This is a genomic window from Campylobacter sp. IFREMER_LSEM_CL2194, assembly GCF_025771685.1.
Taxonomy (GTDB): domain Bacteria; phylum Campylobacterota; class Campylobacteria; order Campylobacterales; family Campylobacteraceae; genus Campylobacter_D.
This window is the reverse complement of record NZ_JAKMQS010000004.1, coordinates 1-57,671: the sequence shown is the minus strand read 5'-3', so window position 1 is coordinate 57,671 and position 57,671 is coordinate 1. Positions and strand designations below refer to the sequence as shown.

The window sequence follows — 57,671 nt, the reverse complement described above, 5'->3', positions numbered from 1 at the left end:
CTAATCCAAACTTTCCAGTGCGCGTGCTAGAAGTGGTGATGATGGGAAGGGTGGATAAAAAATTCTTTGGTTTTTATACCAAAAAAGATCAAGAGCAAGCCTTGCTAGCCTTAGAAAAAGTAGGTATGAGAAATTTTTGGGATAAAAAAATCAACGAATTAAGCGGAGGCCAAAGACAAAGAGTTTACATCGCAAGAGCTCTAGCAAGCGAATGTAAGCTTTTGATCCTTGATGAGCCTACTGCAAGTATAGATACTAAAGGCTCGGTGCAGATTTTTGAGCTTTTGAAAAAATTACACGAAAGTGGGGTTGGCGTGATAGTAATATGCCATGATTTAAATGTAAGCTTAGCTTATGCAAATAAAATAGCGTATTTAAACAAAGAATTATTCTTACATGAAAACACTCCTGAAAAAAAGGCGCATTTACTGGCGCATTTAAGTCAAAATCACACGCATTTTTGTGATGTGGAGCTTAGCTTGGAGCAGTGTTGCTGTGAAGGAAAAAACCATGCTTGAACTTTTATCTAGCTCTTTTATACAAAATGCTTTTTTGGCTGCATTTTTAACTAGCATTGCTTGTGGGATTATGGGGACTTTGATCATGATCAACCGCTTAAGTTCTATGGCAGGAGGCATTACGCATGGGGCTTTTGGGGGTATAGGTATAGCATTTTATTTTGGTTTGCCAGTACTTGTTAGTACGAGTTTATTTACTCTTTTTTTAGCCTTGCTTGTAGCGTTTTTAGTCCAAAAATATCCTTTTAGAAGTGACAATATAGTCGGTGTTATATGGGCTTTTGGAATGGCTGTTGGTATCATACTCATAGACTTAACCCCTGGTTATAATGGAGATTTAATGGGGTATTTGTTTGGTAGTATTTTGTCTGTACCTACGCAAGATATAGTTTTATTCGCAGTGATTGATGTGATTTTTATCATTTTAGTATTGCTTTTTTATCGTCAATTTGAAATTCTAAGCTTTGATAAAGAATTTGCAAGCTTAAGAGGGATTAAAACCAATCTTTTTCACTATCTTTTAATCGCAATGATGGCTTTTTGTATCGTTATAAGTATCAAAGTAGTAGGATTAGTATTAGTGATAGCTTTACTTAGCATACCTGCATTTATCGCTGAGAGTTTTTCTAAAAAGCTTGGTCAAATGATGATCATCTCTACTCTTTTGAGTATAAGTTTTTGCGTGATAGGGCTTTTTGTGAGTTTTTATTATAATCTTGCAAGTGGAGCATGCATTATAGCAAGTGCTTGTATAGCTTTTGTGCTTTATCTTTGTTTTAGAGTTTTTGCAAAGAAAAGTTGAAATTTACTTTTACTTTAAAACGCTATTTTCATGCACTCTTAAAAAACTAGCAAATTTTGGCTTGCCATTTTTGGTTAAGCCATTGTATTTAAAAGTGATGATAGCGCCAACTGGCGGAGGATTTAAGCGATCGCTTTCTTTAAAGCCCGAGCCTATCTTAAAACTTACTTTTTTACCCTCAATCACTGCTTCACAAAGCAAAGATCCCATTTTGCCTTCAAATTTTCCTTTACCTTCAAAATGCTTTTTTACAACACATTCTGTATCATCAAAAGGTTTTAGCTTAAAAGCATTGTTTGATCTTTTCTTTTCATAAGGTGTGTTGTTTAATCTTATGATCACGCCCTCGCCTTTATGCGAAATGATATCTTGGTAAAACTGCTTTAAATGATTTTTATCTTTAATGCGAATTTGTGGGATGATTTTTATAAAATCATTTGGATTTTTAACCAAATACTTTTTTAAAACTTCTAATCTTGCTTCTAAAGTACAAGGATCAAGCTTAAATTCCTCGCAAGCATTTGGCACATCAAAGACATTATAACTTACTTTTTGCCAAAGTTTTTCATCAGGATTTTCTTGGCGTATTAAAGATGAAATTTCTTCAAAAGAAGCTCTTTTTATCCAAAGTTCTCCATCTAACTCAAATTTAGGAAAGTTTTTTGTGAAAAATAAAGGAAGTTTTATAGCATTTCCTGCTCTTGTTTGCATAGACTTACCACTCCAAAGCCCTCTTACGCCATCGAGTTTTTCGCTCATGAGATAATGGCTTAAATTTATATCTTTAAATGCTTTTTCATCATAAACTTTAAAAAGTAAAATATCTTTTGCAAAAAGAGGATTTAAAAAGAGAGTAAAGAGAAAAACAAGGCTTATAAAAAGCCTTGCAGTAAGATTAAAGTGCTTTTTTAGCAGCATCTGCTATTTTAGCAAAAGCAGCTACGTCATTCATAGCTAAATCAGCTAAGATTTTTCTATCAAGCTCAATGCCTGCTTTTTTAAGACCATTTATAAATCTTGAATAACTAATATCATTCAGTCTGCAAGCTGCATTGATACGTACTATCCAAAGACGACGGAAATCGCGTTTTTTGCGGCGTCTATCACGATACGCATAAACCAAACTTCTTTCTAATTGTTCTTTAGCTTTTCTAAAGTGTTTGCGGCGACCACTATAAAAACCACGCGCAAGTTTTAAAACTTTTTTATGTCTGCGGCGTCTTACAACACCTGTTTTTACTCTTGCCATATTTATCCTTTCACAAATTGGCGTTCGTTAAACGAATCTTGCCCTTTAAAAATAAGGGGAGTTTGAATGACTTTCGTCAAAAACTAAATTTAAGCGAACTTAAATTCCTAACATTTTTTCAACCGCTTTAACATTGGTTGAGTGAACATACTTAGAAGTGCGAAGATCACGCATTCTTTTAGCAGGTTTTTTAGTCAAAATGTGGCTTCTATAAGCAGCACCTCTTTTGATTTTATTTTTACCTACTTTGAAGCGTTTAACAGCACTTTTAACGCTTTTCATTTTTGGCATGTGTATCCTTTGGATCAATTTTTTCATAAAAGAAAGCTATCATTTTACTACAACTATGCTTTAGAAAAATTAAATTCTAATTCTTCTTTTTTAACACATAAAGTTGTTCTTGTATATGCATAGAGCGTTTAGAAAGGTTTCTACTAGCTCTAAAGGCATTATACTTTTGCTCAAGCACAAAGCATTCTCCAAGACTTTGAAGTCTTTTTGTGAAATTTTCTTTTTTTACAAAACCCTCACAATTATAAGAAAGTAATACAATCTTAGCTTTTAAATCATCTATCAAATCAAACAAAGCATCTTCGGCTTTTTTTTCTTTGTTAAAAGCACTGCGGTTCCAGTCTTTTGGTATGCCAGAAACCTTTGAAATTTCCTTTGGCTTTTTATAATTAGCGATTAAATTTAACATAAAATAATTTGACCCATAAGGGTGTTGATTATAAGGTGGGTCTAAATACGCCACATCAAAGCTATCAAGCTCTTTAGCTAAAATATTTGCGTCTTTTTGAAAAACCTCATACTCACAAGTAAAATTTGAAAAAATAGGCATTTTTAAAGCTATATCGCCTTTTATACGACTAAGCGCATTTGCTCCATTTCCTCCAAATTTACCAATGCCATTTTTATCTTTATAAAAGCCCTTAAAAACCCCACTTGTATTCGCATGCACACTTGCTTCATAGATAAGCGGTGCGATGAAGTATTTTTGTATATTACTTGGCAGGTTTGAAATTTTTTCTCGCATAGAGTCTAAATACATCGCATTTTTAAGCGTGTAAAAAACTCTTTCATCTTTTTGGATATGTTCATCATCATTTGGCGCATAAAGCTTGCTTATAAAGCCTTTTTTGAGTTTTAAATCAGAAATTAAAAAATCATAATATTTTTGTAATTCTTGTAAAAATTGTGCATTTTGATTGCTTAAATAACATTCATTGATGATTTTAGAATAATCTTCCAAATCATTTGCCATAATAAAACTTGCATAAGGCCTCACAAAACGCGAAACTACACCTGAACCGCTAAATACATCACAAAAACTAAATTTGTCTTTTTTAAGCTCATCTTGTGCGAATTTAAAGCCTTGATTTAAAAACTCAAGCAAGGATCTTTTATTACCAAGATAGGTTATGATTTGTTCTTTTAAAAAACGTGAGTTTTCTTTTTTATTATTCATTAAAAAATATAATACCTTAAAGATGTCTCAGCTATTTCTTTCATAATTTCAAACATTTCACCAATCTCCCATTTTTCTTCTCTAAAATACATACTAACAGGAGAAAAATAATTATGATCACTATTCCCATCGGCTTTAAAAATATAAGTTTTATTCAAATAATAAAATTCATTTAATACATTTAATTTTGCTAATACACTTTTTTGATCTGAAGCAAAATCACAACCCCATCCAAAACATACAAAAGGAGTTATTTTTTCATGATTTAACATGGCTTTGATACCTGTTAAATTTTTTCCCAATCTCTCTATTGCATTTCCTGTGGCTTGTCTATTTTTTCCTTCTTGTAACCTAATATCATTTGTCCCTTGTCGTTTTGCTTCAGCGATCAACAATACTTTTTTATATCCTGAAGGATTATTTAAAAACAAAACTCCTCCATCAGGTTTTATAAAATTATTTTCATATTCCATATCAAACTGAGCACGGATATTTGTTTCCTTTATACTATTAATCATAAAAGAAATATCGAGTTTGTTTTCTATAGTAAGATAATATTGCTCTTTAGAAAAATTATCAATACCTCCAAATCTATTTTCTAAGTATAATTTAGTTTGTCTCATAGCCTCATCTATATTCAAATCATCATTTTTTGAATAAGTATTTTTTGGCATATGCTGACTTATGCTACTCCTTAAAGCTTCTCTTGGCATTTTATTTTTTCTTTTTAGGAGTTACTAGCATATTTACATAGCGTCCTTCGAGTAAAGGCTCTTTGTCTCTATCTGCTATATCTTCAACCATTTGCCAAATTTTTTCAAGCAAAGCTACCCCTGCTTCAGGAGAGCCCATCTCACGACCTTTTAAAAACACTCTAAATTTCACATGCTTGCCTTGCTCTAAAAACTCACTTGCATGTTTGACCTTATAATTAATGTCATTTTGAGCGATTTTCACAGAAAGTTTGATTTCTTTTATATCAATAACTTTTTGTTTTTTCTTTGCTTCTTTTTGTTTCTTTTCTTGTTGATAACGGAATTTTCCATAATCCATTATCTTACATACAGGTGGTTTGGCTTCAGGGGCTATCATCACCAAATCAAGCCCTAGTCTATTTGCTATATCTAGTGCTTCATCACTACTAATAATGCCATAAACCTTGCCATCATCACCTATACATCTGATCTCATCTGCCTGAATTTCTTCATTTAGCAATACTTCTTTTTCTTTACTCAAAAGCGTACCTCACTTAATTTCTCCTTTGTTAGGGTTATAAATTCATCTAAAGTCATTGTTTTTTGTTCTTTTGCTCTTCTATCTCTTAAAGCCACACTTTTATTTGCTACTTCTTCATCACCTAAAACAAGTATCATAGGTACATGTGCTTTTTCAGCGGTACGGATTTTTTTATTTAAGCTTTCATTTTTATTATACACTTCACTATCAATGCCAAGTTCTAAAAGTTTTCTTGCTATTTCTTTTGCATAATCATGGTGATTTTGCGAAATAGGTACTATAGCTACTTGAGTTGGTGCTATGAAAAATGGCAACTCACCCGCACAATGCTCTACTAAAATTCCTATAAATCTCTCAAAAGAACCTAAAATAGCACGGTGAAGCATTACAGGTTGTTTTTTCTCATTATCTGCGTCTGTGTATTCGAGTTTAAAACGGCTTGGTAAGTTAAAATCTACTTGTATAGTTCCACACTGCCATTTTCTTTTTAGCGCATCAGTAATTTTAATATCGATTTTTGGACCATAGAAAGCTCCACCACCCTCATCAATACCATATTTTAAACCTTGCTCATCTAAAGCTTGCTTTAAAGCGTTTGTGGCTATATCCCAAATTTCATCATCGCCTATTGCTTTTGCTGGGCGTGTTGAAATTTCCATTTCATAATCAAACCCAAAAGCTTTCATTAAAGTATCAACAAAGCTTAAAATTTCTAAAACTTGCTCTTTTATTTGACTTGGCATACAAAAAATATGTGCATCATCTTGAGTAAATTCTCTAACTCTAAAAAGTCCGTGTAAAACACCACTTTTTTCATGGCGGTGCACCACGCCATATTCAAAAAATTTCAAAGGTAAATCGCGATAGCTTCTAACATCGCTTTGATAAATTTTAATATGCCCTACACAATTCATCGGCTTTATGCCATATTCTTGCTCATCAATTTGCGTAAAATACATATTTTCTTTATAGTTTGCATAATGCCCGCTAATCTTCCATGCATCAGCTTTTAAAAGCTCAGGCCCACGCACAGGCTCATAGCCTCTTAATCTATGAGCTTTATATAATAAATGCTCTAATTTACTTCTTAATTTTGCCCCATTGCTAAGCCATATAGGAAGCCCGCCACCTATCTCATCATCAAAAGCAAAAAGTTTCATTTCATTGCCAAGTTTTCTATGATCTCTTTTTTTGGCCTCTTCTATGATTTTTAAGTATTCATTTAAACTTTCTTTATCCGCAAAGGCAGTACCATAAATTCTTGTGAGCATTTCTCTTTTTTCATCACCACCCAAATACGCTCCAGCTACACGGGTAAGCTTGAAAAATCTTAAATATTTAGTATTTGGCACATGGGGTCCACGGCATAAATCTTCAAATTCGCCTTGCTTATAAATACTTACTTTACCATCAGGAATTCTTAATAAAACTTCTTGTTTTAAATCATCATTAGCAAATTTTTCTTTAACCTCGGCCTTTGAGAGTTCATATTTTGTGATATCTAGCTTTGCCTCTGCTAGTTCTTTCATTTTCTTTTCGATTTTACTTAAGTCTTCTTCTGAAATTTTACTATCAACCCTAAAATCATAATAAAACCCATCTTCTATCACAGGTCCTACGAAGAATTTAGCCTCTGGATATAAACTTTTAATCGCTTGAGCCATTAAATGCGCACAAGAGTGGCGGATAACTTCTAAACTTTCTTTAGAATTATCAAAATAAATCGGAGTTAAATTTGTATCATTGTTAAAACTTTGAGTATCCACTAAAGTTTCATTATTTGCATATGCAATTATATCTTTTGTCATTTCTACCCTTAACACTCACTAACCTTGTGAGCTTAAATTAAAATATAAGACTAATTTTAGCTATGAAAAACTTAAACTTTTTTTAAATAAAGGATATTTTTATATTTCAAACACCCGTTCTTGATATATCTAAAGCACCACTCATAAAAAGGTATAAAAATACAAAACCTAAAATTATCCTATAAATTCCAAAAGGTATGAAATTTATCTTGCTGATTAATTTTAAAAATATTTTAATTACCACAAAAGCCACTATAAATGCTGTTATAAAACCTATGGCTAAAGGAATGAAATTATTCATATTACTTAAAACCTGTGGTTCTTTATAAATGCTATAAGCTGTTGCTACTATCATAGTAGGAATTGCGAGTAAAAATGAAAATTCAGAAGCCACTTTGCGATCAAGCCCAAGCAATAAGCCACCTATGATACTTGCTCCACTTCTTGAAGTACCTGGTATGATAGCAAGAGCTTGGGTTAAACCTATCAAAAAAGCTTGCTTATAACTTACCTCATCTAAAGAGTGGATTGTGTAATCTTTTTTTCTATGTTTAAGTTCTATAATGATAAAAATAATCCCACCAATGATTAACATAGTAGCCACGGTATAGCCATTAAATATCTCTTTTAAAAACTTATATGCTATAAAACCAACCCCACCTGCAGGCAAAAAGCCCACAGCAAGTTTTAACCAAATATCAAGTTTTTGAGTTAGTTTTTCTTTGAAAATAAAAATCACCGCTAGTATAGAACCAAGCTGAATGATGATGAAAAAACTTCTCCAAAAATCATCTATATTTAAACCCAAAATTTCAGCACCTAAAATCATATGTCCTGTAGATGAAACAGGCAAAAATTCTGTTAAACCCTCGATAATTCCTAAAATCAAAGCATAATAATAATCTAAATTCATTTTTTAAGTACTCTTCTTGCAAAAATTAGCATGATCGCTACAAACACTACAAAACCTATAATCCCATCGTCTTTAAATGAAGTTGCAATAGCAAGTGGATCTTCAGCCCCACCTCTACTAATAGAAAGCACAGTTAAACCAGCTATTAATACTCCAAATAAACTCTCACCCACTATCAAACCAGAGGCAAATAAGGTTCCTTTTTGCTCATGCTCTTGAATAAGTTCTTTTTTATGAGCATTTTTCGCATATCTTTGCTCCAAACGCTTTTTAACTAAATATGCTAATAATCCGCCTACAAATAAAGGCATATTAACAGCAGGTGGTAAATATATACCTATACCCACAGCTAAAGGCGGTAAAGACATATTTTTCTTTCTTAATAAACGATCGACGATGATTATACCAACGCCCACAAAAGCTCCCGCTATAATATAACTCCAATCGATATTAGCATTAAAAATGCCTTGTGCTATAGTACTCATCAAATTTGCTTGTGGTGCAGCAAGCGCATTTGCCTCATCCATTCCTTCTCTTGGCATTGCACCCACAAAACCATAAGCTTGGTATAATAAATTTAAAACAGGAGCAATAGCTAAAGCTCCAAATACACAACCTATAATCAAAGAAATTTGTTGTTTCCAAGGAGTTGCACCCACTAAATAGCCAGTTTTTAAATCTTGTAAATTATCATTAGAAATAGCAGCAGTTGCCAAAATAACACTAGTAGTAAATATAGCAAAAGCAATAGCAAATTTAGACATTAAAGGATCGCTAAATAAATCTACTTGATAACCCAAAAGTAAAATAATCAAAGAAGAAATCATAATCCCAATAAGTCCTATACCAGAAATAGGAGAAGATGATGAACCCACCAAACCTGCCATATATCCACAAGCAGAAGCTACAAAAAAGCCTATAAAAATAGCTACTAAAGTTCCCACTAAAGCAAAAAGAATTTGATAACCACTTGCTAAATTTGAATCAGCCACAAAAGCATAAAATGAAATAAACAAACCTATACACATAAGTACAAATAAACCTAGCATAGCTTTTAAAGATAAATCCATATCTTTAGGATCTTGTGAGAGGTTTAATGAGGTTTTTTTAAGCATATTTTTCATGCCATCATATACAGGCTTTGCAAGCTCTATTAAAGTCCATAATGCTGCTATAGCAATAGCTCCTGTACCTATTAAGCGTACTTTTTGAGCCCAAATTTGATTAGCTATATCAAGCGCACTTAAACTCACATCAAAACTTTCTTTAGCAGAAAAATATGGCACAAAAACCATCCAAGCAAGCACCATACCCGCAAGCAATGCAACACCTCCAGCTATACCTACTAAGTATCCAGCACCCAAAAGTGCCACTGAATAACCCATAGAAAAGCCAAAAGTCATTTTTTGCCAAATGAATGCAAAACTGCTTCCACTTGAAAGTAGTTTAAAACCGCTTGAAAAAAGACTTATCACAGAAGCAAAAGCCACGCCAAGTGTGATTTCTTTTAAGCCTACTTTTCCTTTTTTATCAGCTTGATCTTTATTAGCTACTTTTAAAATTTCAGCAGCAGCTCTTCCTTCAGGATAAGCTAATTTACTCTCTACTACCATAGCTCTACGCAAAGGTATAGTAAAAAGCACGCCTAATCCACCTCCACAAAGACAGAGCATAAAAGTAAGCCAAAGTGGAAATTCAAACCAATATCCACACATAAAAAGACCTGGTATAACAAAAATCACAGCTGAAAGCGTACCTGCAGCTGAAACTTGAGTTTGAACCATATTATTTTCTAAAATATTAGAGTCTTTAAAGATTTTTAAAACAGCCATTGCGATCACAACAGCAGGAATAGAAGTAGAAAAAGTAAGACCAACTTTGAGCCCCAAATATACATTTGAGGCGGTAAAAATAATCGTTAAAATACTTCCTAGTATTATACCCCTAAGCGTAAGCTCCGGTAGTGAGTTTTTTGTATGCATTTTGCTTCTCCATTTTTATTGACAACCTTCACATTCTATAGTTCTATCAACCACATCATCATTTACTTTTTGACTATCAGGACTTTCGCTTCTTAGATAATAAGTTGATTTAACACCTAATTCCCAAGCAAGTTGATAAATTTCATTTAAATATCCACCGCTTGCTTTATCTAAAGAAACAAAGATATTTAATGATTGACCTTGATCAATCCATTTACCACGAATCGCTGCTGCTTTTACTAAGATTTTTTGATCAAGCTCATAAGCAGGAGTGTAATACTGCCAAGTATTAGCACTTAGATTTGGCACCACAGTTGGTATCATACCGCTTAAGTTTTGCTCAAACCATTTTCTTTTATATACAGGCTCAATCGTTTGAGTAGTACCCACTAAAATAGAGATAGAAGAAGTTGGTGCTATAGCCATTAAATAGCCATTTCTTATACCATCTCTTTTTAGTTTTTCTCTTAATTTTTCCCAATCACACTCGCTTTGATCAAACAAACCTTCACTTGCGGTAAGTTTTTTAGCATTTTCGTTTGCTACATCAATTGGCACTATACCTTTACTCCAGTTTGATCCTTCAAAGTCAGGATAACTTCCTTTTTCTAAGGCTAAATTTGAGCTCGCTAAAATAGCCTCATAACTAATCATTTCCATAATATGGTCAATTTTTTCAAAATGCTCATTAGAACCCCAATAAATTTGAGCTTCAGCCACCATTTGCGCTTCACCCATTACACCAAGCCCTATAGCGCGTGATTTTAAATTGGTATTTTTAACCTTTACATGAGGATAAAAATTTAAATCAATCACATTATCAAGCATTCTTATAGCTGTTGGCACTACTCTTTGAATATCTTCTTTGGTATTGATTTTACTTAAATTTATACTTGCAAGATTACAAACTGCGGTTTTTCCTTCGTTTTTGTATTTTTCTACTATATAGACTTTTTTACCATTGATACTATCTAAAGTAGAAACTTTCTTAGCAAGCTTTTTATATCCTCCGTCTATTGTAAGCTCTTCATCCTCATCTAAATGAAGCTCTGTTTTATCATCAAATACGATTTTGATTTGATAATAATTTGGATCTGTATTTTGAAAAATTTCTGTACATAAATTTGAACTTCTTATAATCCCTGCGTGAGAATTTGGATTTGTTTTGTTTGCACTATCTTTAAAACATAAAAATGGCATACCTGTTTCAAAATAAGATAAAAGTATTTTTTTCCAAAGCTCTTTTGCATCTATAATTTCTTTAGCTATGCTTTCATCTTTTTCAAATCCTTCGTATTTTTTCTCAAATTCTTCACCGTATAAATCGCATAAACTTGCCGTATCAGCAGGATCAAAAAGCGTCCATTTATCATTTGCTCTTACTCTTTTCATGAACAAATCATTAATCCACAAAGCAGGGAAAAGTTCATGCGCTCTTCTTCTTTCTTCGCCAGAATTTTTACGCAAATCTAAAAAGTCATTAATATCCATATGCCAAGGTTCGATATATACAGCAATCGCCCCTTTTCTAGTACCAAGTTGATCAACAGCAACGGCTATGTCATTAGTGATTTTTAAAAATGGTATGATCCCACCTGCTGCATTTTTATGCCCATCTATGCTTCCACCCATAGCGCGCACCTTAGACCAATCCCAGCCTATACCACCGCCAAATTTAGATAAAAGCGCCATTTCTTGATAAGAATCAAAAATTCCTTCTATATTATCAGGCGTGCTTCCTATATAACATGAGCTTAATTGGTGTCTTGTAGTTCTTGCATTTGAAAGGGTTGGAGTTGCAAGCATTACTTCAAAAGTTGAGATCAAATCATAAAATTTCTTAGCCCAAGTTTGAGAATCTAGCTCATTTTGTGCTAAAAACATCGCAATAGCCATAAACATTTGTTGTGGTAATTCTATAGGCATACCCTTAGAATCTTTAATCAAATATCTATCATATAAAGTTTTTATACCAAGATAAGTAAATTGCAAATCACGTTCTGGCTTTATATAAGCATTAAGATCATCTAAGTCATATTTTTCTTTTAAGCCAATTAAAATCCTACCTTCTTTTTCACCTTTTTCAAGATATTCTCTTAAATGTTTATATCCATTATAACCACTTACTTTTTTATATAAATCATATAAAAACAATCTTGCAGCAACAAAGGTCCAATTAGGTCTATCAATATCTATTTTATCTACTGCTGTTTTTATAAGAGTTTGTTGGATTTCTTCTGTTGTTATGCCATCACGAAATTGAATTTTTGCATCTACTTCAAGCTCACTTTGGCTAACATTTTCTAAATTTGCCACTGCATCGGTGGTATATTTTTTAATCTTAGAAACATCTAACTCTTCAGTTCTTCCATTTCTTTTTAATACTTTCACTCACAACCCCTAGTTTATTATTTAAAAGTTCTTTCAAAAATTTTATCTACATTTTTAGTATAGTAGTTATAATCAAAGCAATTTCTAATATCTGCTTCACTTAAAGAATTTTTCAAATCCTCATCAGCTAATAAAGCTAATAAAAACAAACTCTCACCTTTTTCATTTAAAGCAGGCTTACCATTTTGTAAATCGGCCCAAACTTTCATAGCATTTCTTTGAACGATTTTATAAGCTTCTTCTCTGCTTATACCTTTAAATGGAAGTTCAAGCAATACTCTTTGAGAAAATACAAGCCCTCCAGTTAAATTTAAATTTTTCATCATATTTTCTGGATATACCAAAAGCTTTTCTACCACACCACATAATCTTGAAAGCATAAAATCAGTCGTGATAAAAGCATCAGGTAATATAAATCTTTCTACACTAGAATGTGATATATCTCTTTCATGCCACAATGCTACATTTTCTAAAGCAGGTGTTACATAAGCTCTTATCATCCTGCAAAGACCGGTAATATTTTCACTCAAAACAGGATTTCTTTTATGAGGCATAGCCGAGCTTCCTTTTTGTCCTTGAGAAAAATATTCTTCAGCTTCATATACTTCTGTTCTTTGAAAATGGCGGATAGCAACAGCAATTTGCTCACAACTTGAAGCTAAAATAGCTAAAGCTGAGATAACTTGTGCATAACGATCTCTTTGTATAACTTGGTTTGAAACTGGTGCTGGTTTAAGATCTAAATTTTTACAAACTTCTTCTTCAAATTCAAGTGGAGCATGAGCAAAATTTCCCATAGCACCACTAATTTTCCCATAACTAATCACTTCTTTTGCATGAATAATTAAATCTTTTGCATGAACTAGCGAATCATACCAAATAGCCAAAACTAAACCAAAAGTTATAGGCTCTCCATGAATTCCATGACTTCTTCCCACCATTAAGGTATTTTTATGCTCATATGCTCTTGTTTTAATCGCTGCTAAAACTTGATCTAAATCTTGCAAGATTAGTTCCAAACTATCTTTAATCTGCAAAGCAACTGCAGTATCAATACAATCTGAACTTGTCATTGCATAATGTACAAAACGACTTTCCTCACCTAAGCTTTCACTTACACTAGTTAAAAAAGCGATAACATCATGTTTGGTAGTTTTTTCTATTTCATCTATTCTTGCTATATCAAATTTTGCATTTTTTATAATTTTTTCACAATCATCGTCTTTAATAAGACCAAGTTTATTCCATGCTTTCACAGCAGCTAATTCTACTTTTAGCCATGCATCATATTTTGCTTGCATGTCCCATTTTTTAGCCATGATTTCTCTACTATATCTTTCAACCATTTTCAAGACCTTTTTTTATATAATTTTTTATGAAAAAATAGCTTGAATTTTATTATAAATTACCTAAGAAAGTTATTAAATGGCATATATAAAAAAGAAACTAGCAAATAATGGAAAAAAGGCATTTAGACTACTTATGGATGAGTTGAAAATTTCTATGCGTGAAGCACAAAAACTCATTGATAAAAAAAGATTATTTTGTGATGGAAATTTGGTAGAAGAAAAAAATAAATTTTTAAATGGTTTAGTAGAATTAATCATATATGAAAACAACCCCAAAGGATTAGAAATAGTTTTTGAAAATGAAGATTTTGCCATCGTAGAAAAACCAAGTGGAGTGCTAACTCATCCTAATGGGCGCAATTGTGCTTATAGTCTTTGTGATGAAATTTGGCATTTATGGGGTGAAAAAGCTTGCGTGGCTCATAGACTAGATAAAGAAACAAGCGGACTTTTACTCATAGCAAAGCATAAAAATGCACAAATTGAGTTAAAAACTATGTTTGAAAAAAGATTAGTGCAAAAAAGCTATCTTGCTCTAGTAAAAGGAAAAACTGAAAAAGAATTTATAGTAGATAAAAGCATGGATTTAACTAAAGACTATGATACAGTAAAAGCTAGGATGCATATTTGTGAAAATGGCAAAGAAGCTTTAACACAATTTTATACTTTAGAATATTTTGAAAATTTAGATGCTAGTTTAGTTTTAGCTAAACCTCTAACAGGCAGACAACACCAAATAAGACTACATTTGTTTCATGTGAAACATAAAATTTTAGGTGAACCTTTATATGGTTTAGAAAAAACACAAATAGAGCAAATATTAGATGGAAAAATGAGTGGTATAAAAAGAGCTCAAATCACAGGTGCTAAAAGACTGCTTTTACACTCTTTTAGCTTAGAATTTACATATAAAAATCAAAAATTTTTGATACAATCTCAAAAAGATATAAAAGACGAGTTTTTAAAGGAAATAATACAATGAAAGAAAATATTCCCATTGGATACTTTTGTCCTCATAATATCGGAGATATGGTTGCTAGTTTAGATATGCTATATGCAATTAAATATATTTACCAAGCAAATATAACAGTTTTTTGCAGAAAAAACACTGAGTCCATTTTAAAAAATTTTAATTTTATTGATCATATAGAACTAATTGAAAAAATTGATGAAAATATTATCGATCAAATCAATAAATATTCACTAGATTATTTAATATCATTTCATGCAAAATCTTTTTTAATTAAACTTCTTATAAAAACAAACACAAAAAATATTATTGTAAAAGCAAAATTTGTTAGTGTATTTTCTTTTAAATGTAAAACTATCTTTACAAGTATAACAAAAAGATTTTTTAAAAATAGAAGTGATAGAGATAGAATGTTATATTATGCTAGAAAAATAGATCCTAAAAAATTTGATAAATGTATAAAAAGAATCAATTTTGATACCACTATAAAAACATTAGATGAAAACAAAGATATTGTTAAAAATTATCTTCAAAAAAATAATATTAAAAATTTTATTATTATAAACCCTTTTAGCATTACAGTAGATTTTACACTAAACCTAGTTTCATTTTTTGATCTCATAGCAAAAATTCGATTTTCATATCCAAATATAAATATTATTATTCCAACTTATAATGATATTCATGACACTTTTATAAGAAGTGTTAAACAACATAATATAAATCTTTTATCAGAAATTTATATTTTTAAAAACAATGATGATATTTTAAATTTAGTAGAACTTATATCTCAATCAAAATGTATTATTAGTCCTAGTACAGGCCCAATTCATATTGCAAGCAATATAAAAATCCCTAGTATTGGATTATATCCTAAAAAGGATAGTATATTTTGGCCAACATACAACAAAGACTATGTTTTTATCGATAAAAAATGCAATGAATTATTATGTCATGAAATAGATAAAATTATAACAGATGTCATTGATAGATTAAAAAAATATATCAATTAATCTTCAACCTGATCTTCATTTTTTAATACATAAATAATTCCACCAAGTCCTATGATTACCACTATGCTTATAAAAATAAGTTGGACTATATCTAAAAAAGTCATTGTTTACTCTGCCTTTCTTTAAGCTGTCCGCATGCAGCTGAAATATCAAGTCCCTTGCTTTCTCTTATCGTACAAGTAACACCTTTTGCACTTAAATAATCTTGAAATTTAACCGCATTTTCAACACTTGGTCTTTTATATAAACTTCCTTCGTGTGGATTAAAAAGTATTAAATTTACTTTAGCTTTTATACCATTTAAAAGTTTGACTAATTCTTTTGCATGTTCTATTTTATCATTTATACCATCGATTAAAAGATATTCAAACATCACTCTTTTACGCTGATCTATAGGAAAATTTCTCACCGCTTCCATAATGCTTGCAATATTATAAGCTTTATTAATAGGCATTAATTCACTTCTAAGCTCATCATTTACAGCATGGAGCGAAATAGCCAAAAGCACACCTAAATTCATTTCTCCAAGCTCTTTAATTTGCTTTGCTAAACCACTTGTACTTATAGTTTGTCTTCTAGGGCTTATCGCTAAAGCATCATTATCAGCTAAAATTTTAACTGCCTTAGAAACATTTTTAAGATTATCCAAAGGCTCTCCCATACCCATATAGACTATATTAACCCTTCTTTCATAAGGTATGTTGTTATGTTTTTTAATCCATAAAATTTGTCCTACTATTTCTCCTGCAGTCAAATTTCTTTTCAAACCGCCTTTAGCAGTCAGACAAAAACTGCACCCACTTTTACACCCCACTTGAGAGGAAACACAAATAGTATATCTTGCATGTTTGATGATTTTTCCATTTTCATCTACAAGCTCTTCTTTCATAGGTAGCAAAACAGCTTCTATTTTTTTACCATCTAAAAGCTCAAAAAGATATTTAATACTCCCATCTTTGCTTTTTTCATCTTTCACACATTTTAAAGGTGAAAAATGAAAATTTTCTTGTAAATACACTCTAAAGTCTTTTGGTAAAGATGACATTTGTAAAAAATCATCTGCATATTTTTTATATACCCATTCAAAAATTTGCTTTGCTCTAAATTTTGGCTGGACTAAATTTTCTAATTCTTCTTTAGTAAAATCTAATATATTTTTTAATTCACTCAATTTTTTTCCTATATAAGTTTTTTATCTAACAAAAAATCTTTTAATAATTCTTTTGCTTCTTGATGATTTTTTAAAAAATCTTCATGTGCAAATTCATTACAAAAATTTGTAGCACATAAATAACAAATTCCTTCTATTCCTTGCATTTTTACACAAGAAAGAACAGCGTATGCTTCCATATTTTCTATATGTACGCCTTTTTTAAAAAATTCTTGAGCAATATTTTCATCTTTGCAAATATAATTTGAAGAATTAATCATAGTTTCATGTGAAACATTTAATCTAATCTCATTTGCTATAGGTGTATAAAAACTATCAAATAAATCTGCGTATTCTAAATTTGTAGCATTAGAACTTTCATAAATGTCTAAAATTTTTCCTTCTTGGTAAATTCCACATGTACCTATAAAAATCACTCTATCTGTTTTTACTTGACTTAAAATTTTACCTAGAGAAAAAGCAGAATTAACTAAGCCTACACCTATACTTTGTGCAAATTTAAAATCCTCATTTCCTCCTGCACACACTATAAGATTTTTCAAAAATTAACCTTTATAAAAAATAATTCAAATTTTATCTAATTAGCGCTTAAAATAATGCTATAATTAATATTTTTTAGATAAAATAAATTTATGATAAAAGCAAAAAAACATTTTGGGCAAAATTTTTTATGTGATAAAAGCGTGGTAGATAAAATCATCCAAGCCATACCCAAAGATACTAAAAATATAGTTGAGATTGGGCCTGGCTTAGGTGATTTAACGCAAGAACTTTTGAAAATTCCACAAGCTCATATTAGAGCTTATGAGATTGATAAAGATTTGATTCCTATTTTAAATAAAAAATTTCAAAATGAGATTGAAGGTGGAAATTTTGAGCTTATTCATCAAAATGCAAGTGATGCTTTTGATCAAGGAAGTTTAAGCGATAAAGAGTACTTTTTAGTAGCAAATTTACCATATTATATTGCTACAAATTTGATTTTAAAAGCCCTAGAAGATCAAAATTGCCTTGGGCTTATAGTAATGGTGCAAAAAGAAGTGGCACAGAAATTTTGTGCGAATGAAAAAGAAAGTAATTTTTCGGCCTTAGGGGTGCTTTGTGCATTAATATGCCAAAGACAAATGCTTTTTGATATACAACCACAAAGCTTTAATCCTCCACCAAAAGTTACTTCAGCTGTAATGAAGTTAATAAAAACTACTCATTATCAGCAAAAATGTGAAAATATAGAAGCTTTTAAAGAATTTCTTAGAGCTTGTTTTCAAAATCCTAGAAAACAACTCTTATCTAATTTTAAAAATAAAAAAGAAAAAATTCTAAAAGCATTTGAAGCACTAGACATCTCTTCTACCTCAAGAGCTCATGAAATTAGCGTTGATTCATACCTTAAAATTTATGACCATTTAAAGGATGACTATGAGCGAAGAAAACAAAACTCAAGAACAAAATAAAACTAAAAGATTTAATAAATTTAGAAACAAAAGAAAAAAAGATTCACAAAATCAAGAGCAAAATAGCGAAATTAAAAATGAAACAAAAGTAGAAAATGCTCAAACTGAAGCTAGCGAAGAAAAAAAGAAAAAGAAAAAAAATAGAAATTTACCATCTAAATTAAGTGGTAATGAAGAATGGCAAATAGAACTTGCCAAAAGTATAGAAGCTAATAAAATCATGCACGAGCTAAGACTTCACCCTTTAAAACACAACAACTCAAGCGAACATAAAATTCGTATTACACCTTTGGGCGGGCTTGGGGAAATCGGTGGAAATATCACTGTTTTTGAAACTAATAATGATGCGATTATCATTGATATAGGTATGAGTTTTCCAGATGGAACTATGCATGGAGTAGATATTATCATACCTGATTTTGACTATGTAAGAAAGATTAAAAACAAAATTCGTGCTATCATCATCACTCATGCTCATGAAGATCACATCGGTGCTGTGCCATATTTTTTCAAAGAATTTCAATTTCCTATCTACGCAACACCTTTAGCACTAGGTATGATTTCAAATAAATTTGAAGAGCATGGTTTAAAGGCTGAGCGTAAATGGTTTAGACCTATAACAAAAAGACAAATTTATGAAATAGGTGAATTTAATTTAGAATGGATTCACATAACCCACTCTATCATCGATGCTTGTGCTTTGGCTATTAAAACTAAAGCAGGAACCATCATACACACTGGCGATTTTAAAATAGATCAAACACCAATTGATGGCTATCCAACGGATTTAAGTCGTTTAGCTCAATATGGCGAAGAAGGCGTGCTTTGTCTTTTAAGTGATAGCACAAACTCATATAAAGAAGGTTATACAAAAAGTGAAAGCTCCGTAGGTCCTACTTTTGATCAAATTTTTGCTAAAACTAAAGGCAGGGTGATCATGAGCACCTTTAGTTCTAATATCCACCGTGTATATCAAGCTATTAGCTATGGTTTAAAATACGGCAGAAAAGTGTGTGTTATAGGGCGTTCTATGGAAAGAAATCTCTATACCACTATGGAACTTGGCTATATCAAACTTGATAGAAAAATTTTCATTGACGCTGATGAAGTAAGCAAATACAAAGACAATGAAGTGCTAATTGTCACCACAGGAAGTCAAGGTGAGACTATGAGTGCTTTATATAGAATGGCAACTGATGAGCATAAATTTATCAAAATCAAACCTAGCGATCAAGTTATCATTTCAGCTAAAGCAATACCAGGTAATGAAGCAAATGTTTCTGCTGTGCTTGATTTTCTTTTAAAAGCAGGGGCCAAAGTAGCCTATCAAGAATTTAGCGAAATCCATGTAAGCGGACATGCTAGTATAGAAGAACAAAAACTCATGCTAACTTTGGTAAAACCTAAATTTTTCTTACCAGTGCATGGAGAATATAATCATATCAATAAACACAAAGAAACCGCTCTAAAATGTGGTATACCTGAAAGAAATATCTACTTAATGAGTGATGGGGATCAAGTAGAGCTTTGTCAAAAATACATCAAACGCGTTAAAACAGTTAAAACAGGAAAAGTCTTTGTAGATAATCAAATCAACAAACAAATCGCAGATGATGTGGTAATTGATAGACAAAAACTAGCAGATAGTGGCATAGTTGTCATCATCGCCCAGCTTGATAAAGCAAGTAAAACACTAATTAATAAACCAAGAGTATTTAGTTATGGCTTGGTAGCTGATAAACAAGACGGAGCATTCTCAAAAGAAATGAGTGATGTTTTAAGTCAATTTTTCCCAAATGTAAAAGATGAAATTTTAGATAATCCAAAAGTTTTAGAAGCTCAAATTAGACAAGTACTAAGAAAGCATATTTTTAGAAAAATCAAGAAATATCCAACCATAGTACCAACTATTTTTGTGATGTAAAGAAAAATTATGAGAATTAATAAATTCATCTCACACAATAGCAAATATTCTCGCCGTGAGGCTGATGAGCTAATCAAGCAAGGCTTAGTAAAAATCAATAAAAAAACGGCCTTGCTAAGTGATAGCGTAAATACTGAAGATAAAGTTTTTATCAATGGTAAAAAACTCCATAAAAAAACACAATTTTCAGTCATCATTTATCATAAACAAAAAGGTGAAATAGTTAGTAAAAAAGATGATAGAGGTAGAAAAACCATCTATCATACTTTACCAAAACAATTTAGCACTTGGCTTAGTGTAGGAAGGCTTGACTTTGCAAGCGAGGGATTGCTTTTACTAACTGATTCACCTGTGATAGCAGATGCGCTTATGCATAGTGATTTAGAAAGAGAATATTACTTAAAAGTAAAAGGTAATATAGATAAAAATGTTATCGAAGCTATGCAAAATGGCTTAGAAATTCAAAATGAAAAAAAAGGAGCTCATGCTAAAACTAAAATAACCTCAATGAGTTTTGCTCCATTTTTAGGCTTTGAAATTTTTGGCTCAAGTGGTGGCTATACAAAGCTAAAAGTAATCATTAATGAAGGTAAAAATAGAGAACTAAGACGCTTTTTTGGGCATTTTGATTTAGAAGTGATGGATCTTAAAAGAGTAGCTTTTGGAGCATTAGATCTTGGTATGTTAAAAGCAGGAAAATATCGTTATTTGGAAAATGGCGAGTATGAAAAACTACGCGATTTTTTAAAGACAAATAATATAAAATATTAAATTCACATTATTTCCACAAAGAATTTTTATAATTTTTCAAAATATTTAAAAAAGGAAAAATTAATGAAAATTCTAACTACTCTTTTTAGTGTAATTATGGTTTTTATTGCAGTCACACATGAAGAAACTCTTGCGGAAAAATTAGAAAATCAATGTCAAGATCAAAAATCTTGCATAGTAAAAGCCATGAATATGATTAATTGATACTTTAAAATTACTTAAATTAATTAAATTTTAATTTTAATCTTGTATAATTAGCAATTTAATTTATATAAAAAAGGAAAATTATGGCAAACCATAAATCTGCTGAAAAAAGAGCAAGACAAACTATCAAAAGAACTGAAAGAAATAGATTTTATAGAACAAGATTAAAAAACATTACAAAAGCGGTTCGCGAAGCAGCAGCAAACAATGACAAAGAAGCTGCACAAAATGCACTAAAAGTAGCTAATAAAAGCATTCACGCTATGGTAAGCCGTGGATTTTTGAAAAAACAAACTGCATCACGCCGTGTGAGTAGATTAGCATTATTGGTAAATAAATTAGCATAATTTTAATGTTAGCTGATAAACTCAAACCTTTTTTAACACGCTTTGATGAGCTAAATACTCTTCTTAGCGATGTTAATATCTCTAATGATATTTCTAAAATGACAGCTCTATCTAAAGAGCAAAAGAATTTAGAACCCATAGTAGAAAAAGCAAAAGAATACCTTAAAACTTTAGATGAAATCGAAGAAAATAAAATTCTTTTATCTGATGCAGAACTAGGGGAGCTTGCAAAAGAAGAGCTTAAAAATCTCGAAGTCTTAAAACCACAACTTGAAGAAGAATTAAAAATTCTTTTATTGCCTAAAGATCCAAACGATGATAAAAATATATTTTTAGAAATTCGTGCTGGAACAGGAGGAGATGAAGCTTCTTTATTTGTTGGGGACTTAGTAAAAGCTTATATACGCTATGCTGAAAATCGTGATTACAAATACGAAATCGTAAGTTCTAGCGAGGGTAGTGTAGGGGGATTTAAAGAAATTATCATTCTCATCAAAGGAAATGGAGCTTATTCAAGATTAAAATACGAAGGTGGAACGCACAGAGTTCAAAGAGTACCTGAAACAGAATCTCAAGGTAGAGTTCATACTTCAGCTATTACAGTGGCTATTATGCCAGAAGTTGATGATGTTGAAATTCAAATCAATCCAAATGATTTAAAAATCGATGTAATGCGTAGTAGCGGTCATGGTGGACAAAGTGTTAATACCACAGATAGTGCTGTAAGAATTACTCATATTCCAACAGGTATAGTTGTGGTAAATCAAGATGGCAAAAGCCAGCATAAAAACAAAGAAAGTGCTATGAAAGTCTTAAAAGCAAGACTTTTTGAAATGCAAGAACAAGAACGCTTAGCAAAAGAAAGCCAGGCAAGAAAATCTCAAGTTGGAAGCGGTGATAGAAGCGAACGCATACGCACTTATAATTTCCCTCAAAATAGAATTAGCGATCATAGAATAAATCTTACTTTATATAGACTTGATGCGATTTTGGAAGGTGGTCTTTTTGATGAGATCATCGAGCCATTAATCGCTTATTACCAAGCAGAAGCTTTAAAACAAGAAAATTTATAATTTCTTGTTTTAATTATTACTTGCTAATAAAATTCTATATTGTTTTTTATCCACATTTATCAAAAGAGAAGCAAGTTTAAAAGCTCTGAATTTTTCCATTATAAAAAGATCTTTACTATCTTTTAAAACTATAGCAACTAAATTTTTCATCACTTTATCAAGCCAAATATTTTTATATTTATCATTTGCTGAATGATACCTTCCAATAGCATTCCAACTAAAGCCATGTTTTTGTATAATCTCATGAAGTAATCTCGCTGCTATGTCAATATTTACACTAGCTTTTACAATCTCACTCTCACTAATCCCATAGCGTTTTAAATGAATGCTATTGATTTGCATTAAGCCATAATCTCTTGTTTGATTTTTATTTTTGCTAGTGATATTATGCTTATAAGCTGCATTTTCTGTTAAAGCTATGGCTTTGAGTAAAGCCGTCGGTATATTGTACTTTCTAGCTGCAGTTTTAAAGTCTTTATCGTACTTATAAAAATCTTCAGGTATATAAGTATCGCCTATAAAAATTTTTGTATCAAAAGCAAAAGTAAAATTAAAAAATACTACTAACAATAAAAAATTTTTTAACATTTTACTCCTTTATATTACTTATACTATAGCAAATTTATAAATAAAAACTATGTAGCTAAGTTAATGAATTATCTAAGAATTTCTTTTATAGTAAGTTGTGGGGTGATTAATCCTCTAAAATTATTTTTAGAAACACTAGCTATAAGATCAATGCTTTCTCCAAGTTCTGGCTCATAGTCAAAATTAAAAAATAAAGCTTCTAGAGTTTTATTTCCTTGAGTTAAAATAAGCTTCATATGATTTTCATCTTTACCTAGCTTTCTTTTATTTTTTACAAAAAGCTTGTCAAATTTAAAATATGGCCTTGGATTTTTATGCCCAAAAGGCTCAAAAAATTCTAATATCTCTAAAAGTTCAAAATCAACTTCATTTGGATCAATACTACCTAAAACCTCATCAGCATTATAAAAGTCATCTTTAGGGATATTTTGACAAATTTCATAAAGCCTACTTTTAAAAACACCAAATTTTTCAAGCTCTACTAAAACTCCAGCTGCACCTTTATGTCCACCATAGCTTAAAACAAATTCTTTAGCTTGTTCTATAACATTTAAAATATCTATCCTACCCACACTTCTAACGCTAGCTTTAGCCTTTTGCTCACATTCTGAAAAAACAAAGGCAGGTTTGTTAAAATGCTTTGCCAAACGACTTGCAACTATACCCAAAACACCTTCATGCCAATTTTGGCCATTGACAATAATCACAGGATCATTTTCATCAACTTGTTCTAAACACTGCTTAAAAAGCTCACGTTCTTCATCTTTACGGCTATTATTATAAGTAATGATTTGTTCTAAATAACCCATAACCTCATCAATATTTTTAGAATGTAAAAATTTATAAGAAATAATCGCATCATCCATTCTTCCTGCACTATTAATCAAAGGTGCGATTAAAAAGCTGATATTGTCAAGTTCAAATTTATCCTTACCAAAATACTGCTTAATCGCTTTAAATGCCACTCGTTTTGAATCATTAATACACTCTATACCTTTTCTAACTAAGGCTCTGTTTAAATCTCTAAGCTCCATCATATCTGCGATAATTGCAATTGATAAAAGCTCTATAAATTTACACATATTATAATTAATCTTACATACTTCTTTTATAGCAGCGACTAAATACCAAGCCACTTGAGCCCCACAAATTTCAATATCAGGAAAATCACAATCTTGTTGTTTAGGATTAATGATCGCATAAGCTTTTGGTAAAGTAGCTGGAGGCATATGATGATCAGTAATGATTAAATCAATTCCTTTTTGTAAACAAAGTTCTGCTGCATCAAATGCTGCTATGCCATTATCTACAGTGATGATTAAATCTACCCCATCAAGTTCATTGATGATTTCTTCATTTAGACCATATCCATCTTTAAAACGATTTGGAATTTTTACCACATAGTCATATCCGATATCATCAAAAAATTCAGATAAAATCACACAAGAAATCACCCCATCTACATCATAATCCCCAACAATAGCAAGCTTTTGATTTTTTTCAATCGCTTCTTTAATACGTAAAGCACCCTTATAGACATCTTTTAAACAAGATGGCATAGGTAAATCACAAAGCTTTACATGTGTATCATTGATAAAACGCTGGTGTAAAATTTCTTTTATTTTGGCTTTATTTAGCATGATTTGTTAAAGATGCCTTGATAAAAGAAAAAATAGCCGGATTAACCCTAACTAAGCGTGAAGTAAATTCAGGGTGAAACTGCACTGCTAAGAAAAATGGATGATCTTTAAGTTCCACAGCCTCAACTAAACCTTCATTTTCCCCACTTATAATAAGCCCATTTTTCTCAAACATTTCTTTGTATTTTGGATTGGCTTCATAACGGTGGCGGTGGCGTTCTTTTACGCTTTTTTGATTATCATAAACCTTACTTAAAAGTGTATTTGGCTTGATATGACACTCATAAGCCCCAAGACGCATAGTTCCACCAAGTGGAGTTTTACTTGTTCTAATTTGCTTTTCCCCACTTGCGTCAATAAATTCATCAATCAAAAAGATGATAGGATTTTTACAATTTGGATTAAATTCATGAGAATTAGCATCTTCAAGTTTTAAAACATTGCGTGCAAATTCCACTAAAGAAAGCTGCATACCCAAACAAATTCCTAAAAATGGAATTTTATTTTCTCTTGCATATTGTATGGCTTTGATTTTTCCTTCTACCCCACGATAACCAAAACCACCTGCTACTAAAATCCCACTTACATCTTTAAAGCTTTCTTCGATATTTGCATTTTCTAATTTTTCACTATCGATCCATTTTAAATTTACTCTTGCATCAAGTGCTGCACCTGCATGGATAATGGCTTCTGTTAAACTTTTATAGCTTTCTTTTAAATCTACATATTTTCCTACAAAAGCAATGCTAAGTTCATTACTTGGAGCGATGACTCTTTTTACTAAAGAATCCCATTCATTCATATTTGGCTTTAAATTTTGAAGATCTAATAAACTTGCAATAGAGTTTAAAATATCTTGTTTTAAAAAATTTAATGGAATTTGATAAATACTAGCTGCATCCACACTTTCTATAACGCAGTTTTTTTCAACTCCACATGAAATTGCGATTTTGTCTTTTAACTCTCTATCTAAAGATTTTTCACTTCTACAAATGATCATATCAGGGCTTATACCTATACGGCGTAATTCTCCCACGCTATGTTGAGTTGGTTTTGTTTTAAGTTCTCCTGCTGCTTTGATAAATGGCACTAAAGTTAAGTGAATATTAATAGCATTATATTTACCCACTTCAAGCTTTAAAGCTCTAATGGCTTCTAAAAATGGCAAGCCTTCTATATCTCCTACTGTGCCACCTATTTCAACAATTAAAATATCTTTATCAACTCCGGCCTTTTTAATGCGATCTTTTATCTCATCAACTATATGAGGGATTACTTGTATAGTTTTTCCTAAATAATCTCCTCTTCTTTCTTTTTCTATAACACTTTGATAAACTCTTCCTGTTGTGAAGTTATTATCCTGAGATAAGCTTTCATTTAAAAATCTCTCATAATGTCCTAAGTCTAAATCTGTCTCAGCTCCATCATCTGTAACAAAAACTTCCCCATGCTCTAAAGGACTCATCGTACCAGGATCAACATTGATATAAGGATCTGCTTTTAAAATACTTACTTTTAAACCTGAATTTTTTAAAATCGTAGCTATAGAAGCTGCTGCTATACCTTTTCCTAATGAGCTTAAAACACCACCGGTTACAAAAATATACTTAGTTTGTTTTAATTTCATAAAATAACCTTAATTTCTTTTTTTGAAATTATAACGAATAAAAAATTTTATTTTTATAAACATTTGTGTAAAATTCAATTATTTTTGAAGGAAATTTTCGATGAAAATCACATTATTAAATCATACTCCACTTTCTGTATGCTCTCATGCGACAAGAACATGTTGGCAAAGTTTTGACAAAGGCGATTGTGGTGGTGAGAAAGACAAAGAATTAATCGATCGTGTGGGAAATAAATTCAAACATGCTTCAACCTTAGAGCATTTAAACTATACTTTTTATATACAAGGTATTTCAAGAGCATGCTTACAAGAAGTTGCAAGACACCGCCACACTAGTCCTAGCGTAAAAAGCACAAGATATACTTTAAAAGAACTAAGAAATGAAAGTGAATTTAAAGAAAATGACTTTGAAAATGCTAAAAGATACTTGGTATTAACCGGAAATGAAGTGGTAGATAATGCAAGTATCAAAGCTTTAGAAAATCTGCGTTTGATTTTGCAAAATAGCATTAGTTTAGACATAGCAAAATACTGCTTACCAGAAAGCTATAAAACAGAATTAACTTTAACGATTAATGCAAGAAGTTTGCAAAATTTTATCACTCTAAGAAGCTCAAAATCAGCCCTTTGGGAGATAAGACAACTCGCAAATGCTTTATTTGAAAACTTGCCTGAGGAACATCAATTTATTTTTAAACATTGTGTTTATCAAGAAGAAAATTCCCAAGATTGATTGGGAATTTTTACTATATTTTTTTAAGAAATTCGGTTTTTAAAACAATCACACCAAATTTATCTACCTTAGCTTCAATTTCGGTGTCTTTGTTTGTAAGTTTAATGTTTTTTATAGTCGTGCCACGCTTTAAAGTAGTGCTTGCACCTTTTACTTTCAAATCTTTCACAACACTTACACTATCACCTGCATTAAGCTCAGTTCCATTTGCATCTTTTGGCATATATTCTCCTTAGAATTTATAAGTATATCCTAGATATAAACCATAATTTGTTTGTTTAGGATCATAAAAGTTTGATGAATTAGCAGTGCTGAAATTTCTTGTATTGTAATGAGTTTGTTCGGCTTTAAAACCAAATTCAATTTCATTTGCTTGATTTAACTCATATAAAGCACCTATTTTTGCCCCATAAGTATAACCATCAAAGTCTTGAGATAATGATAATATACTTGTTTTTAAAGTCATATCCGTTCTTGCATAACCGCCATATACACCTAAAACTGCTCTTGTTTTTTCAAAAATTTTTGGAGTAAAATCATAACCAAGCAAAAACTTATGTGTAGTAAATTCTCCATCAATTTTAAAACTTGTGGTATTGATTACATCACTAAATTCACTTGAATAATTATAAGCACCATAAATTCTATGGTTTTCACTAAAACGATAACCAACTCTTAAACCAAAAACAGGAACATCACCTTCTAAATCACCATTAAATTTTTTATTGTTTTTAGTATGATCAAGATCAGATTTTACCTTGGTATGGAACCATCCTGCATCAATACCTAAAAGCAAACCCGAATTTTCATCAGCTAAAGCTAAATTTGAAACCAAAGCAACACTTGCTACTAAACTAAATAATTTTAATTTCATATTTTCCTCCTTTAAAATAAGACTTAATATATCCTTTTATTTTTAATAAAAATTTAATTTTGTGGCACTACTAAGTCAGATCTACATTCAATCACAGTATGCACATTACCACGAGGATTAAAATCGCCTACTACTTTTATCCATTTTGGATCAAGTTTTTCTTTTAAAGTATTATAAATTTCATTAATGCTTGCTTCATGTGAAACATTTCTATACATAAAAGTATTGATATAAAGTTTGATTGCTTTAAGTTCTACTACTAATTTATTTGGAATGTATTCTAAGTAAATCGTAGCAAAATCAGGATATCCACTACGTGGACAACAACACATAAATTCAGGCAAAGTAATTTTAATCACATAATCATTTTTAGCATCATTTGGCCAAACTTCCATATTTTCTACATTAAATTCTTTAATTTCTTTTTCACCATATCTCATTTTTTATCCTTATAAATTAATTTTGTTCTTTTATTAAATTTTTAATTTTTTCTTTCTCTGTTTTTTGTAAAAAAGAAGCATTTACAGCATTAATACAAAGTTTTTTAACCTCATCTTTACTAAGCTTAAAAGTTTCATCTAAGGCTATAAAATTTTCTAAGATATATCCACCAAAATACGCAGGATCATCTGAATTTACACAAACACAAAGATTTTGTTTTAAAAGTTTTAAAATATTATGTTCTTGCATATTTTGAAAAACTTTTAATTTTATATTTGATAAAGGACACATTGTTAGTGGAATTTGACTTTTTGCTAATTGTTTTACAAGCTCTAAATCTTCTTCACATCTTACACCATGATCTATTCTACTTACACCAAGCTCTAAAGCTTGTTTGATATACTCACTACTTCCTTCTTCACCCGCATGCATAACTAACAAAAAACCTTCTTCTTTAGCTTTTTGAAATAAATTTTTAAATTTAAAAGGAGGATTATTGATTTCAGAACTATCAAGTCCTATGGCTTTGATTTTATCTTTATATAAACAAAGCTCATCTAAAGTTTTTAAACCCTCATCCTCGCTTAAATGCCTTAAAATACAAGCGATTAAAAAACTTGAAATTCCAAATTCTTCTTTTGCTTTTTGTAAAGCTTGCCAAATTCCTTCTATAACATCTTTTAAAGGTATATTTCTAGTAGTATGAGTTTGAGGATCAAAGAAAATTTCAGTATGAACTATATTTTGTTCTTTACACTTTTTCATATAAGCAAAGGTTAAATCATAAAAATCTTGCTTGGTTTGTAAAACATTTGCACCTTGATAATATATATCTAAAAAATCTTGTAAATTTGAAAAATCATAAGCTTTTTTTATCTCATCTTCGCTTTTATATTTTAAAACGATGTTATTTCTTTTAGCTAATTCAAACATCATTTTAGGCTCTAATGAGCCTTCAATGTGTAAGTGTAATTCTACTTTTGGGATATTTTGTAAAAAAGTTTTCATTTTATAAATCAAACATCTAAATGTTTAACATCTTTAGCATGAGCTTGTATGTACTCACGGCGTGGTTCTACATCATCACCCATGAAAAGGTTGAAAGTATCATTTGCTCTTTGAGCATCTTCTATGGTGATCTTTAACAAACGACGATTACTTGGATCCATAGTTGTTTCCCAAAGTTGTTCAGGATTCATCTCACCAAGACCTTTATAGCGTTGTATATAAGCACCTTTTTTAGCATTTTTTTCAACTTCATCTAAAATTTCTAAAATATCTTTATCAAATTTTAAATCTCTATCTTTGATTTTTTGATAAATATAATTTGCCTCTTCATATAAAGGATTAGCAAATAAATCATCATTGATGATAAGCTCTTCTAAGCCATTTTCAGTTTGTACATAAACACGAATTTCATTTTCATTGATGTATGAATTTAAGATATTGTGATTTTGTTTTTCTAAAAATTCTTTTATGACTTTAAATAATTCTTCATTAGAAGCTTTTATTAAATCAGGATTTTCTATCAAATATCTAATCACTGAAATCACATTAAATCTTTTTTCTAATTCTTTTAAAACACTTCTATAAGCTGCAACGATTTTTAGAAAATCTTTTAAATCGTTTAATCCTATACCCTCATAAGTAGAGCTTTCTATACCTGTTTCGATCAAATAATCATTTAAAGCTTTTTCATCTTTTAGATAAATTTCTTTTTTCTGACCTTTTTTATAGCGATATAAAGGTGGTTGAGCTAAATAAATATGTCCATTTGTTACAAGATCATTCATAAAGCGGAAGAAAAATGTTAAAAGCAAAGTTTGTATGTGAGAACCATCCACATCAGCATCAGTCATGATGATGATTTTATGATATCTTAGTTTTTCTATATCAAACTCATCACCAATCCCACAACCAAAGGCTGTGATCATATTTTGAATTTGTTCACTTTTTAAAATTTTATCTAGTCTTGCTTTTTCAACATTGAGTATTTTACCTCTTAAAGGTAAAATCGCTTGGAAAGTTCTTTCTCTACCTTGTTTTGCAGAACCTCCCGCACTATCACCCTCAACTAAATAAATTTCGCTTTCACTTGGATCTTTACTTTGACAATCAGCTAATTTTCCTGGTAAAGTCCCTACACTTGAACTTTCTTTTTTTCTTGTTAATTCTCTAGCTTTTTTAGCTGCTTCTCTACCACGAGCTGCCATTAAAGCTTTATTCATGATAGCTTTTGCTTCAATAGGATTTTCTTCAAAATATTTTGTCAAATATTCAAAAGAAGCCTTAGAAACTATAGGTCTAACATAGCTTGAACCTAATTTTCCTTTAGTTTGTCCTTCAAATTGCGGTTCAGGTACTTTAACACTTACTACTGCTATCAAACCTTCTCTTACATCATCACCTGTGATTTTAGAATCTTTCTCTCTAGCACTAGCATTTGCTTCAATGTAATTACTTATAACACGAGTTAAGCCCATTCTAAAACCTGCTTCGTGCGTTCCACCATCTGGAGTTTTGATATTATTTACAAAAGAAAGTAAATTTTCACTGTAACTATCATTATAAAGCAATGCTACTTCAACATTTACATCTTCTTCATCTACATTGAAAAATATTGCCTTAGTTAAAGCTTGTTTTTTATTTAAATCTGTAACAAACTGGCTTATACCACCTTCAAAATGAAAACTTTCTGCTTTTCCTACGCGGTTATCTTTAAAATTTATAGTAATTTTTGGATTTAAATATGCAAGTTCACGAAATCTTTTAGCTAAAATTTCATAATCAAAATCAGTCACTTCAAAAATTTGATCATCTGGCCAAAATTCTATGATTGTCCCTGTTTTTTTACTTTTACCTATGGTTTCAAAATTACTTGTGACTTTACCTTCTGAAAATTCTTGTCTGTAAATTTCTCCATCTCTATGTACTGTAGCAACTAATTTTTTTGATAAAGCATTTACAACACTCACACCAACCCCATGTAAACCACCTGAGACTTTATAAGTATCTTTATCAAATTTTCCACCTGCATGAAGCACGGTTAAAACTACAGTTAAAGTAGGGATATTTTCAGTAGGGTGAATTCCTACAGGAATTCCTCTACCATTATCACTTACTATACAAGAACCTTCTGTAGTAATTTCTACATTGATCGTATCACAAAAACCTGCCATAGCTTCATCGATAGAATTATCCACTACTTCATAAATCATATGATGAAGACCACCTATATTGGTATCACCTATGTACATACCAGGGCGTTTTCTAACAGCTTCTAAGCCTTTTAAAACTTTAATATTTCCTGCGCCGTAATTTTGATTTTCTTGCATTTATTTTCCTTATAAAATAACTGGCATAATTACAGTTTGTAATTCTTCACTTGAAACTAAAAATGCCATATGAGGTTCATTTATGCTAAGTTTAAATGTTTCACTTTCAATAGAATTTAAAAAGTCAGTGATGAATTTATTTTTTATACAAAGATTAAATTCCTCATCTATATTAAGTTCCATTTCAAGTTCAGTTTTTGCTTCCATATTATCTAAACTAATACCTTCAAATACAAGTTTATCTTTATGGAAATTTAATTTCATTTTTTCAGTAATTACATTGATTTTTTTCAATGCATCCATAAATTCTTCTGTTTTAAAAATAAATTCTTTTGTGATATTTTTTGGAATTACTCTTTCATAATCAGGGAATTTATCATTGATAAGTTTTGTAAAAAACTCAAAATTATCATTTTTTGCAATCAATATATTTTCATCATAATAAATTTCAATTTTTTCAAAAAAGATTTTTTGCATTTCTAAAATAGCTTTTTTAGGGATACAAAGGTTAAATTCTTTTTCATTTGTTTTATTAAGTGTGAAAACTGCTAAGCGTTTTGTATCTGTTCCTACGAAGCTAATGTGAGTAGTTTTTATATCAAGTAAAGCACCATTTAAAGAATACTTTGGATTATTTGTATCAACTGCAGGTAGGATTTTTTTCAAAGATCTACTTAAATCACTTGAATCAATATTAAATTTATCTTTTCCTTCAGTGCTTGGGAAATTTGGAAAATCTTCATAATTAAACATAGGAAGTTTATATTTAGTTCCTTTTTGTCTAATAAAAAGGAAATTTTCTATGGTTTCTAAGACTACATCTTCGTTATTTAAACTTTTTATAATATCTAAAATACTTTTAGCATTAGCAGTTGCAAAACCTGCACTTTCAACTTTGATTTTTTTGATTTTATAATTAATACCTATTTCATAATCACTTGCTCTTATGATTAATTTATCTTCAACTACTTCAAAAAGTAAGTGAGAAGCGATATTGCTTGAGTCTTTTTTATCTACATAAGAATTAGTTAAAACTATGGCAGATTCTAAAGTGTTTTTGTTAATGCTAATTTTCATTTTTACTTCCTTTATTTTTTAAATTTATTTTATCATAATAATAGGCAATGTGAAAATGTGAAATGCTTTTTATAAGTCTTTTTTTATAGAAATTTTACTCGTAGAATAAAATTTTTTGTTTTTCACTTTTATTCACAGGGTGCTTTTTATTTTTGTCAAAATTTTATTTCTTAATTCTTCTACTATGGCTTTTAAATTTTCATTTTCACTCATTAGTTCTTGAATTTTTTTAATATTATGTGAAATGGCGGTGTGATCTTTCATATTAAAAAATCTAGCAAGCTGAGGCATAGACATAGTCGTTAGCTCTCTTGCTAAAAATATCACAACCCTTCTTGCCATAACGATATTTTGTGTTTTTTTATTTGATTTTATATCATTAGGTTTAAGATTATAGCTTTTTGAAACATCAGCAAGTATGTCTTCAACATTGATATTTTCTTTTGTTTCTTTAATGTGATCTTTCATAAAGCTTTTAACGATTTCTAAAGTGATTTCTTGGTTAAAAAGCCTTGCTTGGGCATTTAAATTTGTAATCATGCCTTCTATTTCTCGGATATTATCTCCCATTGAAGTAGCGATGTAGCTTATGACTTCAGGTTTGAGATAAATAGCATTAAATTCGCATTTTTTCTTGATAATTGCGATTTTTGTATCAAGTTGAGGTGGAGTGATATCTGCGATGATCCCGTTTGCAAAACGACTTTTTAAGCGTTCTGTTATGCCTTTTAGCATATTTGGAGGATTATCACTTGTCATGATGATTTGTCCAAATTTTTCTTTGATTTCATTAAAAGTAAAGAAAAATTCTTCTTGAATTTTGTCTGTTTTACCTAAAAACTGCACATCATCGATGAGTAAAACATCGCAATTTTTGTATTTTTCATGGAATTTACTCATGGTTTTGTTATTTAAATGCATGGTAAAATCATTGATAAAATTATCACTTGTAGCATAAATAACTTTATATCCATTATCCAAACACACATTTCCGACAGCTTGAAGTAAGTGAGTTTTTCCAAGTCCTGTAGGGCCATAGATAAAGATAGGATTGTATAATTTTCCAAGTTTGCTTTTATCAGTAATGGCTTTGCAAGTTGCATAGGCAAATTGATTAGAATCTCCTACAACAAAACTTTCAAAAGTAAAAGAAGGGTTTAAAATAGTACTTTGAAATTTAATCTGTGAAATATCTGTAGAAAAATGTTTTTTTTCTACCTTTTGATCATTTGTGATGATTTTAACTTGAGGATTAATTCCTGTTTTTACTTCGTAAAAATAAGCTAGTTTTTGTGCATATTTTGTTTGTATAAATTTAGCCAAAAAATGATTTGGTGCGATAAATATTAAGATATTATTTTTACTTAACTTTTCACTAAATTGTAAGTGAGAAATGTAAGTATTGTATTCGTTATTGCTAATTTCAGTTTTAAACTCAAGTAAAAAATCTTTTATATTCATTATTTTTCTTATAAATTATGATGTAAAACTTAAAATTCTAGCTTATTTTTTATAAAAAATGGTTAAAATTATTCACATAAAAATTTAAATTTCACATCTATGTGAATAAAAAGGTGAAAAGTTTGAAAGTTTTAGGGATAGATCCTGGTTCTAGGTATTGTGGATATGCTATTGTAGAAAGGATTAATAATAAAAATCAACTCATAGAAGCAGGGCTTATCAAAATCAAACCTAATGATTTGCAGTATCAAATCACAGAATTATGTGAAGGACTTGATTTAATCTTTAAAAATCATCAATTTGATGAGGTAGCTATAGAAGATATATTTTTTGCTTATAATCCAAAAACGGTTTTAAAACTAGCACAATTTCGTGGAGCTTTGAGTTTAAAAATCTTACAAACCCATGGAGAATTTGCAGAATACACACCTTTGCAAGTAAAAAAAACCGTAACAGGTAAAGCAAAAGCTACTAAAGAACAAGTAGCTTTTATGGTGAAAAGATTGCTTGGAATTTCAAAAGATATTAAGCCACTTGATATCACAGATGCTATTGCGGTGGCTTTGACGCATTTAGCAAATTTGAGAGTGAAAAAGTAATTTTATTTTCCATTTCCTATAAAATAAATTTCAACATCATGTAAAAGTTTTTCACATACTGCTGAATCAGTACTTTTTTCTACTACTAGGTTGATGTGATTTTTGGTATCTCTAAAGCTACCTGCAGATTTTGAATTTTTTAATTCTAATTTTTGATTATCTTTTAGATACTTGATAGTGATTACAAACTTATGTGCAGCACTTGCTTCGCCTAGATTAGTTTCTATTAAAACATTCATATTTGATGCTTTTGCTAGGGTTGCTTGGGTTTTATTAATCACTTCTTTCATTCTTCTATTGAGTTCTAAAATTCTTGAAATGAATTTATTATCTATACTTTCAAATGCGATTTTTAGTTTATTCATGATTTCTTGATTAGTTGGTTTATCAGGAGCTACATACACCATATATAAGCCGTTTTTAATATCTACTTTTGTGCTTTTTGTATCACGCCCACTACCAAAAATTTTAATATAAATGGCATTATCAAGATATACTCTATCTATCATAGGCCCATAAATTTCATATTCTCTTTTTCTTACGATTACTTCTCTTGCGGCTACTTGAATTTTTACTGAACAATCATGAATTATAGGTTCCATTTCTTTTTTTATTTCAAGTAGTTCTTTAAGCATTTTCCATCCTTGTGATATTTTTATATAAATTATAACAAAAAAAAATTGAATTTTTTTGTTAATTTTAGTTTGTGATATTTTTATATATTTTTGATTTTAAATTAAAAGTTTAAGGAAATAAATGAAAATAAAAACTATAGTTTCAAGTTTAGTTTTAGCAAGTGCTTTATTTGCTGCAAATTCTCACCATGCTCATCATGGAGCTTCTGGAAGTATTTCATCACAAATCATGATGAGTATGCATGAACCTATGATGAAAAATCCTTTAGTACAAAGCAATGACATAGAAAGAGATTTTTTAGCTAATATGATCCCACATCATCAAGGTGCTATTGACTCATCTAAGATTTTGTTAGAACATACAAAAAGTGAAGAGATGAAAAAAATCGCTCAAAATATCATCAAAGCTCAAGAAAAAGAAATCCAAGAATTTCAAGAAATTCTAGATAAAAATCTTTATACAAAAACTCAAATTGATGAAGAAACTTATAAAAAATTCGTTCAAGAAGAAAAAGAGTTAATGCAAAAAATGATGATTTTAATGAGCTCGGTTAAAGAAAGCAAAAACATCAATAAAGACTTTTTAGAAGCGATGATAGCACATCATCAAGGTGCAGTAGATGCTTCAAAACAAATTTTATTTTATTCTAAAGACAAAACTATCACTGATATAGCGAAAAAAATCATCTTAGATCAAGAAAAAGAAATTCAAGAATTTACGAATTTGTTAAAATATATGTAGTGAATTAATCGAAAGAAATAAAAATGGTGGCTCCGATTGGACTTGAACCAACGACCACCACCATGTCAAGGTGGTGCTCTACCAACTGAGCTACGGAACCAAAAAATGAAAATTATATAAAAATATTTTTACATTGTGCTTAAAATCACTTTTTAACTTTTTTCATATCGTTTAGCCATAAATCTAGCTGTGCTTCAAAACCTATGCCTTTGCTATAATAAAATTTCAAATCTTTTTCTAGATATCTTTGCTTAACCCAGCCACCAAAATCATGCGGGTAAAGGTAGTTTTTTCTTTGAGGGTTGTTATTATCAAGATAAGGAAGTATTTTTAACGCAGGATTGTTTTGCACATAATTTAGTGCTTCATTTATAGCAAGATAGCTTGAGTTTGACTTAGGCGAACTTGCTAAAAATACCACACATTGAGCTAAGATGATCCTAGCTTCAGGATAGCCTATGTTTTTTACTGCTATGAGTGTGCTTGTGGCTAGATTAAGTGCTTGTGGATTTGCATTTGAGATATCTTCACTTGCAAATATCACTAATCTTCTAGCTATGAAATCCGCACTTTCACCCCCATCGATCAACCTCGCAAGATAATACAAACTCGCATCCACATCACTTCCTCTTAAGCTTTTTATCATAGAACTAGCTAGTTTATAGTGTGTGTCTTTACTTGAAGTACCATCGCTTAAAACATTTGCTCTTAATTTTTTTAAAGTTTCAAGTGTGATATGAGTGCTATCTAAAGTCAAAGCAAACTCGCATAAATTTAAAAAACTTCTTGCATCATTTGCGCTAGAAGTGATTAAAAAGTCTTTAGCATCATCATCGATTTTACATTGGAGTTTTTCTTGTACCTTTGTGGCGAGTTTTTCTAAGTCTTTATACTCTAAACCTTTAAATTCAAAGAGCATACTTCTGCTTCTTATGCCTGAAGTTAAAGTAAAGTAAGGGTTTTCAGTGCTTGCACCTATGAAAAGGCATTTTTGATTTTCCAAAGGGATTAAAAGCATTTCTTGTTGGGTTTTTGAAAGTCTATGCACCTCATCGATAAATATCAAAGGTTTATATAAAGAATTTTCATAATTACTTAGTATTTTTCTAAGCTCTTCAAGTTTAAAATTTCCTCCATCAAACTCATAAAAGTCTAGTTTATACTCATACGCTATTGCTCTTGCAAAAGAAGTCTTCCCACAACCTGCTGGGCCAAAAAATATACTATGAGGGAGTTTTGAAACTTGTATGAATTTTTTAAAAATTTCTACTAAATTCTCTTGTCCTAAAACCTCATCTAAAGTTTTAGGACGAAAAGTTAAGCTTAAATTTGTCATTGTGGATCTATGATGAGTCTTTCACCATTAATGATAGTTGTAACATCACTTTTATTAGAATCATCATAGATAAAATCAAGCACATACGAGCCATTATTATCTACAAAATAAGTATCAAAATTTGCAAAATCAGGCCAAATTTGACTAGGAAGAATTTCAGTGTTTGCGTGAAATTGTGATTTTATATTATTTTCAGTGAAAATAGTTTGTCCATTTGCATCAAATTTTTTACCTTTTTTTTCAAAGCTTAGGTTATTTAAGATGATTTGTGGGTTTGCTTTTAAAAACTGACTTGCTAAAAGCATCATAGAAAAAATATCAGTATTTGAGTTTTGCACTAAGCTATCATAAGCTTTTTTAGAAAGATTATTAAAATTCATATCTAAGTTAATGTTATTTAGTATAAAGTTTTCATTTGCAAGGTTAAATTTAGCTAAATCTAGTTTTAAAACACTATCATAATCATTTTGAGCATTTTGAGCTGTTTTTGCAAAAATTTTTAATTTATCAAAGTCAAAAGCAATGGAACTTATAAAATTAGCACTATCAATGCTTATATTTTGCTCACTATTTCTACTAGGGCTAAAAATATCACTAAAACTTAATTTTTGTATAGGAAATTCAGAAATTTTGATATTTTTTGCTTCTAATTTTTCTTCATGAGATAGTTGTTCTAATAAAACATAACCTAGATTAAGCTCCATATTTTTTACAAATTCCTCAGAACCTCTAATCTTAAAAGATGTATTATTTAAAACTAAATTTGTATCATTGCGGGTGAAATTAATATCGTTTATTTTTGCATTGATGTTAATGTCTCCGCCTTTTGCACTAACTAAGATTTTAAAGATTTCTTCATTTGGGAAAATGCCTTTTAAGTCTTCATTTTCATTTAAAATAGAAACGATGGCATTATTACTTGCAAAAAAATTATTAGAAAAATCTACATTCACTTTAAAACTATAAGGTAAGTCATTTAGTGTAGCTATAAAACTTCCTTTGGAATTTAAAAGTCCTTTGGTATAGTTAGCATCTTCAACGCTGTAATATAGTGTATCTTGACTCATTTGAGCAAATATTTTTCCATTGATAGTGTTAATGTAAGAAGCTGAGGCAAAAAACCCTATAACTAATAAAACAACTACTACAACCCCTGCGATGATTTTTTTCATTCATTTTCCTTAAGTGAAATTTTAAAAATTATATATTTTTATTACTAACTAATGCTTATAAAATTCTCACATTTATACATTACTTAACTTTTTTTCTTATAATTGCACTATTTAAAATCAAAGGTAAAAAAATGAAACTTTTTGGAACAGATGGGGTACGCGGTAAAGCAGGGGAATTTTTGGATTCGTTTTTAGCTATGCGTTTAGCTATGGCTGCTGGAATTTATTTTAAAGATAAAGCCCTTACAAATAATATCTTAGTAGGAAAAGATACAAGAAGAAGCGGTTATATGATAGAAAATGCTATCGTTTCAGGACTTACTTCTATAGGTTATAATGTTATAGAAATAGGCCCTATGCCAACACCTGCTATTGCGTTTTTAACTGAAGATATGCGTTGTGATGCAGGTATTATGATATCAGCTTCGCATAATCCTTACTATGATAATGGCATTAAATTTTTTGATGCACATGGAAATAAACTTGATGAGCAAGCAGAAGCAAAAATAGAAGAAATTTATTTTAATGATAAACTCATAGAAGAAGCAAGAACAACAAAATCACAAATTGGTCAAGCAAAAAGAATTGATGATGTAATAGGAAGATATATTGTTTCTATAAAAAATTCTTTTCCTAAAGAGTTGACTTTAAAGTCTTTGCGCGTTGTTTTAGATGTGGCTCATGGGGCTTCTTATAAGGTAGCACCTACGGTTTTTAAAGAACTTGGTGCAGATGTGATCGTGATCAATGATAAGCCAAATGGTTTAAATATCAATGAAAATTGTGGAGCATTGCATCCTTTAAATTTGGCTTTGGAAGTAAAGAAATTTAGAGCAGATGTGGGTTTTGCTTTTGATGGGGATGCAGATCGTTTGGTTGTTGTGGATGAAAAAGGCGAAGTAGCTCATGGAGATAGTCTTTTGGGTGTTTTAGCTTTATTTTTGAAAAAACAAGGCAGGCTAAAATCAAGCGTGGTTAGCACTATAATGAGCAATGGTGCTTTAAAAGAGTTTTTAACTAAACATAAAATCACACATGAAACTTGCAATGTAGGCGATAAATACGTGCTTGAAAAACTCAAAGAATGTGGTGGAAATTTTGGTGGGGAACAAAGCGGGCATATTATCTTTAGTGACTATGCAAAAACCGGAGATGGTTTGGTAGCTGCTTTGCAATTTAGTGCTTTAATGCTTAGTGAGGCAAAAAGTGCAAGTGAAATTTTAAATCAAGTTAAGCCTTACCCACAACTTTTGCATAATCTTAAAATTTCAGAGAAAAAAGACTTAAGCAAGCTTGCAGGTTTAGATGAGTTGAAAAAAGATTTAGAAAAAAAAGGAATTGCTAGTTTGTTTAGATATTCAGGTACAGAAAATTTAATACGCTTATTGCTTGAAGCAAAGGATATTAAGCTTTTAGAAAAAGAAATGAAAGCTGTGGAAAGCTTTTTTATGAAAGCATTGAATGCTTAAAATCTTGCCTTTAAAATTTTGGCTTGTTTTTGCTTTAGTTTTTATACTAGATCAAGCAAGCAAGTGTTTGTTTTTACAAGGGCTTGAGTATAAGGGTGAATTTTTTGATTTAGTTTTAACCTATAATACCGGTGTGGCCTTTTCAATGTTTGCCTTTTTAGGAGAGTATTTAAAATATATACAGCTTGTTTTTATTTTGGCTTTGTTTGGGTATTTGCTTTATCAAAAAGACTTTTTTAAAACGCATTTGATTGCTTTTGCTATTATGCTATCTGCTGGGTGTTCTAATTTACTTGATCGCTTTGTGCATATAGGTGTAGTGGATTTTGTATTTTGGCATAAGTGGTTTGAATTTGCTGTGTTTAATTTAGCTGATGTGATGATAAACATTAGCGTAGCTTTGATTTTAATAAAAGAAATTTTTAATAAAAAAGGAGAAAAATGTTAGATTTTTTGAATGAATGGTATTTATGGATTAAAATGGTGCATTATTTGGCTTTTGTTTCATGGATGGCTGGATTGTTTTATTTGCCAAGACTTTTTGTATATCATACAGAACATAAAGACAATAAAGGCTTTGTAGAAGTGGTGAAAATTCAAGAAAGAAAATTGTATTTTTATATCCAAACTCCTGCGATGATAGCTACTGCAATCACTGGAAGCTTAATGATGATGGCTAATAAAGATGTGTTAATGATAGGTGGGTATATGCATGCTAAATTAACCTGTGCTTTGCTTTTGATCATTTATCATTTGCAAAATTATTATTATTATAGACAACTTCAAAATGATACTTGCAAAAAAAGCGGGAAATTCTTTAGAGCTTATAATGAAATTCCAACGATATTATTTATAATTATTGCGATAATGATGGTGGTAAGACCATTTTAATAAAAAGCCTTAAAAAAGGCTTTTTATCCTTTAAACTCCATACTTTTAAAATCAAGTGGATCAACATTTTCTTGCATGATATTAATGCGTTCTTTATCTTGTAAGCGTTTATCATCTCTAAATACAGCACGCACTAAATCCATACCTGTGTAAAAATCTTTCATTAATACCATAAACAAATAACGTCCAAATTCACTTGTATATAAAGTATTGTTTTCTTTTTTTATAGCTTTACTTAGTTTAAGGCCCAAAAGCTCGATGAAAAGATCTTTTTCTAAATTACAATCTAAAGTTTTGTTAAATTTATCAATTTCGATTTTACCAGTAAACATTTCGGTTAAAAAGACATATTTGATGATTTCTTTTTTACCAAAATTAGCTTTAGCAATATTTGCATTTTGTTTTTCTTTGATGAGTTTAGAATAATCATTTAAATTAAAAGCATTGATTAAAAGTTCTCCATCTAAAAAGCTAAAAGCCCCACTTCCAACGCCTAAATACTCATGATGGCTACTTACATACTCATCATTAAAGCTACTTTTTTCTAAAGAAAATGACCATGCATTATTTCTTTCATAATCTTTGAAAAAATCTACAATGATTTTATAAAACTCAAATTCATTATCTTTAAAACTTACTCCTAAAGTTTTTGCGATATTATCTTTGGTTAAATTGGATTTCATCAAAGGATAAGTTGTGATTTGTTGAGGTTTTAAGCTTTTAGCTATTTCTAAATCATTGAGTAATTGCTCTTTGGTTTGAGAAGGAAAATTAAAAATCAAATCAAGACTCATAATAGGAAGCACGCCTATGGCTTTAGAGAGTTTTTCTTGAAGTTCTTTACTTGAACCAAATTTATGATATCTTGCTACTTTTTTTAAAGTATCATCATCAAAACTTTGTATACCGCAACTTAAACGATCTATAAGCCCTTTAAACATTTCTAATTTTTTTGGGTCAATATGGTTTGGATCGGTTTCACAAGAAATTTCTTTGATGTTAAATAATTTTTTGCAAAGTTCTAAAGTTTTAGCAAGCTCTTCTTCGTTGATCAAAGTAGTGCCACCACCCACATACATAGAAGTAAAATCAAATCCTTTATCTTTGACTTGTTTGATTTCTTCTCTTAAACTTTCAAAATATCTTTTTGCTAAATCTTCATTGTAATAATACTTATGAAAGCTACAATATGGGCAAAAAGTATGACAAAATGGTATGTGAGCATAAAGCATATAAGATTTTTTTGGATTAACTTTTTTTTCTTGTCCTTCTTTTAAAAGTTTCACATCAAAACCATTTTCTAAAGATTTTTGCATAGCTTTGTGTGAGTAAGAAAGAGCTAGGTTTTGTAAAAAATTCATATTTTTCCTAAATTTTCATTTTGTAGTTATTTAAAAAGACTATAATTGTATCATATTTTTATAAAGGCTTTATAATGAAAAAGATTTTTATAGCATTTTTTGTATTTTTACTAGGACTTATAAGTGTGTCAAATTCTGCGCCTTTAGATGAAATTTTCCAAGATGTTAATGTTTCAGGTAGTATGCGTTATCGTTTTGAGCATAATAGCCCAAAAGATAGAGGAAATAATAATTTTAATCAAAGAATTCAAATTCAAATGCATTAACAACTAAGCCTTAAAGACTTAGTTGTTATAAAAGTTTTCCTTTAAGTTTTCTTCCATAGCTTTGATGTTTTCTTTTGATTCTTCTTTAGCGTTAAATCCTCCACCAAAAGCTTTCATAACATCTACAATGGAATTTGCAAGCTCATAAGATGAGTTAGTATAAGAAAGTTTAGCATTTAAGTAATTTCTTTGATCTTGTAAAAAATCAGCCAAGTTAATCACACCATTTTCATATCTTAAGGTGGAAATTTCATAAATTTTACTTTGAGCTAGAAATAAATTTTTATAATTTTGCTCATTTTCATAATAGCTTTGGCGGTTAAATAAAGCAAGTCTTATTTCCCCAAAGGCTGTTTTTAAGGTATTTTCATATTGTAAAAATGCTTCATCTTTGGTAAGTTTTGCAATATTAACATTATTCATAATCTCACCCCAATGAAAAATCGGCATTGCAAAATTTCCAGCTACATTCCAAGTATTGCTTCCATGTTTGACTAAAAGATCTAAATCATTACTTTGAAAGCCCAAAAGTCCTGTTAAAGAAAGGTTTGGTAAAAATGCAGTTCTAGCTACTCCAACAAGATAGTTTTTTTCTTCTAAAGTTTTTAAACTAGCTTGCACATCGGGTCTTTGAAGTAAAATTTCACTGCCAATGCCCTCAGGTATGCTAAGTTCGTATTGTCCTATTTTTTTATACTCTATGCTATTATAAAGTATATCATCAATATCATTTGAAGTTAAGATTTTTAAAGCTTTAGTATTAGCTTCTTTTTGAATTTTAGCATTTGTGAGTAAAACTCTTGAATTTTCAAGCTCAGCTTTAAATTTGTTAAGCTCATACTCACTAATCACTCCAAGTTTAAAATGCTCTAATTTTAACTCATAAGTTTTTTGATAACTTTGAGTTGTTTCTTCTAAAATTTTTACCTGCTCGCTTAAGCTTGCTAGATTAAAATAAGTTTTTACTACATTAGAAATTAAGCTTAATCTCGCACTTTCATAGTCAAATTCACTAGCTTGTAATTTTGCTTTTGAAGCACCATAAGTATCTCTGTATTTGCCCCATAAATCTACTTCATAGCTTAAATTTAAACCCATATTAAAATCATTACCATAAGCAAATTCATTGCTTTTGTTGCTTGGAGCATTAATGCTAGTTTTTCCTCTTGCTCCACTAGCACTTCCATCAAGCTTAGGAAGCAAATCACTTCTTGCTATACCTAAAGTTTCATAAGCTTTTTGTAAATTCATATATGCAATTTGCAAGTCGTTATTGTTTTTTAAAGCTTGATCGACTAAGGTGTTTAAATAATTATCATCAAAAGCTTTCCACCATTGTTTATTAATGCTAATGTTTTGATCTAAACTTTTAGTGTAATTTACATCTTTGATTTCTAAATTTGGTTTTAAACTACAAGCTGTTATTAAAAAACAACTTGCAAAAATTATTAACTTACGCATTGATTTTACCTCTTTTTTTATCAAGCCATTTATTAAAACTTTCTAGTAAATAGAAAAATAAAGGTACAAAGAAAATGGCTATAGTAGAAGCTGCTATCATACCCCCTATGACACCCGTGCCTATTGCATGACGACTAGCGCTTCCTGCTCCATAAGCAAAGTATAAAGGTAAAATACCACAAATAAATGCTAATGAAGTCATTACAATAGGTCTAAATCTTAATTTTGCTGCGCTAATAGAAGCTTCAAAAATACTTTTTCCTTTTTTAAGGTGTTCTTCCATGGCAAACTCAACAATCAAAATGGCATTTTTAGCTGAAAGACCTATTAAAAGTAAAAGCCCTGTTTGAAAATATATATCATTTTCTAAGCCTCTAAGCCATACAAGAAGTAAAGAGCCAAATACCGCAAAAGGTACAGCAGTGATTACTGCTAAAGGCATGAGCCATCTTTCATACTGAGCCGCTAGGATTAAAAATACAAATAAAAGTCCTAGTACAAAAGCTACTTGACCTGCACCACTACTTGTAACTTCTTGATAAGCTGAACCTGCCCAAGCAATAGAATAATCCTCTCCTAAAGTTTCTTTAGCAACTTGTGCAATAGCATCGATTGCTTGTCCTGAAGTATAACCAGGAGCAGGATCACCTTGTACTAGTGCTGATGGGAACATATTAAAGCGTTTTACATCATCAGGTCCAACCCCTCTATGAAGTGTTAAAACGCTATCTAAGGCTATCATAGAACCATCTTTTGCTCTAACAAAGATGTTTTTTAAAGCATTTTGTGTATTTCTAAAATCTCCAATGGCGCTAATATTTACACGATAATTTTTCCCAAGCATAGAAAAATCATTTACATAATAAGTCCCTATAGTAGCATTTAGCGTGCTAAATACATCAGCTAAATTTAAACCATAAAGTTTTACTTTATCACGATCAATTTTTAATTTTAATTGCGGGAAATTAGTATCAAGCGTTGTTCTTACGTTGTTAAGTTCAGGACGTTTGTTTGCTGCTTCAACTAATTTATTTACATCCGCTTGAATTTCATCATAGCTTTTACCACCACGATTTTGTGCATACATTTCAAAACCACCAGTTAAACTTAAGCCTTGGATTGGCGGTGGATTAACAAAGAAAGTTTGGAAATTTGGATTTAAAAAGTATTGTTTGTTATACATTCCTGTTAAATCAAAACTACTAGTATCTCTATCGTTCCAATCTTTTAAATTCACAAACATTGCACCGGCATTTTCTTTTAAAGAGCCTGTGAAAAGATCATAACCTATAAGACCTACAATATTTGTTATGTTTTCATTTTTGCGTAGTTCTTCTGCCATAGCATCCATGGATTGAGTAGTTCTATTAAGAGAAGATGCTGCAGGTAGATTAACAATAGTTAAAAAATTTCCTTGATCTTCAGCTGGAACAAGTGAGTTTGGTACTAATTTAAATAATCCATATAAACCACCTATTAAAAGAAAAAATATTATAACAAAACGTACAGTTCTTTTAAGTATATAAGCTACTCCGGCTCCAAAAACTTCAGTAGACCAATCAAAAATATCATTAAATTTTTTCACAAAATAAAATGGTTCACCCTCGTTTCTTTTCAAAAAAATCGCACACAAAGAAGGAGTTAGAGTTAAAGCCACAAAACCTGAAATTGTAACTGAAATTGCAAGGGTTATAGCAAATTGTTTTTGAATTTCTCCCACAAAGCCAGATATAAATGAAACAGGTATAAATACTGCACAAAGTACAAGAACGATAGATACAACAGGCGCAGCAACTTCATCCATGGCTTTAATAGCTGCTTCTTTTATGCTTATATTTGGATCTTCATGCATGATTCTATCGATATTTTCAACCACAATAATCGCATCATCAACAACAATACCAATGGCCAAAACTAAAGCAAAAAGTGTAAGTAAGTTAATACTAAAGCCTAAGACATATAATCCTGCAAAAGTTCCTAAAATAGAAACAGGCACAGCAATCATAGGTATGATAGTTGAGCGGAAATTTTTTAAGAATAAATACATTACAATCACAACTAAAATAAGTGCTTCAAAAAAAGTTTTTACCACTTCTTTAATAGAAGCTTTAATAAATATAGTTGTATCATAAGGCACTTTATAAGCTAAGCCCTCAGGAAAACTTTTAGAAAGTTCTTCAAATTTTTTCTGTACTAATTCAGCTGTACTTACTGCATTTGCTCCAGTTTGTAAGAAAATCAAAATAGGAGTTGCATCATTTCCATTTAATCTACCATTGAATGTATATTCTCTTGAGCCCAAAGAAACTTCAGCCACATCTTTAAGTCTTAAAAAAGAGCCATCGCTATTTGCTCTTATGATAATATCTTCAAATTCTTTGGTATTTTTTAACCTTCCTTGCATAGTTACTGAATACACATAAGGAGATCTTTCTACCACAGGCTCTTGACCTATCTTACCAGTAGCATATTGAGCATTTTGCTCACTAACTGCAGCGATAACATCAGTTGCAGTAACTTGGTATTTGTTTAATAAATCAGGATTAAGCCAAATTCTCATAGAATAATTTCTTGAGCCAATAGCTACAGCATTACCCACACCAGGAACCCTGGCAAGATCATCTAAGATATTTAATGCAGCGTAATTATATACTTCAAGTGAATCCATAGAACCATCAGGAGAATACAAAGTAGCAACCTCTAAAATGCTTGAGCCAGTTTTTCTTACACTAACACCGGTTTTTTTAACATCTTCAGGTAGTTTTGCCATAGCAGCTGAAATTCTATTATTAACATCAACTGTTGCTTGGTCAGGATCTGTACCTATGTTAAAATACACACTTAAACTCATATCACCTGAAGAGCTTGAAGTTGAATCCATATAAATCATATTTTCAACTCCATTGATTGCATCTTCAAGAGGAATAGCCACTGTTTGAGCCACTGTTTGAGCATCAGCACCTGAGTAATTTGCACTTACTTTTACAACGGGTGGAGTTAGAGAAGGGTATTGTTCTACAGGTAAAGAATAAAGCCCTATAATCCCTGCTAAAGAAATGATAATAGCTACAACAGAAGCAAATACAGGTCTTTCTATAAAAAATTTAGAAAACATTATTTATTCTCCATTACGCTAACGCTTGCACCAGGACGGATTTTTTTGAAGTTATTTAAAATCACTTTATCGCCATTTTTTAAGCCCTTGTCGATGATTGCTTTATCAGAAGTCTGATAGATAACATTAACAATAGTTTTAACTACTTTTCCATCTACTAAGGTATAAACATAAGTAGCGCTATCATCTTGTAAAAGTGCAGCTTGAGGAATTTCAAAACCATCTTTTTGAACAAAACCACCAACATGAACATTTGCAAAAGAACCAGGCATTAAGCTTGAGTTATTATTATCAAAAATAGCCTTTGCTTTTACTCCACCACTACGAGTGTCTATAACGCTATCTATAAAATACAATTTTCCATTAAAAAGCTCTCCGCCGACATTAGCTTGTACTTGGATATTTTCTAATTGCCAGTTGCCACTTTGAATATTTTTATTCATATTGATTTTATCTACATCAGAAATATAAAAGTCTGCAAAGATTGGATTAATGTTTGTAATGCGTACAAGCTCAGTTGATGAAGCATTTACATAATCACCCACATCCATTAGTGCATCTCCTAAAACCCCATCAAATGGAGCGCTTACCACGGTGTATTTTAAGTCCAATCTTGCATTAGCAAGCTTTGCTCTAGCACTTTCTAAATTAGCCTTGGTAGAATTAAATTTAGCCAAACTTGCATCAAATTCTTTTTGTGAAATAGCATTTTTTTCTATTAGAATTTGATCTCTTTTGAAATTTTTTTCAGCATCATCAAAATTTGCTCTTGCGACTAAAGCATCTCCATAAGCCATATTTACAGTTGCTTGGTATTTATCAGGCTCTATAAGAAAAAGCTTATCGCCTTTTTTAACAGCTTGGCCACTTTTGAAATATTTTGCTTTGATTTCACCGCTTACTTTAGGCTTGATCACCACATCTAACTCAGTGCTTAATCTTGCAGGATAAGTAAATTCTAAAGGTAAATTAGCACTTTGCATAGTCATAATACTTACAGGTTGAGGAGGGAGTTGTTTAACTTGTGCATTTTTATTATCTGAGCATGCTACAAATATAAGCGAGGCACAAGCTAGAGTTAAAAGTTTTGTTTTCATTGGTTTCCTTAAATTATTTATTTAGCTAAAAAAGTAATTTATATTACAAAATTGTATGATTGTTATTCTATCAATCTTTGGTTAATTAAAATTAACAATTCCTTGAGTAAAAAGCTTAACAACTTTTTTTGCATGATTTTGTTGCTCTTTTTTACTCATTAAAACCTTATTTTCAAAAGTACTTTGTATAAAAAAGGTTCCCCTAAGCATAGCACAAAATGTATAGCTTAAAAATTCAGCATTTTTGGCTAAATTTTCATTATTTTCTTCTTCAAATCTTTTTTGAAGAACATATTCTACTTCTTTTCTATTGCTTCCTTTAAACCACTTCCCAAAATCAAATTTTTCATTATAAATTTCAGAATATAAAAGCCTTACTATAGCTATGGTTTTAGCGTCATTAAAAATTCCCAAATAAGCTTTAGCAAATTGATATAAAAATTCTTCTAAATTAGCATTGGGTGAAAGTTGCATATTTTTTTTCAAAATAGCTAGAAAATGATTTTCTGCAAAATCATTTAAAACCGCTTCAAATAAACCTTCTTTACTTTTAAAATGCTCATATACACAAGAAAATGAACCACCAGCTTGCTTGATAATATCTTTAAGATTGGTTGCTTCGTAGCCGTTTTCTAAAAACGACTCCGCAGCAATTTGTTTGATTTTTTCAAGCCTTGCTTGAGATTTTGAAGAAAGTTTTTTTATCATTGGTGTTTTTTGTGCTCTATAATTGAGTTTTTAGGATAGACAAAATTACTTTCTCTTGTGATTATGATATTTTTATCATCAAGTGCATATGCTTTAATAGTTAAAGGTATTACGGTATCTTTTCTATCATTATCAGCTAGTTTTTTAGTAGCTTTTAGTACAACTATTTGTTTATCTTTTTCTCCAGCTTTTAATTTAAAAGGTTTTTTTGGTCTAATGATTTCTAAACCATCATCAATACCTTGTAATTTCACATCAAAATAATAATCATGTGCTTTATTATCAGTGTTTTGGAATAAAAATACATAAGCATTGCTAATAATTAATTCTCCATCATGTGCTTTTCTAATTTGATAAAGCTCACTAGAGCGATTAATATTTAAAAGCATATTTTCTTTTTTGCTTCCCATTAAAACTAAGGCTGCAAAAACACCACATAAAACTACTAAATATCCGATAGTTCTAAATCTAAAATATTTTACCTTCTCTCTTGTTTCAATAGCTTTTGCACTAGTCCAATTAATCAAACTAGGGCGATCAAATTTAGCTTGAATTTTCGAGCAAGCGTCAGCACATTCAAGACAATTAATACACTCAAGTTGCATTCCTTGGCGTATATCTATATGTGTAGGACAAATTTTTACACAGGCTTCACATCCTATGCATTCACCTTGTGGTGGTTTTTGATAAAGTTTAGTATGCCCATCATAAATCACTCCACCTCTTTTATCATCATAAATGACTTGAACGGTATTATTATCAAACATTACAGATTGAATTCTTGCATAAGGGCATACATAAACACAAAATTTTTCACCCAAATACACTATATCAAAAGTAAAGGCCAAAGAAGCACAAAACAAAATTCCCAAAAGCAATAAATGATCAGCAGGGTTTTGAATATATACAAAAAAATCTTCAGGTGGTACAAAATACCATAAAAATGCACTCATCATTAATAGAGAAAAAAGATAAAAAATCACAATGCTTAAAGCTTTTTTGATAAAAAATCCATCGACTTGTTTTTGTTTGTTTGCTGTGCTTTTGTGTATTTTAAATATTTTTGTTTGCAATAAATCTCTATAAATAACCCTAGCAATGGTTTGAGGACAACTCCATGCACACCAAATTCTTCCTGCTAAGGTAGTAACAAAAAGTATGGTTAAAAACATACCCATAATAAGAAATGGCATTAAATAAAGCTCTTGGGTATCAAAAGCTATAAAAAATAAATTAAGTTTTTTATGATCAAAACTTAATAAAAAGAAATGATTTCCATTGATTTTGATAAAAGGCAAAGCAATGAAAATAACCATGGAAACGATATAAGCTATATATCTTTTCTTAGTATAATTAGTGACACAGGCACTCATTTTGATTTCCTTGTAAAATATTTTTTTAATTGTAATACTAGAAAAATTAAACCAAACTTTGTCTTAATTAAGAATTTATGTTTAATTTTTATTTATGTAATTATTACAAAAATAAATTTTATTTTCAAGTAAAATTATGGTATAATCAAAACTTTCAAATTTTTAACGAAAGGTGGTGAGGGTCGTGCCAGGAATCAAGGTGCATCCTAACGAGTCTTTTGATGAAGCGTATAGAAAATTCAAAAAACAAGTAGATAGAAATCTAGTTGTTACTGAAGTTCGCGCAAGAAGATTTTTTGAGCCTATGACTGAAATTCGCAAAAAACAAAAAATTTCAGCTCGCAAAAAAATGCTTAAAAGACTTTATATGCTTAGACGCTACGAGTCAAGACTCTAATACCAAAAAGCCGAATTTTCGGCTTTTCTTCGATTATTTTTATGTTTCTTTGGATTTTAATCATTCATTTTTTTGGACTTATTTTACCAGGACCTGATTTTTTCTTAGTAAGTTCTTGTGCTTTAAGAGAAGGTATTAAAAGTGCTTTAAAAGCAAGTTTGGGTGTGAGTTTAGCCATGAGTGTGTGGATTATACTTTCTATACTTGGCTTGAGTGTGATTTTTCATCAATTTCCATTTTTGCAAATCGTTTTATCAAGCTTTGGAGCTTGCTATCTTTTGTATTTATCTTATGGGATTTATAAAAATACAAAAATAGGTAATATAAAAGTTCAAAAAACTCATATATCTGCATTTTTAAGTGGCGTTATAACAAATTTATCAAATCCAAAAGTTATTTTTTATTTTGCTAGTGTTTTTGCAAGTTTTGATTTTGCTCAAATGCGATGGATGTTGATAGTATTAGTGTTTGTTTTGATCTTAGAAACCATAATTTACTTTTCTTTGATTTCTTTATTATTTTCAAAACCTTTCATGGTAAGAATTTATCAAAAGAATTTAAAACTTATTGATTATTTAAGTGCTTTTATATTTTTTGCTTTTGCTGTATTTATTTTAAGTAGTAATTTAATGATTATGATAAATTAAAGCAATTAATTTTTATTAATACTTTTTTTGTTAAAATCTTATTAAGTTAAACTTATAAATTTAGGAAAGATTATGAAACATATAAAAACTATACTTAAGCTTAGTATGATAAGCGGTATTGCTGCTATAAGTGGCGGTGCTTTAAGTGCGTGTAGCAACAATACAAATGATTCTAATAATGCATTAAGCCAAGCAGCAAATACTCAAGGTGCTTTTGTTATCATTGAAGAAACCGCTCCAAATCAATACAAAATCAAAGATCAATTTCCAAGTGATGAAACTAGGGTGGTTTTAAAACAACTTGATGGTACAGAAAGAGTTTTAAGTAAAGAAGAAATGGATAAATTAATCCAAGAAGAAGCTGCTAAAATAGACAATGGTACCTCAAATTTAACAAATCCAAATAACGCTCAAATGAGTAGCGGAGGACTTTCTTTAGGCGAAACATTGCTTGCAAGTGCAGCTGGTGCTATACTTGGTAGTTGGATAGGTTCAAAGCTTTTTAATAATCAAAATTTTGCAAATCAACAAAGAGGAGCATTTTCAAATCAAAGTGCTTATCAAAGAAGTGTAAATAGCTTTAATAAAGCAAGTACAAGTGCTACTTCAAGCTCAAGTGCGAAAAAATCAGGCTTTTTTGGTGGTGGCTCTAAGGCTACCTCAAGTTCTTCTAACTCTTTTGGATCTTAAGGGTAAAAAATGAATTTTTTAAAAGTAAATCCTTTAGAAAAATCATATTTAGATCAAATTGGCTTTTCATGGCATACAGATAATGATGGAAGTGATTATTTAGATTCTAATTTAGTTTGTGTTAGGGAAAATGAAGCAAATGCATATTATGAAGCAGTAAATGAACTTTATGATATGTTTGTGGCTGCTGCGCAAGAAGTGATTGATAATGATCGTTTTGATGAGCTTGGAATTCCTTTTAATTTGGTTGATGCGATTAAGATGAGTTGGGAAAATGATGTGCATTGGCATTTATATGGTAGATTTGACTTAGCAGGTGGACTTGATGGTAAGCCTATAAAGCTAATAGAATTTAATGCTGATACTCCAACATCTTTATTTGAAAGTGCTATTTTACAATGGGCTATTTTAAAGCAAAATAACCTAGATGAAAGCTCGCAATTTAATAATATATATGAAGCCTTAAAAGATAATTTTAAAAGACTTATCACTTTAGAAGAAGATGTAAGTGAGTTTGAAAAATATTATGAGGGTTGGAAGATATTATTTTCTTCAATTGCAGGCAGTGATGAGGATATGATCACAACCAAACTTTTAGCACACATTGCTAGTGAAGCAGGTTTTGAGAGTGAGTTTTCTTTTATAGATGAAGTAGAATTTTCGCCCGAAGGTGTTTTTAAAAATGATGTAAATTTTGAGTATTTTTTCAAACTCATTCCTTGGGAGAGTATAGCCATAGAAGAGGGTGAGCTTGCTATGCTTTTAACTCAAATCATGCAAAATCAAAAAGCAATCATTTTAAATCCTGCTTATACTTTACTTTTTCAAAGTAAAGGTATAATGAAAATTTTATGGGAGCTTTATCCAAATCATCCTTTATTGCTTGAAACAAGTGATCAACCTTTAGTGGGTAAAAAATGTGTTAAAAAACCTGTTTTTGGTAGAGAAGGAGCCAATGTTTCTATTATAGAAGCTAATGGAGATGTAAGTTTTGAAACAAAGGGAGATTATCAAAATAATCGCTTTGTATATCAAGAATTTGCTGAGTTTAACAAAAATGAAAATGATTATTATCAAGCAGGAGTTTTCTTTGCTTATGAGGGTTGTGGATTAGGTTTTAGAAAAGGTGGTTTGGTGCTTGATAATTATTCTAAATTTGTAGGACATATAGTAAAAGATTAATGAAAATAGTATGCTTAGATACTGCTACCTTAGGTGGAGCGGATTTAACGGTTTTTGAAAGTCTTGGCGAGTTTGTAAGTTATGACTTAACTTCTAAAGATGAGGTTATTGCAAGAATAGCTAATGCGCAAGTTGTGATGATAAATAAAATCATCATTGATAAAAAAGTGATTGATAGCACCAATCTAAAACTTATTTTACAACTTGGTACAGGGGTAAATAATATAGATGTAGCTTATGCAAATTCTAAAGGTATAGTGGTAAAAAATGCAGCTAGTTATTCTACAAAAAGTGTTTTAAGCCATACATTTGCCTTGCTTTTTGCTTTTTTAAATCAAATTCCATATTATGATAAATGGAGTAAAGAAGGCAAATGGTGTGAGAGTAAAATGTTTTGTGATTTTAGTAAGACTTTGCATACTTTAACTGGTAAAAAACATGGTATTATAGGACTTGGAGCTATAGGTAAGGAAGTAGCTAAGGTTTCTCAAATGTTTGGTTCTAAAATTTGTTATTATTCTACCTCAGGGACTAATAATAATGATGAATATGAAAAAGTAAGCCTTGAAGAGCTTTTAAAAACTTGTGATGTAATTAGCATACATGCGCCTTTGAATGATAAGACAAAAAATTTATTAAGCAAAAAAGAACTAATGCTTTTAAAAGATGAGGCTATCTTGATTAATGTAGGACGTGGTGGAATCATTAATGAAGCAGATTTAGCTCAAGTTATGAATGAAAAAAATATCAAAGTAGGGCTTGATGTACTTGAAATAGAACCTATGATTAAAAATCATCCTTTGTTTGGTATTAAAAATAAAGAAAATTTAATCATCACTCCACATGTTGCATGGGCAAGTGAAGAATCCATACAAAATTTAGTCCAAATTGTATTTAATAATCTTAAGGAGTTTATAGAAAATGGCAAGTGAACATAGTTTTGATATTAGTGGGGAAATTGACAAGCAAGAGTTAAAAAATGCTTTAGAACAAGCTAAAAAAGAGCTTGATAGTAGATATGATTTAAAAGGCATTAAAAGTGAAATAGAGTTAAATGAAAAAGAAAGTGTTTATAAGCTTACTTGCTCTAGTGAAGCAAAGCTTGAAGTGTTAAAAGATATTGTTATTTCAAAGCTTATTAAAAGAGGGATAAACCCTAATGGTATTAAAGAGTTAAGCAGGGAAAGTGGAGCAAATTTTAGACTGAATTTAAAAGTTAATGACGCTATTGATACTGATAGTGCTAAGAAGATTAATAAAGCTATAAAAGATAGCAAGCTAAAGGTAACTTCAAGCATTAGAGGTAATGAAATTCGCGTAGTTGGTAAGCAAATTGATGATTTGCAAAGCGTGATGAAAATAGTAAAAGAACTCAATTTAGAACTTAATCTTAGTTTTAAAAATCTTAAATGAAAACTTTACTTCAAATAGTTTTTTTGTGTTTTGTGTGTGTTTTTTTAAACTCTTGTGTTTTAAAAAGTAAAACACAAGCACAAAGTGCTTATGTTATTTTAAAAACTCCAGAGTTTAAATTTGCTGATTATGGTTTTTTATATGAGGGAAAAAATTTTACAAGTTTAGAGCTTTATAGTGCTTCTAAAGCCTTACTTGAATTAAAAATTAGCGATAAAATTTGTGTTAATGGCATATGCTATGCAAAAACTTTTTTTAATAACAGATTTTTTAATAATGAATATTATGATGATTTTTTACAAGATCTAATCTACAAAAGACCTATTTTTTATGGAAAAAATAAACAAACTACTTCTTGTGGTTTTACTCAAAAGATTGTAAGTAAAAATTATGATATTTTTTATGAGGTTTGTGATAAAAATATGAGTTTTAATGATAAAAAATCCAAAATCAAATTTAGCATAAAGTCAATATAAAGGAAAATATGAAAGATTTAAAACTTTTTCTTAATGATACTTTTAAAAGCAATATTTATAAAAACTTACAATGTAGTGAAGATGAAATTTTAATCTTAAAGCATTTATGCAAAAATTATTTGCAAGCAAATGCAAGTACTAATGCTTATAATCTTCTTAGCGAAGTTTTTAAAAATGATGAGTATGAGTATTTAGATCATTTAAAAGATCTTAAAAATCTTATAGAAAAAGGTTTTATTGTTCAAATTTTTTCTGATTTTAAAGCAAGTAAAAACTCAAGCTTGCTTTTAAATTTGCTACAATGTGAGTTAAGTTTAAGTGAAGTCTTCTTGCAAGTCTTAGAAAATAAAACCATACAAGATTATATGCAAGATCAAATTTATGAAGATCATATTGCATATTTAAAAGATGAATTTTTTAAAATCGAGCTTTATCAAAGATTGCGTTTTTTTGCTAAAAGTTCTCAAAGCAAGAATATTAAAAAAGATATAACCACCTTTGAAGTATACATTAAAGAGCGTTTAAAGAAAAGTAAAATTTCTAATGTTTTAGCAGATATTTTTAAAGAATATGCTTTAAACGATAATGAATGTTTGATATTTATTAGTTTGTTAAAAGAAGAGTATTTACTAAATACTGAAAATTCTTATAGTAGAGATTTTAATTTTTTGCTTCATTTAATTAGCGAGGATGAGGCTCAAAAGCAAGAAAATAAAGCTTTGCTAGAAGAAGATTCTAAGCTACTTAGTTCAAATCTTTTAGAATATGATGAATTTGTTAATTCTTTGGGTGATATAACTAAGATTTTTTATTTAAGTGATGATATTTTACAAAGAATTATTAATTTTAAAGAACCAAAGAAAAATAAAAAAATTAAACTTCAAAATTTAGTTAAAGAGCAAGATATTTTTGAGCTAATCGAGCCAAATATCAATATAGATGATGTTATTATGCCCCAAAGTACTAAAGATTTGTTAGAAAGCATATTAAAACAACAAGATAAAAAGGTTTTAGAAAGATTAAATAAATGGGGTATAAAAACCAATAAAAACATAGAAGCTAAGATAATTTTCTATGGCCCTGCTGGTACGGGTAAGACTATGAGTGCGCTAAGTATGGCAAAAGCTATGAAAAAATCCATTTTGAGTTTTGATTGCTCGAAAATTTTAAGTAAATATGTGGGCGAGAGTGAACAAAATGTAAGAAAGATTTTTGATACTTATAAAGAGCTTTGCCAAACAAGTAAGCAAAGCCCTATTTTACTTTTAAATGAGGCGGATCAGTTTTTAAGTACTAGAGTAGAAAGTAGCGCTGGTGCTGATAAAATGCATAATCAAATGCAAAATATTTTTTTGGAACAAATCGAGCGCTTTAGTGGAGTTATCATAGCAACAACTAACTTTTTAGAAAGCTTAGATGTGGCTTTTTCAAGAAGATTTGAGTATAAAATTGAATTTAAAAAGCCAAATTATGAACAACGCTTAATGATATGGCAAAAAGCTTTGCCTAAAAATGCTAAATTTGAAGGTACTTTTGATTTAAAAAAATTAGCCTCATATGAATTAAGTGGAGCTCAAATTGTAATGGTGGTTAAAAATACGGCTTTAAAAGCGGCTATTTCTAAAGATGGTGTTTTTAAAATGAGTGATTTTTTACACACCATAGAAAAAGAAATAGAATCTTCATTTGATAAAAATAAGATAGTTGGCTTTAAAAATTAAAATTCACACAAATTTCACAAGCAAATAATATCATTCTTTCAACTTTTAGTTAAAGGAGAAAAAATGAAAATGAAATTAATGTTGGCTAGTTTGGTTTGTGCAAGTTCTATGTTTGCAGATATGATTGTTAGTCCAAGTGCTTTACCTCAAAAGGCTCAAGAGTTTTTAAACACTCATTTTAAAGGAGTAAATGTAGGTTATGTAAAACAAGACGTGGATTCTTACGAAGTAAATTTGGTTGATGGAACAGAAATTGATTTTATCATTAATGGAGACTGGAAAGAAGTTGATGGTAAATACAAAGGCATTCCAACAGGATTTATCCCAAAAGAAGTTGTTGCAAAAGTGCAAGCAGCGCAACCAAATGCAGCTATTGTAGAAGTAGATAAAAGAATTAATGGTTATAAATTCAGAACAAATAATATGATGGAAATTTATACAGATTTTAAAGGTAATATTTTAGGTCAAAAATTTGATGACTAATCAACCCACCTTTATATC

Annotated in this window: 59 protein-coding genes and 1 tRNA gene (1 of these 60 running past the window's edge); 26 read left to right on the top strand and 34 right to left on the bottom strand. The window is 30.2% G+C overall.

Annotated elements, in window-relative coordinates; translation table 11 throughout:
- Both L8V79_RS02775 and L8V79_RS02770 read left to right on the top strand, forming a co-directional pair.
- Positions 1-518 carry the 3' portion of a metal ABC transporter ATP-binding protein gene (locus L8V79_RS02775; protein ID WP_039627659.1) on the top strand. It extends 232 nt beyond the left edge of the window, so only the last 518 of its 750 coding nucleotides appear in the window; its start codon lies beyond the left edge, outside the window; the stop codon is at positions 516-518.
- Positions 511-1,320 carry a metal ABC transporter permease gene (locus L8V79_RS02770; RefSeq protein ID WP_263702408.1) on the top strand — a complete coding sequence of 270 codons (810 nt, stop codon included), beginning with the start codon at positions 511-513 and terminating at the stop codon, positions 1,318-1,320. The genes L8V79_RS02775 and L8V79_RS02770 overlap by 8 nt, the downstream gene beginning before the upstream one ends.
- Before the next feature lie 9 nt (positions 1,321-1,329).
- Here L8V79_RS02770 and L8V79_RS02765 read toward each other — a convergent pair whose 3' ends face one another.
- The 11 genes from L8V79_RS02765 to purB all read right to left on the bottom strand — a co-directional run bounded on the left by L8V79_RS02765 (position 1,330) and on the right by purB (position 13,713).
- Positions 1,330-2,238, bottom strand: a complete 909-nt coding sequence (locus L8V79_RS02765) for a DNA ligase (RefSeq protein ID WP_263702407.1) — start codon at positions 2,236-2,238, stop codon at positions 1,330-1,332.
- Positions 2,216-2,569: a 50S ribosomal protein L20 gene (gene rplT, locus L8V79_RS02760; protein ID WP_263702406.1), complete on the bottom strand. Its 354-nt coding sequence runs from the start codon at positions 2,567-2,569 to the stop codon at positions 2,216-2,218. The genes L8V79_RS02765 and rplT overlap by 23 nt, the downstream gene beginning before the upstream one ends.
- Positions 2,570-2,668: 99 nt before the next feature.
- The gene (gene rpmI / locus L8V79_RS02755; protein ID WP_039617094.1) at positions 2,669-2,860 is read right to left on the bottom strand and encodes a 50S ribosomal protein L35; all 192 of its coding nucleotides are present in this window, start codon (positions 2,858-2,860) and stop codon (positions 2,669-2,671) included.
- Positions 2,861-2,936: 76 nt separating this feature from the next.
- Entirely contained in the window at positions 2,937-4,037 is a 1,101-nt protein-coding gene (locus tag L8V79_RS02750) for a DNA adenine methylase (RefSeq protein ID WP_263702405.1), read from the bottom strand.
- The gene (locus L8V79_RS02745) at positions 4,037-4,750 is read right to left on the bottom strand and encodes an EcoRI family type II restriction endonuclease (RefSeq protein ID WP_263702404.1); all 714 of its coding nucleotides are present in this window, start codon (positions 4,748-4,750) and stop codon (positions 4,037-4,039) included. The genes L8V79_RS02750 and L8V79_RS02745 overlap by 1 nt, the downstream gene beginning before the upstream one ends.
- Position 4,751: 1 nt before the next feature.
- The gene (gene infC, locus L8V79_RS02740; protein ID WP_039617082.1) at positions 4,752-5,273 is read right to left on the bottom strand and encodes a translation initiation factor IF-3; all 522 of its coding nucleotides are present in this window, start codon (positions 5,271-5,273) and stop codon (positions 4,752-4,754) included.
- A complete protein-coding gene (gene thrS, locus L8V79_RS02735) occupies positions 5,270-7,081 on the bottom strand; it encodes a threonine--tRNA ligase (RefSeq protein WP_263702403.1) in 1,812 nt (603 codons plus the stop codon). The genes infC and thrS overlap by 4 nt, the downstream gene beginning before the upstream one ends.
- Before the next feature lie 106 nt (positions 7,082-7,187).
- Positions 7,188-7,994 carry an undecaprenyl-diphosphate phosphatase gene (locus tag L8V79_RS02730; RefSeq protein WP_263702401.1) on the bottom strand — a complete coding sequence of 269 codons (807 nt, stop codon included), beginning with the start codon at positions 7,992-7,994 and terminating at the stop codon, positions 7,188-7,190.
- Positions 7,991-9,976 (bottom strand): OPT family oligopeptide transporter, encoded by a 1,986-nt coding sequence (locus L8V79_RS02725; RefSeq protein ID WP_263702399.1) that lies wholly within the window; start codon positions 9,974-9,976, stop codon positions 7,991-7,993. The genes L8V79_RS02730 and L8V79_RS02725 overlap by 4 nt, the downstream gene beginning before the upstream one ends.
- Before the next feature lie 15 nt (positions 9,977-9,991).
- A complete protein-coding gene (locus tag L8V79_RS02720; protein ID WP_263702398.1) occupies positions 9,992-12,367 on the bottom strand; it encodes a ribonucleoside-diphosphate reductase subunit alpha in 2,376 nt (791 codons plus the stop codon).
- Between the two features lie 17 nt (positions 12,368-12,384).
- Entirely contained in the window at positions 12,385-13,713 is a 1,329-nt protein-coding gene (purB, locus tag L8V79_RS02715) for an adenylosuccinate lyase (protein ID WP_257928286.1), read from the bottom strand.
- A gap of 79 nt (positions 13,714-13,792) precedes the next feature.
- On the opposite strand from purB, the gene L8V79_RS02710 reads away from it, so the two are divergent.
- Both L8V79_RS02710 and L8V79_RS02705 read left to right on the top strand, forming a co-directional pair.
- Complete coding sequence (locus L8V79_RS02710) at positions 13,793-14,698, top strand: RluA family pseudouridine synthase (RefSeq protein ID WP_263702397.1); 906 nt, start codon at positions 13,793-13,795, stop codon at positions 14,696-14,698.
- Positions 14,695-15,699: a glycosyltransferase family 9 protein gene (locus tag L8V79_RS02705; protein WP_263702396.1), complete on the top strand. Its 1,005-nt coding sequence runs from the start codon at positions 14,695-14,697 to the stop codon at positions 15,697-15,699. Before L8V79_RS02710 ends, L8V79_RS02705 begins: the two co-directional genes overlap by 4 nt.
- On the opposite strand, the gene L8V79_RS02700 is transcribed toward L8V79_RS02705, so the two are convergent.
- The 3 genes from L8V79_RS02700 to L8V79_RS02690 are packed head-to-tail and all read right to left on the bottom strand — an operon-like array spanning position 15,696 to position 17,412.
- Positions 15,696-15,803, bottom strand: coding sequence for a hypothetical protein (locus L8V79_RS02700; protein WP_263702395.1), 108 nt, complete (start codon positions 15,801-15,803; stop codon positions 15,696-15,698). The genes L8V79_RS02705 and L8V79_RS02700 overlap by 4 nt on opposite strands.
- Positions 15,800-16,870: a 23S rRNA (adenine(2503)-C(2))-methyltransferase RlmN gene (rlmN, locus tag L8V79_RS02695; protein WP_263682834.1), complete on the bottom strand. Its 1,071-nt coding sequence runs from the start codon at positions 16,868-16,870 to the stop codon at positions 15,800-15,802. Before rlmN ends, L8V79_RS02700 begins: the two co-directional genes overlap by 4 nt.
- A gap of 8 nt (positions 16,871-16,878) precedes the next feature.
- Positions 16,879-17,412 carry a purine-nucleoside phosphorylase gene (locus tag L8V79_RS02690; protein ID WP_263702394.1) on the bottom strand — a complete coding sequence of 178 codons (534 nt, stop codon included), beginning with the start codon at positions 17,410-17,412 and terminating at the stop codon, positions 16,879-16,881.
- Between the two features lie 90 nt (positions 17,413-17,502).
- On the opposite strand from L8V79_RS02690, the gene rsmA reads away from it, so the two are divergent.
- The 6 genes from rsmA (at position 17,503) to prfA (ending at position 22,643) form a co-directional block, all read left to right on the top strand.
- Positions 17,503-18,324: a 16S rRNA (adenine(1518)-N(6)/adenine(1519)-N(6))-dimethyltransferase RsmA gene (rsmA, locus tag L8V79_RS02685; RefSeq protein WP_263702393.1), complete on the top strand. Its 822-nt coding sequence runs from the start codon at positions 17,503-17,505 to the stop codon at positions 18,322-18,324.
- A complete protein-coding gene (locus L8V79_RS02680; RefSeq protein WP_263661398.1) occupies positions 18,290-20,248 on the top strand; it encodes a ribonuclease J in 1,959 nt (652 codons plus the stop codon). Before rsmA ends, L8V79_RS02680 begins: the two co-directional genes overlap by 35 nt.
- 9 nt (positions 20,249-20,257) lie before the next feature.
- Positions 20,258-21,019 (top strand): pseudouridine synthase, encoded by a 762-nt coding sequence (locus L8V79_RS02675; RefSeq protein ID WP_263702392.1) that lies wholly within the window; start codon positions 20,258-20,260, stop codon positions 21,017-21,019.
- A gap of 63 nt (positions 21,020-21,082) precedes the next feature.
- Complete coding sequence (locus L8V79_RS02670) at positions 21,083-21,223, top strand: hypothetical protein (RefSeq protein WP_257396458.1); 141 nt, start codon at positions 21,083-21,085, stop codon at positions 21,221-21,223.
- 83 nt (positions 21,224-21,306) lie between these two features.
- Positions 21,307-21,570: a 30S ribosomal protein S20 gene (gene rpsT / locus L8V79_RS02665; protein WP_039617063.1), complete on the top strand. Its 264-nt coding sequence runs from the start codon at positions 21,307-21,309 to the stop codon at positions 21,568-21,570.
- Positions 21,571-21,575: 5 nt separating this feature from the next.
- Positions 21,576-22,643: a peptide chain release factor 1 gene (prfA, locus tag L8V79_RS02660; protein WP_263663683.1), complete on the top strand. Its 1,068-nt coding sequence runs from the start codon at positions 21,576-21,578 to the stop codon at positions 22,641-22,643.
- 9 nt (positions 22,644-22,652) lie between these two features.
- On the opposite strand, the gene L8V79_RS02655 is transcribed toward prfA, so the two are convergent.
- From L8V79_RS02655 to L8V79_RS02645, 3 genes are all read right to left on the bottom strand, one after another.
- A complete protein-coding gene (locus L8V79_RS02655; RefSeq protein WP_263679297.1) occupies positions 22,653-23,231 on the bottom strand; it encodes a lytic transglycosylase domain-containing protein in 579 nt (192 codons plus the stop codon).
- A 68-nt stretch (positions 23,232-23,299) separates the two neighbouring features.
- Entirely contained in the window at positions 23,300-24,871 is a 1,572-nt protein-coding gene (recJ, locus tag L8V79_RS02650; protein WP_263702391.1) for a single-stranded-DNA-specific exonuclease RecJ, read from the bottom strand.
- Positions 24,861-26,498, bottom strand: coding sequence for a CTP synthase (locus L8V79_RS02645; RefSeq protein WP_087699096.1), 1,638 nt, complete (start codon positions 26,496-26,498; stop codon positions 24,861-24,863). Before L8V79_RS02645 ends, recJ begins: the two co-directional genes overlap by 11 nt.
- A gap of 100 nt (positions 26,499-26,598) precedes the next feature.
- Here L8V79_RS02645 and thyX point away from each other — a divergent pair, with 100 nt between their 5' ends.
- A complete protein-coding gene (gene thyX, locus L8V79_RS02640; protein WP_039617054.1) occupies positions 26,599-27,231 on the top strand; it encodes an FAD-dependent thymidylate synthase in 633 nt (210 codons plus the stop codon).
- A 13-nt stretch (positions 27,232-27,244) separates the two neighbouring features.
- Here the strand turns inward: thyX and L8V79_RS02635 are convergent, their stop codons facing one another.
- The 7 genes from L8V79_RS02635 to dnaA form a co-directional block, all read right to left on the bottom strand.
- Positions 27,245-27,454, bottom strand: coding sequence for an alkylphosphonate utilization protein (locus tag L8V79_RS02635; RefSeq protein WP_039617052.1), 210 nt, complete (start codon positions 27,452-27,454; stop codon positions 27,245-27,247).
- Positions 27,455-27,463: 9 nt separating this feature from the next.
- The gene (locus tag L8V79_RS02630; RefSeq protein ID WP_263702390.1) at positions 27,464-28,105 is read right to left on the bottom strand and encodes a porin family protein; all 642 of its coding nucleotides are present in this window, start codon (positions 28,103-28,105) and stop codon (positions 27,464-27,466) included.
- 53 nt (positions 28,106-28,158) lie between these two features.
- Positions 28,159-28,545 (bottom strand): preQ(1) synthase, encoded by a 387-nt coding sequence (queF, locus tag L8V79_RS02625; RefSeq protein ID WP_263702389.1) that lies wholly within the window; start codon positions 28,543-28,545, stop codon positions 28,159-28,161.
- A gap of 16 nt (positions 28,546-28,561) precedes the next feature.
- Positions 28,562-29,554, bottom strand: coding sequence for an adenosine deaminase (locus tag L8V79_RS02620; RefSeq protein ID WP_263702388.1), 993 nt, complete (start codon positions 29,552-29,554; stop codon positions 28,562-28,564).
- Between the two features lie 8 nt (positions 29,555-29,562).
- The gene (gene gyrB / locus L8V79_RS02615) at positions 29,563-31,881 is read right to left on the bottom strand and encodes a DNA topoisomerase (ATP-hydrolyzing) subunit B (protein ID WP_115644741.1); all 2,319 of its coding nucleotides are present in this window, start codon (positions 31,879-31,881) and stop codon (positions 29,563-29,565) included.
- A 9-nt stretch (positions 31,882-31,890) separates the two neighbouring features.
- Positions 31,891-32,958, bottom strand: coding sequence for a DNA polymerase III subunit beta (dnaN, locus tag L8V79_RS02610; RefSeq protein ID WP_263672387.1), 1,068 nt, complete (start codon positions 32,956-32,958; stop codon positions 31,891-31,893).
- 132 nt (positions 32,959-33,090) lie between these two features.
- Positions 33,091-34,419, bottom strand: a complete 1,329-nt coding sequence (gene dnaA, locus L8V79_RS02605; RefSeq protein ID WP_263702387.1) for a chromosomal replication initiator protein DnaA — start codon at positions 34,417-34,419, stop codon at positions 33,091-33,093.
- Between the two features lie 122 nt (positions 34,420-34,541).
- Between dnaA and ruvC the strand changes: the two genes are divergently transcribed.
- Positions 34,542-35,018, top strand: coding sequence for a crossover junction endodeoxyribonuclease RuvC (gene ruvC / locus L8V79_RS02600; RefSeq protein ID WP_039619511.1), 477 nt, complete (start codon positions 34,542-34,544; stop codon positions 35,016-35,018).
- Between the two features lie 2 nt (positions 35,019-35,020).
- On the opposite strand, the gene L8V79_RS02595 is transcribed toward ruvC, so the two are convergent.
- The gene (locus tag L8V79_RS02595) at positions 35,021-35,653 is read right to left on the bottom strand and encodes a hypothetical protein (RefSeq protein ID WP_039668996.1); all 633 of its coding nucleotides are present in this window, start codon (positions 35,651-35,653) and stop codon (positions 35,021-35,023) included.
- Positions 35,654-35,774: 121 nt separating this feature from the next.
- Here L8V79_RS02595 and L8V79_RS02590 point away from each other — a divergent pair, with 121 nt between their 5' ends.
- Positions 35,775-36,395: a DUF305 domain-containing protein gene (locus L8V79_RS02590; protein ID WP_214115518.1), complete on the top strand. Its 621-nt coding sequence runs from the start codon at positions 35,775-35,777 to the stop codon at positions 36,393-36,395.
- A 24-nt stretch (positions 36,396-36,419) separates the two neighbouring features.
- On the opposite strand, the gene L8V79_RS02585 is transcribed toward L8V79_RS02590, so the two are convergent.
- The 3 genes from L8V79_RS02585 to L8V79_RS02575 form a co-directional block, all read right to left on the bottom strand.
- A tRNA-Val gene (locus tag L8V79_RS02585) sits at positions 36,420-36,495 on the bottom strand.
- 45 nt (positions 36,496-36,540) lie between these two features.
- Entirely contained in the window at positions 36,541-37,731 is a 1,191-nt protein-coding gene (locus tag L8V79_RS02580) for a replication-associated recombination protein A (RefSeq protein ID WP_263702386.1), read from the bottom strand.
- Positions 37,728-38,903: a YdgA family protein gene (locus tag L8V79_RS02575; protein ID WP_263702385.1), complete on the bottom strand. Its 1,176-nt coding sequence runs from the start codon at positions 38,901-38,903 to the stop codon at positions 37,728-37,730. Before L8V79_RS02575 ends, L8V79_RS02580 begins: the two co-directional genes overlap by 4 nt.
- Before the next feature lie 131 nt (positions 38,904-39,034).
- Between L8V79_RS02575 and glmM the strand changes: the two genes are divergently transcribed.
- The 3 genes from glmM to hemJ are packed head-to-tail and all read left to right on the top strand — an operon-like array spanning position 39,035 to position 41,263.
- Entirely contained in the window at positions 39,035-40,372 is a 1,338-nt protein-coding gene (gene glmM, locus L8V79_RS02570; protein ID WP_263702384.1) for a phosphoglucosamine mutase, read from the top strand.
- The gene (gene lspA, locus L8V79_RS02565; protein ID WP_263702383.1) at positions 40,365-40,820 is read left to right on the top strand and encodes a signal peptidase II; all 456 of its coding nucleotides are present in this window, start codon (positions 40,365-40,367) and stop codon (positions 40,818-40,820) included. The genes glmM and lspA overlap by 8 nt, the downstream gene beginning before the upstream one ends.
- Positions 40,814-41,263, top strand: a complete 450-nt coding sequence (hemJ, locus tag L8V79_RS02560; RefSeq protein ID WP_263702382.1) for a protoporphyrinogen oxidase HemJ — start codon at positions 40,814-40,816, stop codon at positions 41,261-41,263. Before lspA ends, hemJ begins: the two co-directional genes overlap by 7 nt.
- Before the next feature lie 23 nt (positions 41,264-41,286).
- Here the strand turns inward: hemJ and L8V79_RS02555 are convergent, their stop codons facing one another.
- Positions 41,287-42,624, bottom strand: coding sequence for a coproporphyrinogen III oxidase family protein (locus tag L8V79_RS02555; RefSeq protein WP_263679321.1), 1,338 nt, complete (start codon positions 42,622-42,624; stop codon positions 41,287-41,289).
- A gap of 74 nt (positions 42,625-42,698) precedes the next feature.
- Between L8V79_RS02555 and L8V79_RS02550 the strand changes: the two genes are divergently transcribed.
- On the top strand, positions 42,699-42,890 hold the full coding sequence (locus tag L8V79_RS02550) for a mini-MOMP protein (RefSeq protein WP_039627274.1): 192 nt from the start codon (positions 42,699-42,701) through the stop codon (positions 42,888-42,890).
- An 18-nt stretch (positions 42,891-42,908) separates the two neighbouring features.
- Here L8V79_RS02550 and L8V79_RS02545 read toward each other — a convergent pair whose 3' ends face one another.
- From L8V79_RS02545 to ccoG, 5 genes are all read right to left on the bottom strand, one after another.
- A complete protein-coding gene (locus tag L8V79_RS02545; protein ID WP_263663667.1) occupies positions 42,909-44,351 on the bottom strand; it encodes an efflux transporter outer membrane subunit in 1,443 nt (480 codons plus the stop codon).
- Positions 44,344-47,466, bottom strand: coding sequence for an efflux RND transporter permease subunit (locus tag L8V79_RS02540; protein ID WP_263702381.1), 3,123 nt, complete (start codon positions 47,464-47,466; stop codon positions 44,344-44,346). Before L8V79_RS02540 ends, L8V79_RS02545 begins: the two co-directional genes overlap by 8 nt.
- The gene (locus tag L8V79_RS02535) at positions 47,466-48,563 is read right to left on the bottom strand and encodes an efflux RND transporter periplasmic adaptor subunit (protein WP_263702380.1); all 1,098 of its coding nucleotides are present in this window, start codon (positions 48,561-48,563) and stop codon (positions 47,466-47,468) included. The genes L8V79_RS02540 and L8V79_RS02535 overlap by 1 nt, the downstream gene beginning before the upstream one ends.
- Positions 48,564-48,644: 81 nt before the next feature.
- Positions 48,645-49,271 (bottom strand): TetR/AcrR family transcriptional regulator, encoded by a 627-nt coding sequence (locus tag L8V79_RS02530; protein ID WP_263682807.1) that lies wholly within the window; start codon positions 49,269-49,271, stop codon positions 48,645-48,647.
- Complete coding sequence (gene ccoG, locus L8V79_RS02525) at positions 49,268-50,644, bottom strand: cytochrome c oxidase accessory protein CcoG (protein WP_263702379.1); 1,377 nt, start codon at positions 50,642-50,644, stop codon at positions 49,268-49,270. Before ccoG ends, L8V79_RS02530 begins: the two co-directional genes overlap by 4 nt.
- A 184-nt stretch (positions 50,645-50,828) precedes the next feature.
- On the opposite strand from ccoG, the gene rpsU reads away from it, so the two are divergent.
- The 9 genes from rpsU (at position 50,829) to L8V79_RS02480 (ending at position 57,653) form a co-directional block, all read left to right on the top strand.
- Entirely contained in the window at positions 50,829-51,041 is a 213-nt protein-coding gene (gene rpsU, locus L8V79_RS02520; RefSeq protein WP_002780697.1) for a 30S ribosomal protein S21, read from the top strand.
- A gap of 41 nt (positions 51,042-51,082) precedes the next feature.
- A complete protein-coding gene (locus L8V79_RS02515; RefSeq protein WP_263682805.1) occupies positions 51,083-51,688 on the top strand; it encodes a LysE family transporter in 606 nt (201 codons plus the stop codon).
- 72 nt (positions 51,689-51,760) lie between these two features.
- Positions 51,761-52,378 carry a UPF0323 family lipoprotein gene (locus tag L8V79_RS02510; RefSeq protein ID WP_263702378.1) on the top strand — a complete coding sequence of 206 codons (618 nt, stop codon included), beginning with the start codon at positions 51,761-51,763 and terminating at the stop codon, positions 52,376-52,378.
- Positions 52,379-52,387: 9 nt separating this feature from the next.
- The gene (locus L8V79_RS02505) at positions 52,388-53,560 is read left to right on the top strand and encodes a glutathionylspermidine synthase family protein (protein ID WP_039629230.1); all 1,173 of its coding nucleotides are present in this window, start codon (positions 52,388-52,390) and stop codon (positions 53,558-53,560) included.
- Positions 53,560-54,492, top strand: coding sequence for a D-2-hydroxyacid dehydrogenase (locus L8V79_RS02500; RefSeq protein ID WP_263702377.1), 933 nt, complete (start codon positions 53,560-53,562; stop codon positions 54,490-54,492). Before L8V79_RS02505 ends, L8V79_RS02500 begins: the two co-directional genes overlap by 1 nt.
- Entirely contained in the window at positions 54,482-54,973 is a 492-nt protein-coding gene (locus L8V79_RS02495) for a YajQ family cyclic di-GMP-binding protein (RefSeq protein WP_257936082.1), read from the top strand. The genes L8V79_RS02500 and L8V79_RS02495 overlap by 11 nt, the downstream gene beginning before the upstream one ends.
- Positions 54,970-55,449 (top strand): hypothetical protein, encoded by a 480-nt coding sequence (locus tag L8V79_RS02490; RefSeq protein WP_263702376.1) that lies wholly within the window; start codon positions 54,970-54,972, stop codon positions 55,447-55,449. The genes L8V79_RS02495 and L8V79_RS02490 overlap by 4 nt, the downstream gene beginning before the upstream one ends.
- Positions 55,450-55,457: 8 nt before the next feature.
- A complete protein-coding gene (locus L8V79_RS02485; RefSeq protein WP_263702375.1) occupies positions 55,458-57,170 on the top strand; it encodes an ATP-binding protein in 1,713 nt (570 codons plus the stop codon).
- Positions 57,171-57,233: 63 nt separating this feature from the next.
- Positions 57,234-57,653: a PepSY-like domain-containing protein gene (locus tag L8V79_RS02480; RefSeq protein ID WP_263702374.1), complete on the top strand. Its 420-nt coding sequence runs from the start codon at positions 57,234-57,236 to the stop codon at positions 57,651-57,653.
- Positions 57,654-57,671: the final 18 nt, after the last annotated feature.

Bases quoted from the DNA above. Each gene is read 5' to 3' on its own strand.
- L8V79_RS02770 (WP_263702408.1), top strand. From the start codon at position 511: ATGCTTGAACTTTTATCTAGCTCTTTTATACAAAATGCTTTTTTGGCT.
- L8V79_RS02765 (WP_263702407.1), bottom strand. From the start codon at position 2,238: ATGCTGCTAAAAAAGCACTTTAATCTTACTGCAAGGCTTTTTATAAGC.
- rplT (WP_263702406.1), bottom strand. From the start codon at position 2,569: ATGGCAAGAGTAAAAACAGGTGTTGTAAGACGCCGCAGACATAAAAAA.
- rpmI (WP_039617094.1), bottom strand. From the start codon at position 2,860: ATGCCAAAAATGAAAAGCGTTAAAAGTGCTGTTAAACGCTTCAAAGTA.
- L8V79_RS02750 (WP_263702405.1), bottom strand. From the start codon at position 4,037: ATGAATAATAAAAAAGAAAACTCACGTTTTTTAAAAGAACAAATCATA.
- L8V79_RS02745 (WP_263702404.1), bottom strand. From the start codon at position 4,750: ATGCCAAGAGAAGCTTTAAGGAGTAGCATAAGTCAGCATATGCCAAAA.
- thrS (WP_263702403.1), bottom strand. From the start codon at position 7,081: ATGACAAAAGATATAATTGCATATGCAAATAATGAAACTTTAGTGGAT.
- L8V79_RS02730 (WP_263702401.1), bottom strand. From the start codon at position 7,994: ATGAATTTAGATTATTATTATGCTTTGATTTTAGGAATTATCGAGGGT.
- L8V79_RS02725 (WP_263702399.1), bottom strand. From the start codon at position 9,976: ATGCATACAAAAAACTCACTACCGGAGCTTACGCTTAGGGGTATAATA.
- purB (WP_257928286.1), bottom strand. From the start codon at position 13,713: ATGGTTGAAAGATATAGTAGAGAAATCATGGCTAAAAAATGGGACATG.
- L8V79_RS02710 (WP_263702397.1), top strand. From the start codon at position 13,793: ATGGCATATATAAAAAAGAAACTAGCAAATAATGGAAAAAAGGCATTT.
- L8V79_RS02705 (WP_263702396.1), top strand. From the start codon at position 14,695: ATGAAAGAAAATATTCCCATTGGATACTTTTGTCCTCATAATATCGGA.
- L8V79_RS02700 (WP_263702395.1), bottom strand. From the start codon at position 15,803: ATGACTTTTTTAGATATAGTCCAACTTATTTTTATAAGCATAGTGGTA.
- rsmA (WP_263702393.1), top strand. From the start codon at position 17,503: ATGATAAAAGCAAAAAAACATTTTGGGCAAAATTTTTTATGTGATAAA.
- L8V79_RS02680 (WP_263661398.1), top strand. From the start codon at position 18,290: ATGAGCGAAGAAAACAAAACTCAAGAACAAAATAAAACTAAAAGATTT.
- L8V79_RS02675 (WP_263702392.1), top strand. From the start codon at position 20,258: ATGAGAATTAATAAATTCATCTCACACAATAGCAAATATTCTCGCCGT.
- L8V79_RS02670 (WP_257396458.1), top strand. From the start codon at position 21,083: ATGAAAATTCTAACTACTCTTTTTAGTGTAATTATGGTTTTTATTGCA.
- rpsT (WP_039617063.1), top strand. From the start codon at position 21,307: ATGGCAAACCATAAATCTGCTGAAAAAAGAGCAAGACAAACTATCAAA.
- prfA (WP_263663683.1), top strand. From the start codon at position 21,576: ATGTTAGCTGATAAACTCAAACCTTTTTTAACACGCTTTGATGAGCTA.
- L8V79_RS02655 (WP_263679297.1), bottom strand. From the start codon at position 23,231: ATGTTAAAAAATTTTTTATTGTTAGTAGTATTTTTTAATTTTACTTTT.
- recJ (WP_263702391.1), bottom strand. From the start codon at position 24,871: ATGCTAAATAAAGCCAAAATAAAAGAAATTTTACACCAGCGTTTTATC.
- L8V79_RS02645 (WP_087699096.1), bottom strand. From the start codon at position 26,498: ATGAAATTAAAACAAACTAAGTATATTTTTGTAACCGGTGGTGTTTTA.
- thyX (WP_039617054.1), top strand. From the start codon at position 26,599: ATGAAAATCACATTATTAAATCATACTCCACTTTCTGTATGCTCTCAT.
- L8V79_RS02635 (WP_039617052.1), bottom strand. From the start codon at position 27,454: ATGCCAAAAGATGCAAATGGAACTGAGCTTAATGCAGGTGATAGTGTA.
- L8V79_RS02630 (WP_263702390.1), bottom strand. From the start codon at position 28,105: ATGAAATTAAAATTATTTAGTTTAGTAGCAAGTGTTGCTTTGGTTTCA.
- queF (WP_263702389.1), bottom strand. From the start codon at position 28,545: ATGAGATATGGTGAAAAAGAAATTAAAGAATTTAATGTAGAAAATATG.
- L8V79_RS02620 (WP_263702388.1), bottom strand. From the start codon at position 29,554: ATGAAAACTTTTTTACAAAATATCCCAAAAGTAGAATTACACTTACAC.
- gyrB (WP_115644741.1), bottom strand. From the start codon at position 31,881: ATGCAAGAAAATCAAAATTACGGCGCAGGAAATATTAAAGTTTTAAAA.
- dnaN (WP_263672387.1), bottom strand. From the start codon at position 32,958: ATGAAAATTAGCATTAACAAAAACACTTTAGAATCTGCCATAGTTTTA.
- dnaA (WP_263702387.1), bottom strand. From the start codon at position 34,419: ATGAATATAAAAGATTTTTTACTTGAGTTTAAAACTGAAATTAGCAAT.
- L8V79_RS02595 (WP_039668996.1), bottom strand. From the start codon at position 35,653: ATGCTTAAAGAACTACTTGAAATAAAAAAAGAAATGGAACCTATAATT.
- L8V79_RS02590 (WP_214115518.1), top strand. From the start codon at position 35,775: ATGAAAATAAAAACTATAGTTTCAAGTTTAGTTTTAGCAAGTGCTTTA.
- L8V79_RS02580 (WP_263702386.1), bottom strand. From the start codon at position 37,731: ATGACAAATTTAAGCTTAACTTTTCGTCCTAAAACTTTAGATGAGGTT.
- L8V79_RS02575 (WP_263702385.1), bottom strand. From the start codon at position 38,903: ATGAAAAAAATCATCGCAGGGGTTGTAGTAGTTGTTTTATTAGTTATA.
- glmM (WP_263702384.1), top strand. From the start codon at position 39,035: ATGAAACTTTTTGGAACAGATGGGGTACGCGGTAAAGCAGGGGAATTT.
- lspA (WP_263702383.1), top strand. From the start codon at position 40,365: ATGCTTAAAATCTTGCCTTTAAAATTTTGGCTTGTTTTTGCTTTAGTT.
- hemJ (WP_263702382.1), top strand. From the start codon at position 40,814: ATGTTAGATTTTTTGAATGAATGGTATTTATGGATTAAAATGGTGCAT.
- L8V79_RS02555 (WP_263679321.1), bottom strand. From the start codon at position 42,624: ATGAATTTTTTACAAAACCTAGCTCTTTCTTACTCACACAAAGCTATG.
- L8V79_RS02550 (WP_039627274.1), top strand. From the start codon at position 42,699: ATGAAAAAGATTTTTATAGCATTTTTTGTATTTTTACTAGGACTTATA.
- L8V79_RS02545 (WP_263663667.1), bottom strand. From the start codon at position 44,351: ATGCGTAAGTTAATAATTTTTGCAAGTTGTTTTTTAATAACAGCTTGT.
- L8V79_RS02540 (WP_263702381.1), bottom strand. From the start codon at position 47,466: ATGTTTTCTAAATTTTTTATAGAAAGACCTGTATTTGCTTCTGTTGTA.
- L8V79_RS02535 (WP_263702380.1), bottom strand. From the start codon at position 48,563: ATGAAAACAAAACTTTTAACTCTAGCTTGTGCCTCGCTTATATTTGTA.
- L8V79_RS02530 (WP_263682807.1), bottom strand. From the start codon at position 49,271: ATGATAAAAAAACTTTCTTCAAAATCTCAAGCAAGGCTTGAAAAAATC.
- ccoG (WP_263702379.1), bottom strand. From the start codon at position 50,644: ATGAGTGCCTGTGTCACTAATTATACTAAGAAAAGATATATAGCTTAT.
- L8V79_RS02515 (WP_263682805.1), top strand. From the start codon at position 51,083: ATGTTTCTTTGGATTTTAATCATTCATTTTTTTGGACTTATTTTACCA.
- L8V79_RS02510 (WP_263702378.1), top strand. From the start codon at position 51,761: ATGAAACATATAAAAACTATACTTAAGCTTAGTATGATAAGCGGTATT.
- L8V79_RS02505 (WP_039629230.1), top strand. From the start codon at position 52,388: ATGAATTTTTTAAAAGTAAATCCTTTAGAAAAATCATATTTAGATCAA.
- L8V79_RS02500 (WP_263702377.1), top strand. From the start codon at position 53,560: ATGAAAATAGTATGCTTAGATACTGCTACCTTAGGTGGAGCGGATTTA.
- L8V79_RS02495 (WP_257936082.1), top strand. From the start codon at position 54,482: ATGGCAAGTGAACATAGTTTTGATATTAGTGGGGAAATTGACAAGCAA.
- L8V79_RS02490 (WP_263702376.1), top strand. From the start codon at position 54,970: ATGAAAACTTTACTTCAAATAGTTTTTTTGTGTTTTGTGTGTGTTTTT.
- L8V79_RS02485 (WP_263702375.1), top strand. From the start codon at position 55,458: ATGAAAGATTTAAAACTTTTTCTTAATGATACTTTTAAAAGCAATATT.
- L8V79_RS02480 (WP_263702374.1), top strand. From the start codon at position 57,234: ATGAAAATGAAATTAATGTTGGCTAGTTTGGTTTGTGCAAGTTCTATG.